Origin of the sequence: Sphingomonas sp. CCH9-E2 (assembly GCF_001557215.1) — a bacterium.
Lineage (GTDB): Bacteria > Pseudomonadota > Alphaproteobacteria > Sphingomonadales > Sphingomonadaceae > Sphingomonas.
Genome location: NZ_LSJM01000241.1, coordinates 1 through 42050, shown reverse-complemented (window position 1 = coordinate 42050; position 42050 = coordinate 1). Strand labels below are relative to the sequence as shown.

Annotated in this window: 34 protein-coding genes; 21 read left to right on the top strand and 13 right to left on the bottom strand. The window is 66.5% G+C overall.

Annotated features, from left to right (window positions below; all coding sequences use genetic code 11):
- The 3 genes from AX681_RS11415 to AX681_RS11405 form a co-directional block, all read left to right on the top strand.
- The coding region (locus AX681_RS11415; protein WP_231734946.1) for a 3-hydroxyacyl-CoA dehydrogenase family protein at positions 1-267 on the top strand (267 nt) is incomplete at its 5' end.
- Entirely contained in the window at positions 267-1547 is a 1281-nt protein-coding gene (locus tag AX681_RS11410) for a spinster family MFS transporter (protein WP_066659193.1), read from the top strand. The genes AX681_RS11415 and AX681_RS11410, both read left to right, overlap by 1 nt.
- Positions 1548-1549: 2 nt before the next feature.
- Positions 1550-3181 carry a tannase/feruloyl esterase family alpha/beta hydrolase gene (locus AX681_RS11405; protein ID WP_066659198.1) on the top strand — a complete coding sequence of 544 codons (1632 nt, stop codon included), beginning with the start codon at positions 1550-1552 and terminating at the stop codon, positions 3179-3181.
- Between the two features lie 9 nt (positions 3182-3190).
- Here the strand turns inward: AX681_RS11405 and AX681_RS11400 are convergent, their stop codons facing one another.
- A complete protein-coding gene (locus AX681_RS11400; RefSeq protein WP_156442691.1) occupies positions 3191-3868 on the bottom strand; it encodes a TetR/AcrR family transcriptional regulator in 678 nt (225 codons plus the stop codon).
- Between the two features lie 137 nt (positions 3869-4005).
- Between AX681_RS11400 and AX681_RS11395 the strand changes: the two genes are divergently transcribed.
- From AX681_RS11395 to AX681_RS11370, 6 genes are read left to right on the top strand one after another with little or no spacing between them, the layout of a single operon-like run.
- Positions 4006-6252 (top strand): TonB-dependent receptor, encoded by a 2247-nt coding sequence (locus AX681_RS11395; RefSeq protein WP_066659195.1) that lies wholly within the window; start codon positions 4006-4008, stop codon positions 6250-6252.
- The gene (locus AX681_RS11390) at positions 6249-7298 is read left to right on the top strand and encodes a serine hydrolase domain-containing protein (protein WP_066659197.1); all 1050 of its coding nucleotides are present in this window, start codon (positions 6249-6251) and stop codon (positions 7296-7298) included. The genes AX681_RS11395 and AX681_RS11390 overlap by 4 nt, the downstream gene beginning before the upstream one ends.
- Before the next feature lie 4 nt (positions 7299-7302).
- Positions 7303-8667, top strand: coding sequence for a DUF1254 domain-containing protein (locus tag AX681_RS11385; RefSeq protein ID WP_066682262.1), 1365 nt, complete (start codon positions 7303-7305; stop codon positions 8665-8667).
- The gene (locus AX681_RS11380) at positions 8667-10610 is read left to right on the top strand and encodes a pyrroloquinoline quinone-dependent dehydrogenase (RefSeq protein WP_066657141.1); all 1944 of its coding nucleotides are present in this window, start codon (positions 8667-8669) and stop codon (positions 10608-10610) included. Before AX681_RS11385 ends, AX681_RS11380 begins: the two co-directional genes overlap by 1 nt.
- Positions 10607-11380, top strand: a complete 774-nt coding sequence (locus tag AX681_RS11375) for a hypothetical protein (RefSeq protein ID WP_066657139.1) — start codon at positions 10607-10609, stop codon at positions 11378-11380. Before AX681_RS11380 ends, AX681_RS11375 begins: the two co-directional genes overlap by 4 nt.
- The gene (locus tag AX681_RS11370; protein WP_156442610.1) at positions 11377-12684 is read left to right on the top strand and encodes a hypothetical protein; all 1308 of its coding nucleotides are present in this window, start codon (positions 11377-11379) and stop codon (positions 12682-12684) included. The genes AX681_RS11375 and AX681_RS11370 overlap by 4 nt, the downstream gene beginning before the upstream one ends.
- 31 nt (positions 12685-12715) lie before the next feature.
- Here the strand turns inward: AX681_RS11370 and AX681_RS11365 are convergent, their stop codons facing one another.
- The 4 genes from AX681_RS11365 to AX681_RS11350 are packed head-to-tail and all read right to left on the bottom strand — an operon-like array spanning position 12716 to position 15604.
- A complete protein-coding gene (locus AX681_RS11365; protein ID WP_066657135.1) occupies positions 12716-12991 on the bottom strand; it encodes a hypothetical protein in 276 nt (91 codons plus the stop codon).
- An 11-nt stretch (positions 12992-13002) separates the two neighbouring features.
- Positions 13003-13797 (bottom strand): SDR family NAD(P)-dependent oxidoreductase, encoded by a 795-nt coding sequence (locus AX681_RS11360; protein ID WP_066657133.1) that lies wholly within the window; start codon positions 13795-13797, stop codon positions 13003-13005.
- Complete coding sequence (locus AX681_RS11355; RefSeq protein WP_066657131.1) at positions 13794-14996, bottom strand: zinc-dependent alcohol dehydrogenase; 1203 nt, start codon at positions 14994-14996, stop codon at positions 13794-13796. Before AX681_RS11355 ends, AX681_RS11360 begins: the two co-directional genes overlap by 4 nt.
- Entirely contained in the window at positions 14996-15604 is a 609-nt protein-coding gene (locus AX681_RS11350) for an SRPBCC family protein (protein ID WP_066657128.1), read from the bottom strand. The genes AX681_RS11355 and AX681_RS11350 overlap by 1 nt, the downstream gene beginning before the upstream one ends.
- A 128-nt stretch (positions 15605-15732) precedes the next feature.
- Here AX681_RS11350 and AX681_RS21965 point away from each other — a divergent pair, with 128 nt between their 5' ends.
- Complete coding sequence (locus AX681_RS21965; protein WP_156456078.1) at positions 15733-16293, top strand: YkgJ family cysteine cluster protein; 561 nt, start codon at positions 15733-15735, stop codon at positions 16291-16293.
- Between the two features lie 21 nt (positions 16294-16314).
- Here the strand turns inward: AX681_RS21965 and AX681_RS11340 are convergent, their stop codons facing one another.
- From AX681_RS11340 to AX681_RS11325, 4 genes are all read right to left on the bottom strand, one after another.
- Positions 16315-18273 (bottom strand): sialate O-acetylesterase, encoded by a 1959-nt coding sequence (locus AX681_RS11340; protein WP_197421809.1) that lies wholly within the window; start codon positions 18271-18273, stop codon positions 16315-16317.
- Between the two features lie 16 nt (positions 18274-18289).
- Positions 18290-19522, bottom strand: coding sequence for an alginate lyase family protein (locus tag AX681_RS11335; RefSeq protein WP_066657122.1), 1233 nt, complete (start codon positions 19520-19522; stop codon positions 18290-18292).
- Positions 19522-22659: a TonB-dependent receptor gene (locus AX681_RS11330; protein ID WP_082749542.1), complete on the bottom strand. Its 3138-nt coding sequence runs from the start codon at positions 22657-22659 to the stop codon at positions 19522-19524. Before AX681_RS11330 ends, AX681_RS11335 begins: the two co-directional genes overlap by 1 nt.
- Positions 22660-22737: 78 nt before the next feature.
- The gene (locus AX681_RS11325; RefSeq protein WP_066656743.1) at positions 22738-24405 is read right to left on the bottom strand and encodes an MFS transporter; all 1668 of its coding nucleotides are present in this window, start codon (positions 24403-24405) and stop codon (positions 22738-22740) included.
- 234 nt (positions 24406-24639) lie between these two features.
- Between AX681_RS11325 and AX681_RS11320 the strand changes: the two genes are divergently transcribed.
- Positions 24640-25266 (top strand): response regulator transcription factor, encoded by a 627-nt coding sequence (locus tag AX681_RS11320; protein WP_066656750.1) that lies wholly within the window; start codon positions 24640-24642, stop codon positions 25264-25266.
- On the opposite strand, the gene AX681_RS11315 is transcribed toward AX681_RS11320, so the two are convergent.
- A complete protein-coding gene (locus tag AX681_RS11315) occupies positions 25240-28587 on the bottom strand; it encodes a PAS-domain containing protein (RefSeq protein ID WP_066656759.1) in 3348 nt (1115 codons plus the stop codon). The genes AX681_RS11320 and AX681_RS11315 overlap by 27 nt on opposite strands.
- Before the next feature lie 60 nt (positions 28588-28647).
- Complete coding sequence (locus tag AX681_RS11310) at positions 28648-29112, bottom strand: MarR family winged helix-turn-helix transcriptional regulator (RefSeq protein ID WP_066656752.1); 465 nt, start codon at positions 29110-29112, stop codon at positions 28648-28650.
- 113 nt (positions 29113-29225) lie between these two features.
- Here AX681_RS11310 and AX681_RS11305 point away from each other — a divergent pair, with 113 nt between their 5' ends.
- The 10 genes from AX681_RS11305 (at position 29226) to speD (ending at position 37728) form a co-directional block, all read left to right on the top strand.
- Complete coding sequence (locus AX681_RS11305; protein WP_066656754.1) at positions 29226-30242, top strand: alpha/beta hydrolase; 1017 nt, start codon at positions 29226-29228, stop codon at positions 30240-30242.
- 28 nt (positions 30243-30270) lie between these two features.
- Positions 30271-30702: an organic hydroperoxide resistance protein gene (locus tag AX681_RS11300; protein WP_066656756.1), complete on the top strand. Its 432-nt coding sequence runs from the start codon at positions 30271-30273 to the stop codon at positions 30700-30702.
- Between the two features lie 137 nt (positions 30703-30839).
- The gene (locus tag AX681_RS11295) at positions 30840-31832 is read left to right on the top strand and encodes an SPFH domain-containing protein (RefSeq protein ID WP_066682258.1); all 993 of its coding nucleotides are present in this window, start codon (positions 30840-30842) and stop codon (positions 31830-31832) included.
- Between the two features lie 6 nt (positions 31833-31838).
- Positions 31839-32513: a DUF4178 domain-containing protein gene (locus AX681_RS11290; RefSeq protein ID WP_066663733.1), complete on the top strand. Its 675-nt coding sequence runs from the start codon at positions 31839-31841 to the stop codon at positions 32511-32513.
- A complete protein-coding gene (locus tag AX681_RS11285) occupies positions 32503-33852 on the top strand; it encodes a DUF4178 domain-containing protein (RefSeq protein WP_066663735.1) in 1350 nt (449 codons plus the stop codon). Before AX681_RS11290 ends, AX681_RS11285 begins: the two co-directional genes overlap by 11 nt.
- Positions 33849-33995, top strand: coding sequence for a hypothetical protein (locus tag AX681_RS22480; protein WP_197422038.1), 147 nt, complete (start codon positions 33849-33851; stop codon positions 33993-33995). Before AX681_RS11285 ends, AX681_RS22480 begins: the two co-directional genes overlap by 4 nt.
- A gap of 9 nt (positions 33996-34004) precedes the next feature.
- The gene (locus AX681_RS11280) at positions 34005-34217 is read left to right on the top strand and encodes a DUF350 domain-containing protein (protein WP_066663738.1); all 213 of its coding nucleotides are present in this window, start codon (positions 34005-34007) and stop codon (positions 34215-34217) included.
- Positions 34210-35742 carry a polyamine aminopropyltransferase gene (locus tag AX681_RS11275; protein WP_066663745.1) on the top strand — a complete coding sequence of 511 codons (1533 nt, stop codon included), beginning with the start codon at positions 34210-34212 and terminating at the stop codon, positions 35740-35742. Before AX681_RS11280 ends, AX681_RS11275 begins: the two co-directional genes overlap by 8 nt.
- Complete coding sequence (locus AX681_RS11270; RefSeq protein WP_066663748.1) at positions 35732-37333, top strand: FAD-dependent oxidoreductase; 1602 nt, start codon at positions 35732-35734, stop codon at positions 37331-37333. The genes AX681_RS11275 and AX681_RS11270 overlap by 11 nt, the downstream gene beginning before the upstream one ends.
- Complete coding sequence (speD, locus tag AX681_RS11265) at positions 37330-37728, top strand: adenosylmethionine decarboxylase (RefSeq protein WP_066663751.1); 399 nt, start codon at positions 37330-37332, stop codon at positions 37726-37728. The genes AX681_RS11270 and speD overlap by 4 nt, the downstream gene beginning before the upstream one ends.
- Before the next feature lie 16 nt (positions 37729-37744).
- Here speD and AX681_RS11260 read toward each other — a convergent pair whose 3' ends face one another.
- Complete coding sequence (locus AX681_RS11260) at positions 37745-41059, bottom strand: tetratricopeptide repeat protein (RefSeq protein ID WP_066663754.1); 3315 nt, start codon at positions 41057-41059, stop codon at positions 37745-37747.
- A gap of 155 nt (positions 41060-41214) precedes the next feature.
- On the bottom strand, positions 41215-42050 hold an 836-nt coding region (locus AX681_RS11255; protein WP_197424281.1), incomplete at its 5' end, for an SIR2 family protein.

Below are 42050 nucleotides of genomic sequence, written 5' to 3'. Positions count from 1 at the left end.
CTGGTCGAGGAGGGAGTGGCGACGCCCGCCGATCTCGACACGGCTTGCCGCCTGGGCCTGGGCCATCCGATCGGTCCGTTCGCGATGATGGACGTGGTCACGTCCGACCTGTGCCTGCAGGTGCAGGAAATCCTGCAGGACGCCTATGGTGAGCGGTTCCGGCCGCCGGCGTTGCTCAAGCAGCGCGTTGCCGCCGGGCTGGGCGGCGGGCGGGGTCGTCCGGGCTGGATCGAAAAAGAAACAAGGCATGAGGGGAGTGCAGGCTGATGGCGACCGACGCGATGCAAGCGGGAGGACGCGCGGCACCCCGCGGCCTGGTGCTGGGGATGCTGTGCTTCGTCTATGTCCTCAACTTCCTCGATCGCCAGCTGGTGTCGATCCTCGCAAAGCCGATCCAGGACAGTTTGCAGATCAGCGACAGCCAGCTGGGCTACATCACCGGCTTCTACTTCGCGCTGTTCTATTGCTTCATCGCGATCCCCGTCGGCTGGCTCGCCGACCGCACCAATCGGGTGAAGGTGCTTTCGCTAGCCTGCGGGTTGTGGAGCGGCGCCACGGTCGCGTGCGGGATGGCGTCCAATTACGGCCAGTTGGCGGTGGCGCGCATGGCGGTAGGCGTCGGTGAGGCCGGCGGGGTGCCGCCGTCCTATGCGATCATATCCGACACGTTTCCGCGCGAGCAGCGCGGCACGGCGATGGGTATCTTCAACCTTGGCCCGCCGATCGGATCGGCGCTGGGGGTGGCGTTCGGCGCATCGCTGGCGGCGGCGTTCGACTGGCGCGTGCCCTTTTATGTCGTCGGTGCGATCGGGGTGGTGACAGCTGTCGTCGTCTATTTCCTGATCCCCGAGCCGCCGCGCGGTCGGTTCGACCCGGTACCGGTCGCCACCGCCGAGCCTGCGCAGGGCTTCGTCCGGACGATCTTCGCGTTCTTCGGCAACAGACTGCTCGCGGTCGCGGCACTGGCCAGCGGCGCGGCGAACTTCATCACCTATGGTCTCGCCAATTTCGCGACGTTGTTCCTGATGCGCGAAAAGGGGATGACGCTGGATCAGGTCGCGATCTGGTATGCGCTGGCGGTGGGGCTTGGGATGGGCGCGGGCATCTTTGCGTCGGGCAAGCTGATCGACTGGTTCGCGGTGCGCAACAAGGCGGCCTACGCGACGCTTCCAGCGCTCTCGCTGCTGCTCGCCTTGCCCTTCTTCCTCGGCTTTGTGACGGTCGACAGCTGGCAGCTCGCATTGGCGTTGCTGTTCGTGCCGCTGTTCCTGAACTCCTTCTTCCTCCCCGCGACCGTCACCTTCGTGCAGGGCGAGGTTGCGCCGGGTGCGCGGGTGATCTCCGGGGCGCTATTGCTACTGGTGATGAACCTCATCGGGCTCGGCCTCGGCCCGACCTTTGTCGGCATGATGAGCGACTATTTCCGTGCGGACTTTGGCGGGCATTCGCTGCAGATGGCGTTCTACGCGCTCGCCCCGATGTACCTGATCGCGGCGTTGCTGTTCCTGTGGCTCGCGCGGCTGATCCGGCGGGCGGAGGCGCGCTGATCATGCAAAAGCTGATGAACACCCGGTGCCTGGTTGCGGCGGTGGCGCTTGGCGCAGTTGGTTGGATCAGCCCCGCCGTCGCCCAAAGTTCCGATCCCGCCGCGCGCTGTGCCGCAATGGCGAAGCTGAGGCTGCGCGACACGACCATCTCCAGCGCCACGCTGGTTCCGGCCAAGCCAGCCGAGGCGACGCCCACTGGCGAGGTGCCGGGGTATCGCAGCTTTTGCCGCGTCGTCGCGCGCGTGCGGGCCGAGCCGGAGTCGGACATCGGTGTCGAGCTTTGGCTGCCCGCCAGCGATTGGGCGGGCGTGTTCCATGGCAATGGCAGCGGCGGGTTCGCCGGCACCTTTGCGCTCGGCTATTCGGGAATGGTCGAGGGACTGCGGCGCGGCTTTGCCACCGCGACGACCGACGCCGGGACTGCGCCCGCCACCCCGCTGGAGGGCGACGCGCTGATCGGTCAGCCGCGCAAGTGGCGCGATTGGGGTCGCCTGTCCGCGCACGCGATGACGGTGACGGGCAAGGCGATTACCGCTGCCTTCTACGGTCGCGCCGCGCGCCGCTCCTATTATACCGGCTGCTCGACCGGCGGGCAGATGGGGCTGATCGAGGCGCTCTATTACCCCGAGGATTATGACGGCATCCTGGTCGGCGCGCCGGTGATGAACCGGACCTGGGGCCATGCCGCGGTACTGTGGAACTATGCCGCCGCCAATCGCGCACCGGGCCGATTGCTGTCCGAAGCCAAGCTCAAGCTGCTCAACCACGCCGCGATCGCAGCCTGCTGGCGACAGGGCCATGGCCTGGCGGGGGATCGCTTCATTTCCGATCCGATGGCCTGCCGCTTCGACCCGCAGGTCCTGCAGTGCACGGGCGCGCCGTCGGACAGCTGCCTGACCGAAGGCGAGGTCGCGACGGCGCGCGCCTTCTATTCCGGCCCCACCGATCGCAACGGCAAGCCGAGCTTCTACGGCTGGCTGCCGGGCAGCGAGATGCCCGACACGTTCGGCTGGTCGTTCCTGCAAAAGCCGATCAACGGTCAGCCGCCCTTCGGCAGCCTGTTCAAATGGGTGTTCGGCGCCAACTGGGACTGGCAGGGGTTCGATTTCGACCGCGACATGCCGGTGGTCGACGCGCAGCTCGACCCGATCGTCAACGATGCGGTGCGTGGCACGCTCGCGCCGTTCGCGCAGCGGGGCGGCAAGCTGATCGTGTTCCATGGGCTTGCCGACACACTGGTGCCGCCCGGCCAATCGGTCGCGTTCTTCGGTCGCCATGCCGCGCAGATGGGCGGGATGGGCAAATTGGCCGACAGCGCGCGCCTGTTCATGGCCCCGGGGATGATGCATTGCGGCGGTGGCACCGGGCCGGATGCGTTCAACACGACCCTGGGCATCCCGCCGCGTCCGCCCTCCGACGATGCACGGCACGACCTGTTCTCGGCGCTGATTGCCTGGGCCGAACGCGGCGAGGCCCCGGATCGGATCGTCGCGACCCGATATGCGGGCGAAGACCCCGGCAAGATCGCGATGCAACGTCCGCTCTGTCCCTATCCGCAACGTGCCACCTATCGCGGGACCGGGTCGACCGCCGCGGTGACGAGCTTCAGCTGCGTGGCTCCTTCGGATCGGTAAGGATCACCCTCAGCTTGCGCCCGGGGCCGCTGCCGGCCCGGGTTTCAAGACGCCACGCAGGGCGATCCCGGACAGATTGTCGACGATGTCGGCGACCGACAGCGGCCCATTGGGCCGGTGCCAGCGCGCCAGCCATAGAATGATGCCCATGATCGCCGATGTCGCCATCCGCGTGTCGACATCGGCCAGTCCGCCGGCGTTCTTGATCTCGTCCAGCGTGCCGCGCACGAAGGCCGAATAGGCCGCCTTGCGCGCCTTGATCAGTGCCGCCTTGTCGTCGCTGAGGCTGCCGGTTTCTTCGAGGATGATGGTCAGCGGATTGCCGACCGGGGTGGTCACCTGCATCACGCTTTGCAGGTGACCGCGCACGATTGCGGTCAGCCGTTCGACCGGGTCGGCGATCGTTCGCGCCGGGGCGACCACATCCTCTTCCAGCCGCTCCATGCTGAATGACATCAGCGTGAACAGCAGCTCCTCCTTGCTCGCGACGAAATGGTAGAGGCCGGCCTTGGTGATCCCGACCGCGTCGGCGATGTTGGCCATCGACGTCGCGGCAAAGCCACGGGTGCAAAACAGCTGTGCGGCATGGACGTAGATCTGCTCGCGCCGTCCGACGATGGCAGGGGTGCCGGTCGTATATTCCTGCCACATCGCGTCGTTCATCGTTCGGTTGGTAACGGGTCGCACGCCGATTTCCTATCCCCCGACACCGCGAAGTTGACCTCTGGACAAGGGCATTGGGTCGCGTTACCTACCGGTCGGTAAGTGACGTGTAAAGGTCGCAAAGATCACGCGCCACTGCTGAACAGGGAGAGGGATTGGCGATGGCTCGATATGCAACCTTGCTGCTGTGCACTGCGCTGACGGCGCCGACGATGGCATTGGCACAGGCGGCGCCGACCGTCGCGACAAGCGACACTGCGCAGGATGCACAGGACGATGCCGATGTCGTCGTCACCGCGCGCAAGCGCGAAGAGCGGCTGATCGATGTGCCGACTGCGGCGACCGTGCTGACGGGCAGCGCGATTGCCGAACGTGGCGGTGCAACCAATCCGGTCGAGCTGCTCGGCGGCCAGCCCAGCGTCCGCATCCTCGACACCGGATCGGCAATGACCAACGAGGTGTCGTTGCGCGGTTCGCCGACTACGCGCGGCACGTCGGGCGACCCGAGCGTCGGCCTGTTCCGTGACGGCGCCTATATCGGCGGCGGCGGCTTTTCCGGGCGCAGCTTTTCGCGCATCGACCTGTTCGACATCGACCGCGTGGAAGTGCTGCGCGGCACGCAGGGCGCGCTCTATGGCCGCAACTCGGTCGGCGGCGCGGTCAACATCGTGTCGGCCAAGCCCGAGTTCGAGAATAGCGGCTTCGTCAACGCCCGCTATGCGATCGAGAATGAACAGCTCCAGCTGCAGGGCGTGACCAATGTGAAGCTGTCGGACGCGGTGGCGATCCGGTTCGGCGTCGATTTCGTGACGCAGGCGGATGGTTTTTTCCGCAACGATTTCCTGGACAAGGTGCTCGATCGCAACGACTCGACCGGACTGCGCGGGCAGATCCGGTGGAAGAAGGGCGGGACCGACCTGGTCGTCCGCGGCGAAACGTGGCGCGGCTTCGTCCCCGCGATCGCCTTCCGTGCCTATATCGACCCGCCGCGCACCGGCTTCCCGCGCGGCTATATCCAGCCCGAGCGCACCTATCCCTGGTCCACCGACGCCTTTTCGCGGCAGGAGGTGACCAGCTGGATGGGCGAGCTCAACCAGGAACTCGGCTTTGCAAAGCTGCGGTCGGTGACCCAGTATCGCAAGCGCAAGGCCGACTATGCGCTCGATCTCGACGGGCTCAATCCGGTACTGCTGGCACAGTTGCGCGCTGATGGGACGATCACCAGCACCACCGTCGATCCGGGTCAGGCACAGGAGCGGGAGGAGGACGCGCAGTTCTTCACGCAGGACCTCAACCTGACCGGCGACCTCGGCGAGGGTGCGCTCAACTGGCTCGCGGGCATCGAATATTTCCACCTGCGCAGCAATTCGGAACAGCGCACGCTGCGCACGCCGACCCCTGCCAACCCCTCGCCCGGCAACCGTCAGCCGTTGCGCACCACCTTCGATAGCTGGGCGGTCTATGGCTCGCTCGACTATGCGCTGACCTCGACGATCAACGTGATCGGCGAAGTGCGGCAGACGTGGGACGAGAAAAGCGCGACATCGCGTCGCTTTGACCTCGCGACCGGCCTGCCCTCGGGCGGGACCGGCTTTGTCGTCGACTTCGCCAACGCCCCCAGCAATTTCAGCTATAATGCGACGCTGTCGTGGCGGCCTGCCCCGGCAATGACGCTTTATGGCAAGGTTGGCAGCTCGTACCGCGCCGGCGGGTTCAACCAGGATCTTGGCCCGGCAGCCCAGCCGATCCCGATCCCGGCGGCCTATGATGACGAGCGCAGCACCTCGATCGAACTGGGTGCCAAGGGGCGGATCGCGCGCGGCACCACCTTTGGCATCGCGGCCTATCAGACCTACAGCACCGACATCATCGTCGCGCTGAACAATGGCTGTTTCATCGGCAGCACCGTCTGCAACAGCTCGCCGGTGACCTTCTCCAGCAATGCGGGCAAGGCGCGGACCTGGGGCGCGGAGGCCGAGCTTGCGTCGCGCATCGCGATCGGCGCGGGCAATTTGCAGCTCGCCGCCAGCGGCTCCTACCAGAAGGGGCGGGTGACCGACGGTCCGTTCGACGGACAGCTGTTGCCGCAGATCCCGCGCTGGACCTTTGCCGCCAGCGCCACGCTCAACACGCCGCTGTCCGGCGATGTGAGCATGCTGGTCAACGTCAACTATAACGGCCAGCGGGGCGGCGTGCATGACCTGGTCGCCCCCGGCGCGCCGGCTCCGTTCGACATGGACAAGATCGACCTGCTCAACGCGCGTGCCGCGCTGCGCTTTGGCGGACTGGAGGCGAGCGTGTTCGTGTCGAACCTGACCGATGTAACCTATGACGTGTTCCGCGGCGCGGGTGCGCGACGACTCAACCCGCCGCGCAACTGGGGAATCCAGCTCGGCTATCGCTGGTGAGGCTGCACGTCGCCCTGGTCGCCTGCGCGCTGAGTGTTGCGTCCGTCGCGCAGGCGCAGACGGTGAGCCCGGCCTGTGCCGCAGCGGCGGCCTATTCCGACGCGCATCGCGGGCGCGCTGTCCTGATCCTCAAGGACGGCCGCCCGCTGTGCGAAGCCTATGCCGTCGGAACGACCGCCGCTGACGCGCACCCGCTTTATTCCGGCACCAAGAGCTTTGCCGGGGCGATGGCGGTGCTTGCCGTTCAGGACGGGCTACTCGACCTCGACGAGCCGGTGTCGGCGACGCTGTCCGAATGGCGCGACGGGACCGATCGGCAGGAGATCACGATCCGCCAGCTGCTCAGTCTGAGTTCGGGCATCGAGAGCGTTGTCGGTCGTCCGCCCGATTATGCGCAGGCGGTGGAGCTGCGCCCGGTCGCAGCGCCGGGCACGCGCTTTGCCTATGGCCCCGCGCCCTTCCAGATTTTCGGCGAAGTGATGCGGCGCAAGCTCACCGCGCGCGGCATGAGGGCCGACCCCGCCGACTGGCTGATCCAGCGGCTGCTCAATCCCGCCGGGATTCGGGTCGGACAGTGGCGGCGCACCCCCGACGGCAACCCATTGCTGCCGCAGGGCATGGCGCTCACCGCGCAGGATTGGGCAAGGTTCGGCGAGTGGGTCCGGCGCGACGGGGTCATCGACGGCAAGGCGTCGCTTGCGCCGCAGCGTCTGGCGGCCTTCCATCAGCCATCTTCCGCTTTTTCCGGCTATGGCCTGACCTGGTGGCTTCCGGCGAAGCTGCAGGCGCTGGCACCCGATCGCATGCCCCGCGCGGTCGGACGGCTCGACTTCGCCGCCGCAGGGGCACTGCCCGACGATCTGCTGATGGCGGCCGGGGCCGGCGATCAGCGCCTCTATGTGTCGAAGCGCCTCGGCATCACCATCGTGCGCCTGGCGCAGCTGTCGCTGGCCGATGCCAGCGCCGCGCGGGCGGAGGGGGAGGGGTGGTCGGATGGAGCATTCCTGCGCCTTGCCCTTCAGACAGTCCAGCCTGCGACGGAGTAAGCCTATGTCCGGTATTTACAGCAATCTGACAGTCGGGCGGCGCACCCTGCTCGCTGGCGCTGCGACGCTGGCGGTTTTCCCGGCTGCCGCATCGGCGGCTGCACCCGATCTGGCCCGCGCCTTCGACTATGCCTATCCGCTGTTCGAATTCAGCCGCGCGATGCAGCGGATCGGGCAGCTTGCCGATCCGACGTTGCCACTCGATCAGCGATTGAACCGAATCTATCACCGCCGCGTCCTCGCCGATGCGACTGCGCGGCAGGTGACTGCCCCGAACAACGACACGATCTACAGCTCGTGCTTTTTCGAGCTGTCGGGCGGGCCGGTGCTGCTGCGCGTGCCGGATATCACCGACCGCTATTTCTCGGTCACGCTGATGAACGCGTTCACCGACAATTTCCGCACCATCGGCACGCGCGCGACCAAGGGGCGGGGCGGGGATTTCTGGCTGGTCGGGCCGGACTGGACTGGCAAGCCGCCGAAGGACGCGATGCTGATCCGCTCCGAAACCAACGATGTGTGGATGCTGATCCGCATCCTCGTGTCCGGTCCCGCCGACCTCCCCGCGGTGCGCGCGCTGCAGGACAAGTTCGCGGTCCTGCCTGCGCCGGGGCGCGGCACCGTACGCGCGCCCAAGGTGCGCGCGGTGGACGGCACGGAACCGGTGCAAATCTTCGATGCTGCGGCGGAGATGCTCGGTCGGTCGAGCGACCGGGTGGGGCAGGCGCGGCGGTGGCGGCGCTTTGCCGCAGCGGGTGTCCGCCCCGGTGGCGCAGGCAGCTTTGCCGCGCTGTCGCCGGCGTTGCAGGCGGCATGGCGCGCCGAGACGCCGCGTTCGGTGGCGCGGCTGCGGGAGACGTTTACCGCCGGGGTGCGACAGGTGAATGGCTGGGGCGCTTCAACCACCGAAGTCGGCACGTTCGGCACCAACGATCGGCTGCGCGCCGCGGTTGCGCTCAGCGGCCTTGCCGCGCTGCCGCCGGACGAGGCGATGTATTTCAGCTCGGTCCGCGACCATCGCGGCGAGCCGCTCGACCCCGCGCGGCGCTATCGCATCCGTATTCCGGCCGAGGGGATTCCGGTCGACGGCTTCTGGTCGATCACCATGTATGCCGCCGAGCCCGATGGCCGCTACTTCTTCGCCGCCAACCCGATCCAGCGCTTTTCGGTGTCCGAACGCACGCCGGGGCTGATCCGCCGGCCCGATGGCGCGATCGATATCATCCTGTCGCGCGAGCCGGTGCCGGAGAGTGAAGGCAACTGGCTGCCCACGCCCGACGGGCCGATGCGGGTGTCGCTGCGCGCCTATGTCCCGCGCGCGCCGATCCGGCAGGGGCGCTGGTCGCCCCCGGCGATTGAGCGGCTGTGATGGCAGGGCTGTCGCGGCGCCGCGTGATCCGCGGCGCGCTTGCGGGATCGTCGCTGCTGGCATTTCCCGGCGTCGCACGGGCATCGCGCGCTGTACCGGCTGAGCCGTGGCGGCACTATGCCGGCAACCTCGCGGCGCAGAAATACTCAGCGCTCGACGCGATCGATGCCTCCAACGTCGCCCGGCTGGGTGTCGCCTGGACGTGGGAGACACCCGATGCCGAGATCCTCGCCGCCAACCCCGCTCTGAAACCCGGCGAGTTTCAGTCGACTCCGGTCTTCGCCGAAGGGTTGCTGATCACCAGCACCGCGATGTCGCAGGTCGCGGCGCTCGATCCGGTCACCGGGCAAACGCTGTGGCGCTTCGACCCGGAGAGCTGGAAGCGTGGGCCAACCACGACCAAGGGGTTTCTACATCGCGGCATCGCCGTGTGGGGCAAGGGTAAGGCGGCGCGCGTGATCCTCGCCACGGGCGACGGGCGGCTGATGGCGCTGGCGCTGCACAGTGGCAAGCCCATCGCGGACTTTGGCAATGATGGCGTGGTCGATCTGCGCAGCGTCGGCATGGTGCGGCCGGTGCCGGACACGCCCGGCATCTATGGCATCACCTCCCCGCCGCTGGTCGCAGGCGATGTCGTCGTCATCGGCAGCTATATCGACGATCGCGCCGATGGCCGGTTGATGCCGCGCGGCGACATCCGCGCATTCGACGTGCGCAGCGGGCGGCTGCTCTGGGTGTTCCACACCATCCCGCTCGACGGCGAATATGGCGTCGAAAGCTGGAAGGACGGATCGCACCGCCGCACCGGCAACACCAACGTGTGGGCACCGATGAGCGCCGATCTGGAGCTCGGCATCGTCTATGCCCCGGTCTCGACGCCGACGAACAACTTCTACGGCGGCGACCGGCCCGGTGACGGGTTGTTCGGCGACAGCCTGGTCGCGATCGACCTCAAGACCGGCAAGCGCCGCTGGCATTTTCAGACCGTGCACCACGGTGTGTGGGACTATGACCTGCCCGCCGCGCCGATCCTGGGCGATGTCACCATTGCGGGGCGCCGTCGCAAGATCGTGATGCAGGTCACCAAACACGCCTTCCTCTTCGTGTTCGACCGCGAAACCGGTGAACCGGTCTGGCCGATCGAGGAGCGCCCTGTTCCGCAATCGACCCTGCCCGGCGAGCGCACCAGTCCGACCCAGCCGCACCCGACCCGGCCGCTTCCGTTCGACCGCCAGGGGATCACGCCCGACGATCTGATCGATTTCACCCCGGAGCTTAAGGCCGAGGCGCAGGCCGCGCTCGCAGGTTATCTCCACGGGTCGATCTTCACCCCGCCGGGCAGCACGCCGACGATCATCATGCCGAGCTTCGTCGGCGGCGCAAACTGGAACGGTGCGGCATTCGACCCGGAAAGCGGGCGGCTGTTCGTCCCCTCGGTCAATGTCCCGCTGCACATCGCGCTGGATGACAAGGGCAATATCCGCGCGACCGAGCAGGCGGAGGTCGAGGTTGCCGGGGCACGCGTCATCGCGCGCGGCCCGCGCGGGTTGCCGCTGCTCAAACCGCCCTATGGCCGCACCACCTGTATCGACATGGCGACCGGCAACCACCGCTGGATGACGCCCAACGGCCGGGGCATGAGCCGGTTGCCGGCGTTCCGCGCGCTGCATCCCGGCGATGCCGGGTCGTTCGGTCGCGCGCAGATCCTGGCGACCAGGACGTTGCTGTTCGTGGGCGAGGGACCGCAGGACCGGTTCACCGCCGAACCGCGGCTGCGTGCGCTCGACAAGGCGAGCGGCGCGGTGATCGCAACGCTGACCCTGCCCGATTTCATGCTCGGCGCGCCAATGACCTACATGGCTGGGGGCGAGCAATATCTCGTATTTTCAACCGGCTATCGGCGGCTGCCGCAGCGGCTGGTGGCGATGAAGGTGATGCCATGAAGCTGTTTGCCCCGCTCGCGCTCGTCGCGCTTGCCCTCGCCACGCCGCTGCGTGCGCAGGAGGTGCCGATCCAGCATTTCGTGATGGTCGAGGTGACGCCGCCGGTCGATCTCCTCGCGGTCGATCGCTGGTACATCACCTATCACGCGCCGGAGACGCTGGCGCGCGCGCAGAACCGCCAGACCCGCTATGTCAGCCACCGCAGCTATCGCTTCACACCCGAAGAGGCCGAGCGGCTGAAGCTGGTTGACGGGCGGCTCACCGAAATCGGCTTTGCCAGCGTCGCCGCGTTCCGCGCCGGAGTGACGGGGGAAGCGATGGCCGCGCATCGCCCCACTCCGCCTGATCCAGCCGTTGCGGCGGGGATCAAGACGCGCACGGTGACCGTCAAGCTGCCAGCCGTAGCGATCAAGGACGATGCAACGCCGGACAAGGCGGTGCCCTATGCCCGCTGGGTCGTGTTCCTCCGCCCGCCGGCCGGAACCGCCGATGCGGATGCATGGGCGCGTGAGGCGCTTGCCCCGCTCACCGCGTTGCCGCAGACGCGTCGCGTTCAACTCCACGCCGCCGCGATCCCGCGCGGTTACAGCCATGTTGCGGTGTTGTGGTACGACGATGTCGCCGCCTGGCGCAGCGCGATGGCGGCGCAGGGTGCAGCGCTGATCGCGCGCCTCTCGGCGCAGGATGCCGCCGAGGCACCGACCCGCACGATGCTGGTGGGCGAGCGGCCCGATCTCGACTTCCGCACCGACAAGCGGGTGACCCCGTGACTTCAAGGCCGGTGATCGACCGGCGCACGACGCTCGCGCTGGGGCTGGCGGCGGGTCTGCCCGCTGGCATGGCGCGCGCGGCGGCGGGGCCATCGCTGATGGACGACGTGCGGCACTATGCTGCGCTCGGTCCGCACCGCACCGGGACGGCGGGCAACCTTGCGGCGCTGGAGTGGGTCGAAGCGCGGCTGCGCGCCGCCGGGTTCGCCGTCCAGCGCCAGCCGGTTCGCTATGCCGACCATGACGTTGCCCGCGCCACAATCGCGACGGGCGCGATCCAGCTGGACGGCATCGTCCAGCGTCCGGCCTGTCCGACCGGGCCCGGCGGCCTGTCCGCGCCGCTGGTGCTCGCCGACGAGCCGGTCGATCCGGCGCGGCTGAGCGGGAAAATCGCGGTTATCCAGCTTCCCCATGCGCGCCATTCTTCGATCCTCGAAGGACGGACCGCACGCCCCGTAAAGGCTTCACTCGCCGCCGGATGCGTGGGGCTAGTGCTGGTGACGCGTGGTCCGTCGGGCGAGGCGCTGGCGCTCAACGCGCCGCTCGACCATCCGGTCTCGGCGCTCCCGACGCTGGTCATCGCCCCGCGCGACGCCGGGCCGATCATCGCGGCGGCGGCAAGGGGTGATGCCGGCCGGATCATTGTCGAGGGGGCCGCGGCCACCGCGTCCTCGGCCAATCTCGTCGCGCGGCGGCAGGGGAAGGGGCGGGCGATCATCGTCACCACGCCGCTGTCCGGTTGGTTCGGTTGCGCAGGCGAGCGCGGGTCCGGCATCGCCGCCTTTCTTCACCTGGCACCGCTGCTGGCGCGGCGTTACCCCGATGCCGATCTGCACTTTGCCGGGCTGGTCGGGCATGAGCGCGAATATGTCGGCGGCGACGCCTATGTCCGCGCATACGCCCCGTCGCCTGAACAGGTGCGACTTTGGGTGCATCTTGGTGCCGGCTTCGCGGCGCGCGACTGGCACGAGATCGCGGATGGCGTGCTCGCCCCATTGCCCGCAGCCGATGCGCAGCGCTATCTGCTCGCGCCCGAAGCCTGGATCGGAACGCTCCGCCCGCTGCTCGCGTCGCTACCCGGTTATCAGCAGCCTTACGCCGCAACGATCGAGAACAGCGCCGGGGAGGCGCGCCAGTTCATCGAGCGCGGTTATCGCAACATGATCGCGACGATCGGCGCGCACCGGCTGCACCATGCCCGGACCGACGACGCGTCAGCAGTTGACGCGGCAAGCCTCGAAGCAAGTTGGACCGGATGGAGCCGCGCGCTGCGCGCCGTCATTGACCGCCACGGGACTGGCTAAGCCCGTATCGCCACGCAACGGTGCGGCGCGCTCAATGATCGGGCAGGTCTTTGGGATAGTCTTCGGGCTTTACCGTGCCGACCATTGGACGGTCTTCCACATCTTCCTGGGGCTGACCGCCGGGCGTATCGGCCTGGCCGCGGTCGAGCGTGTCGCTCGGGCTGCGGGCGTCGCCTTCGCGCTGGTGCTCGGTCGACAGATTGGGGCTAGGCTGGGTCTGTGTCGCGCTGTTGGCGGCGAGATCCTTGTGGCCCGGTTCGGTCGACAGGTTCGGGCGCGGCTGCGTTTCGGTGTGTTCGTTCGACATGATTGCTCTCCTCAATCGTTCCCGCTGCCTGGCTCGGCCATGGCGCGGTGGCGTTCGGCCAGGATCGCCTGCGGCACGACCCCGGCGGCTGCGACTTGCAGCTTGTTCATCAGGCCCGATACGATGTGCCCCTCGCCGTCCAGCATCGCCGACCACCCGTCTTGAGCGACCTTTGCCGGTTCGGCCTTGTTCTCATCCTGCCCGACACTGGTATCGAGCATGTCGGCGCGCGCGAAGAATTCGGTGTCGGTCGCGCCGGGCATCAGCGTGGTGAGCGTGACCCCCTCGACATCCTTCAGCTCGTTGCGGAGCGCTTCGGTGAAATTGTCGATGAACGCCTTGGTCGCGTTGTAGATCGCGTTGAACGCACCGGGGATATAGCCGGCGATCGATCCGGTCACCAGCACGCGACCCTCGCCGCGCATCACCATCCGCTGCAACACGCGCTGCAGCAAATAGACCGTGCCGGTAACATTGGTGTCGATCGAATGCCTCCAGTCGGCCACGTCCTGTTCGAGGAACGGCCCGCCGGTGCCGATCCCGGCATTGGCGACCAGCACGGCGACGTCGCGCCCCTGTGCCGCGTCGAGCAGCTGATCGACGCCGTCGATCGACGACAAATCCGCTTCGACCGCTGCGACCTGCGTCCCGAACTGACGGAAATCTTCCGCTGCGGCGTTGATCAGCGGCTCGTTGGCGACGACGATCAGGTCATAGCCGTCCTTTGCCGCCAGCGTGGCCAGCTCAAAGCCGATGCCGGTCGATGCGCCGGTGACGATCGCAAGCTTTCCTGTTGCGCGGGTCATCGCACCACCTCCATCTGGTCGCGTGCCCAATCGGGTTTGAGCACCACCTTGGTCACCTCATTTTGGTCGTCATGGAACATCTTGTAGCCGTCGGGCGCGCGTTCGAGCGGAAGCCGGTGGCTGATCAGGAAGGTGGTATCGATCTTCTCTTCCAGGATCGCGTTGAGCAGTCCGGGCAGATAATGCTGCACATGCGTCTGACCGGTCTTGAGCGTCAGCCCCTTCTCCATGAACGCCCCGAGCGGGAATTTGTCGACGAAGCCGCCATAGACCGCCGGCATCGACACGCGCCCGCCCTTGCGGCACGCGATGATCGCCTGACGGATCGCATGGATGCGATCGGTGCCGAGGAAGGTCGACGCCTTGATCTGGTCGATCACATTGTCGGCGAACAGGCCGTGCGCCTCCAGCCCGACCGCGTCGATCACCGCGTCGGGGCCGATGCCGCCGGTCATCTCCATCAGCGCCTCATAGGTCGCGCTTTCCTCGAAATTGATCGTCTCCGCGCCGAAGCGTTTGGCAAGCTCCAAGCGGCGCGGGAAATGGTCGATCGCGATGACGCGCTCGGCCCCCATCAGGAACGCCGACTGGACCGCGAACAGCCCGACCGGTCCGCAGCCCCAGACCGCGACGGTATCGCCGGGTTCGATATCGGCATTCTCCGCCGCCATCCATCCGGTGGGCAGAATGTCGGACAGGAACAGCACCTTGTCATCCTCGATCCCGTCGGGAATAACGATGGGCCCGACATCGCTGAACGGCACGCGGACATATTCGGCCTGTCCGCCCGAATAGCCGCCGGTCATGTGGCTGTAGCCGAACAGGCCCGCCATCGGATGGCCATAGGCGGTCTGGGCGATGTCCTGATTGTCGGCGGGAAGGCCGTTCTCGCACGCCGAATATTGGTGCTTGCCGCAATGGAAGCACGACCCGCAGGAGATGGTGAAGGGGACCACCACGCGCTGCCCCTTTTGCAGTGTGGAGTCAGAGCCGGTTTCCACCACCTCGCCCATGAATTCATGGCCAAGAATGTCGCCCGCCTGCATCGTCGGGATATAGCCGTCATAGAGATGAAGGTCGGACCCGCAAATCGCGGTCGAGGTGATCTTGATGATCGCGTCGCGCGGGTTGAGGATCTCGGGATCGTCGACCGTGTCGACGCGCACGTCATGCTTTCCATGCCAGGCCAGTGCGCGCATCAGTTCTTCCCTTCTTCGATCAGGCGGCGGTTGCGTGCGCCGGTGGCGATTTCGCCGGTTTCCATCAGTTGCTTGAAACGGCGCAGGTCGCGGCGCGCCTGGATCGCGGGTTCGCGCTGGAACATCTTGGCGATGACCTTGCCGATAATGCCGGCGGGCGGGTCATAGAGAATCGTCGCGGTGACGATCGTGCCGCGATCGCCCTGCGCGTCGCGAAAGTCGATCCGGCCGCTGTTCGGGACATCGGCACCCTCGACCGACGCCCAGGCGATATAGGCGCCGTCCTGTTCGTCGGTGATCTGCGAAATCCATTCGACCGTGCCACCGCCGGGCGCCTTGACCACCCAGCGCGAGCGGTTGTCGTCGAGCAGTTCGATACTCTCCACATTGTCCATGAAGCGGGGAAGGTTGGTGAAGTCGCGCCAGAAGGCGAACAGCTCGGCCCGGGGGCGATTGATCGTGACGGTGCGCCCGATCAGCGTATCGGCGTTGCCGTCTTCGGGCGCGTCGACCAGCGCGCCCGTTGCGGCATCCACCGCAGCGGATGGATGTTTGGAGGTTGAAAGCGGCGCATCGTCCGCGCGGGCGGGGTCGAGTGTCTCGGTCATGCGGAATCCTCCTGTCGAGGGACTGCCGACTCAACGAGGCGCGCACGCCGCCGTTCCGCTGCGCCCGAAAAACAATGCGATAGTGCGACAAGCGGGGTGAGCGGTCGGGCCGCAGGCTCGCAGTCTCTTTGAAAATTCGCACGATCATGCAAAGTCGTCGCATGGATGATCTGTCGCGACTGTGCACGCATTGTGGCCTTTGTTGTGACGGTCGCCTGTTCGACGATGCGCGCATTGCCGAGGGTGAGGAGCCTGTAGTCCGGGCTGCCGGGCTAGAAGTCGTCCAGGGCAATGACGGCAGGCTGGCTTTCCAACAGCCATGCCATTTCCTCAGCGACGGATGCTGTACGCGGTACGAGACGCGGTTCCAGGTCTGCCGCTCGTTCAAGTGCGCGTTGCTGCGCGGCGTCCAACGGGGAGAGATCGCGCCCGCCAGGGCCATGGCGGTCGTCGATGAGGCCAAGCGCCTGCTCGACCGCGCGGCGCATCATCTCGACGGGCCTGCGATCTGCTCGGCGCGCCGCGCAAAAATGCGCGAACTGCAGGAATTGGAGAGCGGTGCCGACAAACCGGCACGCAGGGCCTATGCCAGCGCGCGGCTCGACCTGGTGGCCGTCCGACTGTTCCTCGATCGCCATTTCCGTCGGCGCGATCGGGAGGTGCCGAAGTCCGACTCACCCGACGGTTGAGTCCGCTAACGGTCGGTGCGGTCAGTCGGCTTGTATGGCAATCCGAAACGGCACCACCGGCAGGCCGGAGCGCGCATAGAGGTTGATCGGCGGGCTGCCCTGCCAAGCATAGCGTATTTCGCTCGCCGGGCGGCCATCGTCTGGGATCAGCACGGCCTGTCCCCGCACGGTGGCGCGGGCGAAGCGGCACGCGCCGGCGGCGTCGCACAGCTCGAACCCGGCCGGTTCGGCCGCGCCCATCACGGCAAGTCCCTCGGCCGAGCGCAGCGCAATCTCGATCCCGTCGCGGGTGCGCGTTGCGCTGACCGGCTGGGGCGCGGTGGGGCGGGCGATGCCATGGGCGACGCGCAGTGCCTCCTGTCCCATGCGCACGCCGACCTCGTCCTTGTGCGCGGGGTGGATGTCGGTCGCGATGCCGAGGTCGATCGCGACCGCAAGCCCCGTCGCGGCGTCCTCATTGGCGACGATGCGCTGCGCCTCGCGTAGCTGCGCCCAAGGCGCGTCGACCGGGCGGGGGCTGCGCGGGCCATAGCCGGGCAGTTGCACGACGACGACCGGCAGCGCGGCGTCGTTGAAGTGCGCACGCCACGATGTCCGCCATGCCCGCAGGGCGCCGGCATAGTCCGCCGCGCGGCTGGTGTTCGATTCACCCTGATACCAGGCGATGCCGCGCAGGCCGGTGCCGGCCAGCGGCGCGATCATGCCGTTCCACGCCATGGTCAGTCCACGCGGCATGCTCCAGGGAATCGCAGGCGGCGCGGCCTTCCACGCGCTGTCGGCGGACCCGCGGCGATAGCGCCACGATCCGGCAAGCGGCTTGCGCGCCCCGCCGGGCAGCACCAGCGCGAGTGCGTCGGCCGGGCTGCTGAAGCCGCCGCCGCCCATTTCGTCGATGACGCGCGCCGCGATGCTGTTGCGACCCGCCTTCAGCACGCCCGCCGGGATGCGATAGCTGCGCGCTTCGGCGGCGACGAGCTGCGCCCCGACCGGCACGCCGTTGATCCACACGCGATCCCGCTCGTCGATCCGACCGAGTTCGAGCACGACGCCCTGGCCCTCGCCCAGCTCGGCCGCTGTCAGGTCGATGCCCGTGCGGAACCACATGACGCCGTCATAGCCGCCAAGCCCGGTGACGCCCGATCGCTCCCACTGGCCCGGCACCGCGATCGGGTCCCAGCCGCTGTCATCAAATCCGGGCGCGGCCCATGCGGCCCCCGCTGAGCCGGGGTCGGCCTGTTCCGCCCAGCGGTCAGTCGTGGCCACCGCTGCGGCGAGCGCTGCCACCGGATCGGCCGCATAGCGCTCGAGCCAGCCGAGCTGCTCGGCCGGCGCGCCGGCCGTGCGCAGCGCCGCCGGGGACATCCAGTCCTCGATCGTCGATCCGCCCCAGGCGGCGTGGATCAGGCCGAGCGGGGTCTTCGGATCGTGGCGCAGGATTTCGCGCGCCATGTGCCAGCAGGCCGCGGAAAAGCCGCTGACCGAGTCGGGCGCGGCGCGCGACCAAGCGCGTTCCGGCACGATGTCGCGCGCAGGCTTTGCCTCGGCCACGCGCTTCACCTTGAGCAGTCGGATCGGCAGCCCGGCGCTCTCACGCGCGGTGCGTTCGGGATTGGCGCTGCCCGATACCGGCAGGTCCATATTCGACTGGCCCGAACACAGCCAGACATCGCCGGTGACGACATCGTCGAGTTGCAGCGACGCGCCGCTGGCCGACCGGATCAGGACCGCGCCGCTCTGGCCGCGGGGCAGGGCGGGCAGGATGACCTGCCAGTCCCCCTTCGCATCGGCGCGCGTGCGCGCGGTGACCGCGCCGAAGCTGGCCATGACCTCCTCACCCGGCTGCGCCCCACCGCCGCGGATCGGGGCAGGCTTGCCGTGCTGCAGCACCATGTGGCTCGACAGATGCGGGGCAATGGTGAGCGGACCGGCCAGCGCGGGCAGGGGGCTGAGCAGCAGGGCGATCAGGGCAAGGCGCTTCATGGTCATTCCCGATCGGTCAACGGGGATAGGGGATCAGCCAGCCGGCATCGGCTGCAGGGACTTCCGGCGGCATCAGTCGCGCGTCGCGGAATCCCCAGGCGGCGAGCGTCAGCATCGTGTCGCTCTCGACCAGTGCACGGGAGCGGCGACCGGCATCTGCCAGATCTATATCCTTGAACGGCCAGGCGTCGAGCTTGGCGCGATAGCCAGCGAGGTAATCGACCCCCCGTCGCAGCGGATTGGCCTTTGCATCGCCTTGCCATAGATCAAAACCGACGCATTCGCCCAGCATCGCCATCTGGACCCCGGCGCGGAGCGTGAAGGCCGAATAATGCCAGCTGCGCGTGCGCGCGGTTTCGGCGGGAAGGGTGCCGGCTGTGTCAATTTGCGGGCCGAGACGGCGGGTCAGAAAATCCTGCGTCAGCCGCTGCGTTACTGTGTCCATCCGCGCGAACAGCGCGAACTGGCCGAGCAGCGCGTCGTAATAGACGCCGTGATTGTTCTTGGCCGCGCGCTGCCCCTTGCCGTTCGGGCTGGTCGCCATCCAAGTTGCGAAGTCGCCGAACCAGCTTTCGATCGCGCGCTGGTCCGCCGCGCTGATCGCCTTGCTGGGACCAAGCACGCCGATTGCCTCGATCACCGGGACCAGCCGTGTCGCTTCGATGATTCCCTCAGGACGCCCCGCCGACGCACCCGGCACGGCCTGCGCATAATCGAGATTGGGGTTCATGCGCGTCGCCGGGGTGACGAACCAGGCGCGCAGAAGCTTTGCCGCATGTTCGGCATAGCGCGCATCGCCGGTCGCGTGCCACGCCAGAGCCAGCGTCTCAACATCGCGGCTGAACGCGCCGAGCCGCTGGACGTCGAACCGGCCGCCATTGCGTTCCGGGTTCACTTCGCCGTCGCGGCGGCGATACGGTTCGCCATCGGGCTTGGACGCGTCGGGCCACCAATAGGGGCCGATCGACAGATAATCGCGCTTGTCCCCGCTGCCTGCCGCGCGAGGCTTGTCGGTTACGCTGTAGGGCCCACGCCGCAGCGCTGCATCGGCGCCGCGGATCAAGCGTTGGCGCAGCGCGGCGTCGCTGGCGGCGGCGGCACGCTGCGCAGCCAGCCATTCGGGCCGCCACAGAAAGGTGCGCTGGCCGCTGGCGAGATAGCCGTCAGCCCCCTTGCACTGGGCCAGCGCGGGCGCTGCAGCCGCGGGCGCTGCTGCAAGCAGCAATCCTGCGAGTGCGACGCTCCGCATCAGAACTTCACCGTCACGCTGAGCGCCCCTGTCCGGCCATCGAAATCGGCAACGCGGTTGAGGCGCGGGTCGCCCTCATATTCCTCGCGCCGCGAATTGGTGATGTTGTACACCTCCAGCCGCAGTTCGAGCCATTTGCTCGGCTTGAGCGCGCCCGAAAAGTCGAGCTGTCCGCGCGGTCGCACGCGGCTGGCGCTGCCGGTAAAGGTCGATCCGCCGGCCAGCTCGATTTCCGACGCATGATTGTACGCCATGCGCAGCTGGACGAGCCGGTCCTCATAATAGCCGATGATGTTGTAGGTATCGTTCGCGACATTGTAGAGCTTGGTGCCATTGGCCCCGCCCGAGCGGACACGGGTATAGTTGAACACGCCGCCGGTGTTGCGCAGGAAGCCGGGCAGGAAGTCGAACCGCTGCTGGATCTGGAATTCCAGGCCGTTGACCGTGATCGCGTCGGGGTTGTTCACAATCTGGTTGATCGTGATGCGCTGGTTCGCGGTTTCGATCGGATTGCCCTGATTGATCCGGCACCGGCCCGAGCCGTCAATGAACAGCGGGCCGAAGGTCTGCCCCTCAATCGTGAAGCTTTGTCCCGCGGGGCAGAAATTATTGAGGGTGAGGATGTCGTTCGTCACCCGCTTGTTGAAATAGCCGAGCGCGATCACGCTGCCTGGGCGGTTGTACCAGGAGATGCCGAGATCGAACGCGCGCGAGCTGCGCGGTTGCAGGCCGAAGCGGTTGACGTCGATCCGCACCGCGCTGACCGTGTCGCCGGCTTCCGGATCGACATCCTCGAGGATGCGGGTCGGGGCGGGGCTGAATTCGACGAGATCGAACGCCTCGAAGGTTTCGTAATAGGCCGCGCGGGCCACCAGCTTGGGCGTGATCTCATAGACCAGGTTCGCCGACGGCAGCCACGCGCTGTACTTGCCCGTCGCGGGTTCGGGCGGGAGGAAATAGCCCGGCCGGAAATCGGCCTGGGTAAAGCCGAGCGCGGTATAGAATTCGAGCGCCTGGTCGCGCGTGACGCCCGACAGGTTCGACCGGACATAGCGCATGCCGATATTGCCGCGCAGCGGGATCCCCTTCCACTGCTCCAGGTCGAATTTGGTCATCGCGAACAGCTCGAGATTGTCGCGTTCGGAATTGAAGTTCTGGCCTTCCACCCGGTTCAGCGGGAAGCGCTGGATGAACCCGGTCAGCGAGTTGCGCGGCGCGAGCGCGAGGATGTTGGCATAAGTGATCCGGCTGCGCGCTGCCGGAGTCAGCTCGGGAAAGAATGCCGCCAACTGCGCCGCGGTCGGTGCGAAGGTGACGCCGGGCGGCACGGTGCTGATGACCGGGTAGATCGCGGCTTCGATATTGCGGATGTTGAGCGAATAGAAATTGCCGAACTCCGCCCCCGGCGCCCCGCCGCCGAAGAAGGTGCCGCCCGAGGTGACGGCGTCGTTCAGGCGGAAGATGTTGTTGGTCAGATTGTTGAGCTGCGTGCCGATATTGGCATTTTCCTGGAAGGTCTGATCCGCGGTTTCACGCTGATAATAGGCGCCGACCTTGACGCTGGTGAACGGGCCGAAATCGACAAAGCGCTCGACCTTGAAGTCGGCGGCGAGCATGTCGCGCTTCACCCGCACGCCATTGCCGCTGGCGGTGAAGACGACATTTTGCGGGCGGGTCGAGTTGCGCGCCTGGATCGCGTTGCCCGCGCTGACCGAATAGGTGCCGTTGCCGACATCGAGCAGGGCGCTCGGGACAGTCAGGTCGAACAGGAAGTTGCCATAATTGCCGAGGCCGGTGTCGATGACCGCATAGGCGCCGTTGGTGCCGTCATCGATCCCGTCGCCATTGATGTCGGCGCGACCGGTATTGGGCTGGATCCGCTGCTCGTACAGGAATTCGCGCTTGTCGCCGACCGCCTTGGACCAGGTGCCGACGAAATCGACCGCCCAATCGTCGTTGCGGAAATTGACCTGCGGGTAGATCGCCCAGCTCTGGTCGATCGAGGGGAAGTTGCGGTTGCCGATCGGGATCGCAAAGTCGCTCGCGGCGATACGGTTGACGACATAGACATTCTCGACCGACCCGTTGGAGCCGCGATCGAACGTGCCCAGCGAGACGGGGGCGGACAGCGGGGTGACGATGCCGGTGGCATCCTGCGGAAAGGCGATCAGCAGGTCGAGATTCGCGTCGGACAGGTCGCGGCGGGTGTAGATGCCGTCGACGCGCGCCTTCAGCGTGTCCGTAATCTCCCACTCCATCCCCGCGCCGCCGGACAGGCGATAGCCCTGGTTGGTCTGTGAAATCTGGCGCACTTCCGACGGGAAGACGACATCGTTGGGCACGCCGCCGGCATCGGTCGCGGGAATCGCGAAAGCGGGGTTGGTCGCCGCCAGCTGGTTAAGGCGGGCCTGGGTGAAGGAGGTGTAGGAATTGACCCGGATCGTGTCGCGGCGAAAGCTCTGCTTGGCGTAGGAGCCGGTGGCATAGACCGCGAAATTGGGCGTGATGCGCTTGACCGCCGACAGGAAGTAACCGGGATTGGCGTCCTCGGTCGTCTCTTCATATTGCAGCTCGGCGCGCGCGACGAACCCCTCCTTGCGCGACAGGGCCGAGCGCAGGCGCAGGTCGACGTTGGAGGCGAGGCCGCCCGCCGGGATCTCGGCGGTGAACGACTTGATAACATCCGCGCCGCTGAAGATCGCCGCGTCGAAGATGCCGAACGGGTTGCCGTTGCCGCGCGTGCCGAAGGTCGGCGTGGCGATGCTCTGCCCCATCACGGTCGTCTTGGTGTACTGGCTGGGAAGCCCACGCACGCTGATCGACGCGTCCCGCCGGTCGGCGGAGCGGTTGATCTGGACGCCCGGAATACGCTGCAGCGCTTCGCCGAGATTGAGGTCGGGGGTGCTGCCGATATCGTCGGCGGAAATGCCGTCGAGGATCACGTCGGCCTTGCGACGGATATCGAGCGCATTTTCGAGCGAGGTGCGGATGCCGGTGACGACGACTTCTTCCTCCGCCTCCGGTTCATCGGCAGGCGTCGCCTCGGTCTGGGCATAGGCCAATGGGGCCAGCGCAATGGCGAGCCATGCTGTCGAACTGACCGCGGCAATACGAGCCGCTCGTGCGAAGTTGGTCATCTGGTCTCTCCCCAATTCTCTGTACTTCTTGATACCGGTGTCATCTGGCGGTGCAGGAAGCGACCCTGCGCCCTCCCGCTATTCGTCGATATTTTTGCGGAACGTTTCGGGCAGGAAGAGCAGACCCACGATCAGGGTCAGCCCGGCGACCACGATCGGATACCACAGGCCGTAATAGATATCCCCGGTCGCCGCGACCATCGCGAAGGCGGTGGTCGGCAGGAAGCCGCCGAACCAGCCATTGCCGATATGATAGGGCAGCGACATCGACGTATAGCGGATCTTGGTCGGGAACAGCTCCACCAGCATCGCCGCGATCGGGCCATAGACCATCGTCACCAGCAGCACGAGCCAGGTGAGGATCGCCACCACTAGCGGCTTGTTGATCGCCGCCGGATCGGCCTTGGACGGATAGCCCGCCGTCGTCAGCGCAGCCTTCAGCTCGCCCTGGAACGCGGTGATCGCGGCCTTGCGATCGGCACCGGTCACCCGCGCCGGATCGGGCGCGGTAAAGGTTGCTTCGCCGATCTTCACCTGCGCGATCGTGCCCGCCGGTGCTTCGACCGAGCTATAGCTGATCGCATTCTTGGCGAGGAACGCCTTGGCGATGTCGCAGCTCTTGCTGTCGAACTTGTTGCCGCCGACCGGATCGAATTGCAGCGAGCAGTCGGCATCGTTGGTCACCACGGTGACCGGTGCGGTCGCCGCGGCGCGGGCCAGTGCCGGGTTGGCCGCCGACGACAGCGCGTGGAACGCCGGGAAATAGGTCAGCACCGCGAGCGCGCAGCCCGCCATGATGATCGGCTTGCGCCCGACCTTGTCCGACAGCCAGCCGAAGAAGATGAAGAATGGCGTCCCGATGGCGAGCGCGATAGCAATCAGGATGTTGGTGGTCGCACCATCGACCATCAGCATCTTTTCAAGGAAGAACATCGCGTAGAACTGGCCAGTGTACCAGACCACGGCCTGCCCCGCGACCGCGCCGAGCAACGCGATCAGCACCCATTTGAGGTTGCCCCATTTGCCGAACGCTTCGGTCAGCGGTGCCTTCGACGTCTTGCCCTCTTCCTTCATCTTCTTGAAGACCGGGCTCTCTTCGAGCTGCATCCGGATCCATAGCGAGACGCCCAGTAGGATGATCGAGACGAGGAACGGCACGCGCCAGCCCCAATCCTTGAACGCCTCTTCGCCGACGATGGTGCGGGTGCCGATCACGACGAGCAATGCCGCGAACAGGCCGAGCGTCGCGGTCGTCTGGATGAAGCTGGTGTAAAGGCCGCGCTTGTTGTTCGGCGCATGCTCGGCAACGTAGGTCGCAGCGCCGCCATATTCACCGCCCAGTGCCAAGCCCTGGATCAACCGCATCAGGATCAGCAGCACCGGCGCCGCCACGCCGATCGTGGCGTAAGACGGGAGCAGACCGACGACGAAGGTCGCAAAGCCCATCAGGCCCATGGTGACGAGGAAGGTGTTCTTGCGTCCCACGAGATCGCCGATCCGTCCGAACACCAGCGCGCCGAACGGACGCACTGCGAACCCGGCGGCGAAGGCGGCGAGGGCGAAAATGAAGCCCGTCGTCTCATTCACGCCCGAAAAGAATTGCGCCGAGATGATCGTCGCGAGCAGCCCGTAGAGGTAGAAATCATACCATTCGAACACCGTGCCCAGCGACGAAGCGGTGATGACCAGCTTCTCACTCTGGGTCGCCTTGTGGTGCTTGGGCAAGTCCGGGGCCTGGGTCGCCATGCGCGCTCAACTCTCCTGATCGATCCGCCTTCTATCCCGCAGGCGCGGTTCGAGGCGGGGATGATCATGGCCGCGGTGGCGCGGAATGTCATTACGACATAGGTCGTAGATGTATGACATCATGCCGTACCGAATTGCCGCGCGGGGAGGCGCGATTGTCCGGGAAAATGTGCCGGATTGCGTGACTTGTCGACTGTTCGGCATTAGGTCTTCGCGCTGTGGAGGGAAGCAGGCGTGACGCAATCCGTTCTCATCGCTGACGACCATCCCCTGTTTCGCCAGGCATTGCGCCTGGCCGTGCACCATGTCCTGCCCGAGGCGGTCATCCATGAAGCCGGCACGCTGGACGCCGCTGCCACCGCCGCGGCACACGCTCAGGGGCTGACGCTGATCCTGCTCGATCTGAAAATGCCCGGCGCGATCGGCTATTCGGGCATCGCCTTGCTCCATGCCGAGCGTCCGGAGGTGCCGATCCTGGTCGTGTCGAGCTCCGGCCCCGAGGCAGCGGCACAGGCGCGTGCGTTCGGCGCGATCGGCTATCTCGACAAGGGCAGCGATCTCGATGCGATCGAGGCGGCGATCGCCACCGCGCTTGCCGGTCCGGTCCCGTCGCCGACCGCCGCACCGGACCAGCCGGTCGATCAGGTCCGCGCAACCGTCGCGAGCTTCACACCGATGCAGCTCAAGGTGCTGCTGGCGGTGCTCGATGGACAGCTCAACAAACAGATCGCCCACCGCCTCGACATCAGCGAGGCGACGGTCAAGGTTCATATGACCGCGATCATGCGCAAGCTCGATGTGCGGACGCGGACTCAAGCGGCGCTGGTCGCGCGCTCACTCGGCATCGACCTGCGCGGCTGAGACCTGGCGCAGAAAGGCCTCGATCGCGGCCGGGTCGGCCGGCTTGGCAATCACATCGACGCCCAGCGCCGCCGCCTCCGCCCGGACCTCAGACCCGGTTTCGGCCGTCAGGAGCAGCGCCGCGAGCCCGGCGCGACGCGTGCGGAGCTGTGCAATCAGGCCAAGCCCGGTCATCTCCGCGCCCAGCTGATAATCGACCAGTGCGGCATCGATCGGATCGACCACTGACAGCGCCTGAGGCACGCTGACGACTCCGATGGCGCGATGGCCGAGCGCTTCGAGCAACGCGACACTGGCCGCGACGATGCGCGGATCATCGTCGACGACCAGCACGCGCAGCGATCTGGCGGGTGCGTCCGGTTCGGTCGGCACCGGCGGTGTCGCCACGACCGCATCATGGGCGGGGAGCGACAGGCTGAAGCAGCTGCCATGACCGGGGCGCGAGCGGACATCGAGCTGTCCGCCGATCAGCGGGACGATCCGGCGCACCAGCGCAAGCCCCAATCCCAGCCCTTCGGTTTCGACCGTGCCGAGCCGCGTGAACTCGGCAAAGATGTCCGACAGCTGCGACGGCGCGATCCCGACGCCGGTATCGACGATATCGATCCGCCAGAACGCCCCGCGCCGCCGCACGCCGATCAGGACGCCACCCGCGACCGTGTAGCGCAATGCGTTGCCGACGATGTTCTGCAGCACCGAACGCAACAGCCCCGCGTCGCACCGTACCGCCCCGCGCAACTGGGCGAGGCGCAGTGCCAGCCCCTTGTCGGCCGCCATCGGGCGAAAGCTGTCGGCCAGTTCGGTCAGGAATGGACCGAGCGCGATCGGCACCGGGTCGGGCGTCACCCCGCCGGCATCGAACTTGCTGATGTCGAGCAGCGACCGCAGCAAATCCTCGGCAGCGAGCAGCGCAGCATCGACCTGGTTCAGCAAGCCCGACTGCCCCGGCGTCGCGTCGCGGGACAGGGCGCGGGTGAAGAGCCGTGCTGCGTGGAGCGGTTGTAGCAGATCATGGCTCGCCGCGGCGAGGAAACGCGTCTTGTCGCGATCCGCCTCGGCCAGTCGCGCATTGGCTTGGCGCAGTTCGCCGGTGCGCTGCTCGACCCGGCGCTCCAGCTCGTTCAGCGTCGTGCGCAGCGCCGCGCGCATCCGCGCTTCCTCGCTGATGTCGGTGAACGACATCACATAGCCGCCGCCGGGCATTGGGCCGCCGACGGTCTTGATCGTCTTGCCATCGTGCCGCAGCCGTTCAAATTGATGCGGCTGACCGTTGCGCAGATGCGCGAGCCGCTTGCGTACATGCATCTCGATGTCGCCATCGCCGAAGTCGCCATGCCGCGCATTGTGCCGGATCAGGTCGGCGACGGGCGCGCCGACATAGACCATGCCGGGCGGATAATCGAACAGGTCGAGATAGCGGCTGTTCCACGCGACCAGGTTGAGGTCGGCATCGACGACGCTGATGCCCGCCTCGACATTCTCGAAGGTCGAGGCGAGCAATTTGCGGGAGAATTGCAGGCTCGCGCCGCCTTCGTCGAGCAGGCGCGCCACATCGTGGACGCTGAGCTTGCCCCCCGCCAGTGCCGATGCGACCAGTGCGCGTGCCGATGACGCGCCGACGACCTGCGCGATCAGCGCGCGCGCACGCCCGGCCGAGCGCCGATCGACCGCAGCCGCCGGGTCGATGTCGCTGAACGCGCGCTCTGCCTGTTCGTGCCCGACGAAACTGCCGGTCAGCTGGACCAGGTCGCGCTGGTTGCTGATCAGCCTTTCCCCGCCAAACATGCGCGGAAAGGTGGGGCGGTTCAGCCCGCGCGCCGCAATCACGCCGAACACCAGCAGATTGGCGCCCACGCTCCAGATCACGCCATGGGTGAGCGGCGTCGCAGCGCCGATGCCGAGCAGATTGGTCGGATCGGCAACGCTGCCTTTGAGCGCCACCATCACCCCGTCGGGCAGCACCGGCGGTAGCGCCAGCGTGTAAAGCCAGACGATCAGCCCGGTGGTCAGGCTCGCCCGCGCCGCCAGCGCGTCGCGGCCCTTGCCGGTTGCGGCGAGGATGAAGTGCGGTACGAACTGCGCCATTGCGGCAAAGGCAATCAGCCCGATCGACGCCAGCGAATCCTGCGACGACACCAGCAACGCCCAGGCGAGGCCGAGCAGCATGATGCCAAGGATGGTCGCGCGCCGCAGCACCAGCATCCGCTGCCCCATCGCACCCGATGCGTTGGCGCTCGACAGCATGCGTCGGCGCACGAGGGTCGGGAAAAGCAGGTCGTTCGACACCATCGTCGCCAGTGCGGTCGAATCGACGATCGCCATCGACGCGGCGGCGCTGACCCCGCCGAGCAAAGCCGCGGCGAGCACCAGGCTGTGCCCCTGCGCGGCAGGCAGCTCGAGCACATAAACATCGGGCGAGACGCCCGGGTCGAGCAGCATCGTCCCCGCCAGCGCGATCGGCAGGATGACCACGGCCATCACCGCCAGATATCCAGCCAGGCCGAAGCGCGCGCGCACCAGATCGTCCGGATGGCGCGCCTCGACCAGCCCCATATAGAATTGGCGGGGCAGCACGAGGATGGCGGGCATGGCGATCAGGAAGATGATCGCGACTTCCAGCGACATGCGATCCGCGCGGAAGCTCTGCTGGAACCGCGCCAGCCCGGCCTGCATCGCTGCAGCGTCGGCATTGGCGATAACAAGGACGGCAATTGCGGCGACGAGCAGCAGCGCCAGCAGCTTGATCGCGGATTCGAGCGCGATCGCATAGACCAGCCCTTCGCTGCGCCCAGCAAGCTCGAACCGGCGCGCGCCGAACAAGGCGGCAAATATGGCGAGCAGGGGGGCGGCAACCAGCATGGCGGGCACGCTGACATCCGCGCCGGAGACGATCGACAGCGCTGCGCCGATCGACCGCAGTTGCAGCGCGATATAGGGGATGGTGCCGAGCAGCGCGATCGTCGTCACCAGCCGCGCGACCACGATGTCATGTCCGAAGCGCGCGGCGATGAAGTCGGACACGGTGGTCGCACGCTCTTCGGCGACGGCTTCGGCGAGCCGGCGCAGGAAGCGCGGCGCGGCGAGCAACAGGATGATCGGCGCTGCATAGATGGGGAGATAGCTCCACCCGTCGCGCACCGCGCTGCCGACCGCGCCGTAAAAGGTCCAGCTGGTGCAATAGACGCCGAGCGCCAGCGTATAGGCCCGGAGGCGCAGCCGCGCATCGGCAGAACCAGCGGCATTGCGCTCGACGATCGCCGCGACCGCGAACATCACGACGATCAGCGCCAGAGCGACCAGAGACGCGACATGGAGGCTCATGCTGCCATGCATAGCATGATCCGCCCGGCGCTCGCCAACCCCGTCACATGCAGCAGCGGATCAGGGCTGCGCGTTGTTCCGCAGCGCCTGCCCCAATGCAGCGAGCTTGGTGTTGAGGCCTTGCAGCTCCTCCGGCCGCATTCCGGTCGCCGCCAGGATTTCCGAGGGGATACATCCGATTGCTTCATCGATCAGCGCTGCGCCGGCATCGGTCAGGGCGAGCCGAACCACCCGCTCGTCCTGCTTGTCGCGCGTCCGCGTCACCAGTCCGGCTGCCTCGAGCCGCTTGATCAGCGGCGTCAGCGTGTTCGATTCAAGGTGCAGCTGCGCGCCCAGCGTGCTCACCGTTTGCCCGGCGCGGCCGCGCAACGCCACCAGTGCGAGATATTGAGGGTAGGTGATGCCGAACCGGTCCAGCAGCGGCTTGTAGACGCGATTGAAGGCCAGCCCGGCGGCATAAACCGAGAAGCACAGAAACTGGTCGAGCGGGTCGCCCTGGTCGGCGGGATGGGGAGTGTCGGTCATGCGCCACTGATAAATCGCACGCGATTTAATCGCAAGAGTTGACAGGGCGAACGGTGCGGCTATTTAGATCGTACACGATTTAATCGTGATCGATATACAAAGGACCATTGATCATGCGCACCATGCCTCGTCTCGCTGCTCTTGCTTCCACCGCATTGCTGGCCCTGTCGTCGGCACACGCCTCGGCACAGACGCTCGAGCCTTCGGCCAATGCCTTTGCCAAGACCGCCGCAGCCGGAAAGCCGATTTACGAACTGCCCTATGCTGACGCCCGCGCGGTCCTTGCGACCGTTCAGGCCGATAAGGTCGCGGCATCGGCCGCAACGTCCACCCAGGATCTGATATGGAAAATCGGCCCGACCGGGCAGGTGCGCGTGCGCATCGTGCGTCCGGCCGATGCCACGGGTGCGCTGCCCGCTGTGCTCTATTATCACGGCGGCGGCTGGGTGACGGGCGACCGCAACACCCATGACCATTTGATCCGCGAACTGGCGGTGCAGGCGCGCGCTGCGGTCGTGTTCGTCGAATATGATAATGCGCCGGAAGTCCGGTATCCGGTCAACAATGAGCAGGCCTATGCCGCGCTCGATCATGTCGCCAAACATGGCGCGGCGCTCGGCATCGATCCGACGCGGCTCGCGGTGGCGGGCGACAGCGCCGGCGGCAATATGGCGATCGCGGTCACGATGATGGCCAAGGATCGTGCCGGTCCCAAGATCAGCCATCAGCTGCTCTTCTATCCGGTGACCGACGATGTGTCGGACAATGCGTCGTACCGCGCATTCGGCAACGGCCCGTTCCTGACCCGGCGTGCGATGGATTATTTCCTAGAGGCAAATTATCCCGTCGAGCGCCGCAGGGATGTGCTGGCCTTCCCGCTGCGGGCCACGCGCGACCAGCTCGCCGGGCTGCCCAGTGCCACGGTGATCGTCGCCGAGAACGACCTGCTGCGCGACGAGGGGGAGGCCTATGGCCGCCGCCTGCTCGATGCCGGCGTGCCGGTCGTAGTCACGCGCTACAACGGCACGATCCATGACTTTGTGATGCTCAACGCGCTGGCGGGCAGCGAACCGGCGCGCGCCGCGATCGCCCAGGGCGCGCAGCGGCTGCGCGGCAGCTTCGCGAACTGATCCTCGAACCCACGAAAGGAAGACTGACATGACGAAGATCCTCTATTCCACCCGCGCCACCGCCACCGGCGGTCGCGACGGCACGGCGCGGACCGATGACGGCGCACTCGAAGTGGCGCTCGCCACGCCGAAGGAGCTGGGCGGCAATGGCCAGGGCAACAACCCCGAACAGCTGTTCGCCGCCGGCTATGCCGCGTGCTTTCTCAGCGCGATGAAGTTCGTCGGGACGCAGGGGCAGCACGCTCGCCTGCCCAACGATGCTAGCGTCAGCGCAACGGTCGGCATCGGGCCGCGCGCGGACAAGGGCTTCGGCCTGACCGTGACGCTCGACATCGCACTGCCCGGCCTCGATCGGGCCGCGGCCGAGGCGCTGGTGGCCGAAGCCGACACGGTGTGCCCCTATTCGCACGCCGTGCGCGGCAACATCCTGGTCAACCTGGTCATCGCGCACGGCGCCTGACCCCATGGCAACGGCCCGGACGAAACAGACACCGTTCGGGCCGTTGTGCTGCAGATAGCGCGCATCGCGCCCGCGCGCACCGAAACGCCTTCCCGTCGCGGCCTAAGCTTTGTAGCGTGGCGGTATGGGAGGCGCGCATGGGTATTTTTGATTTTCTGTCCAAGCAGTTCGTCGATGTCATCGATTGGGTGGACGAGCCGGGCGTGCTGGCGATCCGCTACCCGATGCAGGACCGCGAGATCCAGAATGGCGCGCAGCTGACCGTGCGCAGCGGCCAGACCGCGATGTTCTATAATGAAGGCGTGCTCGCCGACGCCTTTCTGCCCGGGCTGCACACGCTCGAAACCGCCAACCTCCCGGTGCTCACGTCGCTGCTGAACTGGGACAAGGGCTTTTCCGCGCCATTCAAGTCCGACGTCTATTTCTTCTCGCAGAAGGAGCAGACCGGCCTCAAATGGGGGACGCAGCAGCCGATTACGGTGCGCGACACGGAATTCGGCCCGCTGCGCGTGCGCGCGTTCGGCAGCTACAGCTTCCGCGTCGAGGATGTCGCGGTGTTCGCGGTCAAGATGATGGGCTCGCTCGACAAGCTCACCGCCGCCGATCTGGAGCCGCAGCTGCGCGCCGCCATCGCCACCGCGCTTGCCACCGGGCTGGGCGGGGGCGAGATCGCCTTTCTCGACCTCGCCGCCAATCAGGCCGCGCTGTCGGGCAAGCTGCGCGCCGCGGTCGAACCGGCGTTCGCGCAATGGGGACTGACCTGCACCAGCTTCTTCGTCGAGAGCCTGTCCTTGCCCGAAGACGTTCAGGCGATGCTCGACAAGTCGAGTTCGATGCGCGTCGTCGGCGACCTCGACCGCTTCGTGCGGTTCCAGAGCGCGCAGGCAATCGAAATGGCGGCGGGCCAGTCGGGCGGCGTCGCCGGGGCTGGGGCGGGCGCAGCGGCGGGCTTTGCCATCGGGCAGCAGATGGCGGCGGGGATGACCGGTGCCCCCGCTGGCACCGGACCGGCGGGCGGTGAGGATGCGTTCGCGCAGATCGAGAAGCTGCACAAATTGCTCACCATCGGCGCGATCAGCCAGGCCGAGTTCGATACCAAGAAGGCCGAACTGCTCGGGCGCATCCGCTAGTCTGTCATGGGCCTGACGATCGCCTGTCCCAATTGCGGTGCCGACGCCGTGTTCCGCTCGGCGGCGCTGCCGTGCCGCATCTGCGACTATTGCCAGACGATGCTGGTGCGCAGCGATGATGGCGTGCGGGCGGTGGGGGCGGCGGCGGTGCTGCCGTTCGACGTCAGCCCGGTGACGATCGGCCTGCGCGGCATGGCCGACGGCATCGGCTTTCAGGTGATCGGTCGAGTCCGCTGGGCCTGGACCGATGGCGCGTGGAACGAATGGCTGATGCTGTTCGACGATGGCAGTCATGGCTGGCTCGGCGAGGCGATGGGCCAGTTTATGCTACTGCGCGAGGCCCCGCTCAAAACGGCGCGCGCAAAGGTGTTGCGCGATGCGATCAACGGCGGCGAAGCCGTGCCCGGCTCGGCGGCCGAGATTGGCGGGGTCAAGATGCAGGTCGCCGACGCGCGCGACGTGCTGTGCATCGCAGCGGAGGGCGAGCTCCCCTTCACCGCCCCGCCCGGCTGGCGGGTGTACAGCGTCGATCTGAAGGGGCCGGGCGGCGAATGCGCATCGCTGCAGCGCGACGGCGCGAGCGCGACCTTCTACACCGGGCACTATGTGACGCTGGCCGAGCTGGCCCCGCGCGGGTTGCGCCGGTTCGATGGATGGAGCCTGCCCGACTATGCCGGCTGAGCTCGAGACGATCACTGCACCGCCCGCGCCGGCGGTCCGCGCGCTCAATTGCCCGGCGTGCGGATCGGCGGTGACGCTGCGCGCGGCGGGCTATTCGGTCACGGCGGGCTGTCCCTCGTGCGGCAGCATCCTCGATGTCGCCGATCCGCTCGTGAAGTTGGTCACGCGCTATGCCGAAATGACGCGCGCGCTCGATATCCCGCTCGGCACGCGCGGCACGCTCGACGGGATCGAGTGGGAGGCGATCGGCTGGCTCGCCCGGTCGATGAACGGCGATTATCCGTGGGAAGAATATCTGCTGTTCAACCCCTATCACGGCTATCGCTGGCTGATCTTCGACGGGCAGAGCTGGAGCCTGGGTGAACAGCTCACCGCGACCCCGGATTTCGTGACCTATGACACGCTGAGCGCCGGGGGCCGCCATTATCGGCGCTTCTTCAAGGAGCGCGAGGCGCGGGTCGATGCGGTGCTCGGCGAATTCTACTGGCGCGTAGCGATCGGGGAGCAGGTGATCACCTCCGAATGGGCCGCGCCCGGCTGGACCCTGTCGCGCGAAGCCAATGCCCGGGAGGTCAGCTGGTCGGTCGCGCGCCTGCTCGCCCCGCGCGAGATCGAGGCGGCGTTCGGGGTAGAGGCGGAACGCCAACCCTGGCCGCCGCCACCGCACATGGTGTCGCCGCATGCCGGCTGGCTGTCGACCTGCGTCAAGCTGGGGTTGGCGGCGATGGCGTTCCTACTGGTCATATCGATCTTCATGGGCGGCGGGCGCTGGAACGATATCGGCGTGTTGCCGGTCGCACGCGACGGCTCCGCCCAGTCGGTGACGGTCGGATCGGTGACCTTCGACCAGCCCTGGCAGCGGGTCGAAATCCGCGCGCGCGTGCCGCGGCTCGAAAATGGCTGGGTCGATCTCGATTATGCGCTGGTCGATCGCACCACCCAGCGCGTCTATGAAGCCTATGGCGTCGCCGAACGCTATTCGGGCCGCGATGACGAAGGCGATTGGGCCGAAGGATCGCGCGAGTCCGAAATCTCGATCGCCAGCGTTCCGCGCGGTACTTATGATCTGGTGATCGATTATCGCGGCAATCGCTGGATCGCCAACAATCCGGGCGGCTGGGGCCAGACCGACTGGCTCGCCGCCAGCGATGCGCCCGAAGTGGTGGTCGAGGTGCGACGGGGCGGCGTCTATGCCTCCAACCTGATCATCGCGCTGCTGTTCATCCTGATCCCGCTGGGCTGGGGCTTTGCCCGCCATGTCCGGTTCGAACAGGCGCGGCAGGCGGAGAGCGATTACGATCCCGTCGGGGTCGCCGCCCTGTTCAAGGAAAGTGAATGACCCGCGGCAGCTTCTTCTTTGGCCTGTGGTGCCTGTTCGTCACGGCGCTGTTCATCGTCACCGCCATTTTCGGCTATTCGCCCTTCGCACAGGGTGGGCGCAGCGCCGCGCGTGCCGGTGCCTATGGCCCCACTCATAAATAGGAGACGCTCATGGTCACCACCCTTCCCGCATTTCTCGCCACCGTCCTCTACGCCGCTGTCGGCATCGTCGTGTTCGTGGTCGGCTTCGTGATCCTCGACCTGCTTACGCCCGGAAAATTGTGGGAAGAGATCGAGAAGAAGCAGAATGTCGCGGTCGCGATCTTTGCCGGCGCGGTCGCGATCGGGCTGGCGATCATCGTCGCCGCCGCCATTCATGGCTGAGGGCGACCCGTCACCCCAGTTGCGCAAGCCTACCGCGCCCGGCGCGGCGCTGCTCGCATCGGCGTTCGTCGTCGCGACCTGTGGCCTGATCTATGAACTGCTAGCGAGCACGCTGGCGAGCTATCTGCTCGGTGACAGCGTCACGCAATTTTCGACGGTCATCGGCAGCTATCTGTTCGCGATGGGGATCGGCAGCTGGTGTTCGCGTTATGTGAAGCGCGACGAACTGCGCCTGTTCGTGCGGGTCGAGTTGCTGATCGCGATCCTGGGCGGCTTTTCGGCGGCGGCGCTGTTCCTGCTGTTCCCGCTGGTCGATCATTTCCGCGTCGCGCTGTACAGCATCGTGCTCGCAATCGGTTTTCTCGTCGGGCTCGAAATCCCGCTGCTGATCCGCATCCTGCGCGGCTATGATTTCCGGGAGGTGGTGTCGAACGTCCTGACCTTCGACTATGTCGGCGCACTCGCGGCGTCCTTGCTGTTCCCGCTGGTGCTGATGCCGCATCTCGGCATGATCCGCACCGGCTTCCTGTTTGGCTTTGCCAATGCCGCGGTCGCGCTGGCGCTGCTGCTGACGCTCCCGCGCGCTGCCCGGTTGGGGCTGGAAAAGGCGGTGGCGGTCGTGATCCTGATCGCGCTCGCCGCCGGCTTCGCGGGGGCGGAGCGGCTCCAGAAATGGGCCGAGGTGGCGAGCTATGCCGAGCCGGTGATCTACGCCGAATCGAGCCGGTTCCAGCGCATCGTGCTGACCCGCCGCGACGATGACCTGCGCCTCTATCTCAACGGCAACCTGCAATTCTCGTCGCGCGACGAATATCGCTATCACGAGGCGCTGGTGCATCCGGCGATGGGGCGGGTCGCCAGCCCGCGCAACGTGCTGATCCTGGGCGGCGGCGACGGGCTCGCCGCGCGGGAGGTGCTGCGTTACCCCATGGTCGAGCGCGTGACCCTGGTCGATCTCGACCCCGCGATGACCAAGCTGTTCGCACGCAGCGGCTTTCTGACCCGGCTCAACGGCGGCGCGCTCACCGACAAACGCCTGACCGTGGTCAATGCCGACGGCTTTCGCTGGGTGCGCGAAGCCACCGGGCGGTATGACGCGGTGATCGTCGACTTTCCCGATCCGGTCGATTTCTCGGTCGGCAAGCTCTACACCGAAACCTTCTACCGCAGCCTCGTCCGCCTGCTCGCTCCGGGCGCGATGGTCACGGTGCAGAGCACATCGCCGCTGGTGGCGCCGCAAGCCTATTGGACCGTCGCCGCCACGATGGAGGCGGCGGGGCTGACCACGCGGCCCTATCACGCCTATGTGCCGAGCTTCGGCGAATGGGGGTTCATCCTCGCCTCGGCGGGCACGATCCCTGCCGAGGGGCGCTTTCCGTGCGGCCGGTTCCTGACCCCGGCGGTCGAGCGCCAACTGTTCGCTTTCCCGCCCGACATGGCGCGGCGTCCGGCGGAGGTGAACCGGCTCGACAACCAGATTCTGGTGCGCGAGTTCGGCAAGGCATGGGCGCGCTATGAAAGCTGATCGCCGCACGCTGCTGGGGGCAGGCGCGGTGGCGGCCTGCGCCGCCGGAGGGGCGTTTGCGCTGACCCGTTCTCCGCCGCTTCCGCCCGGTGATCTGGATGGCGCGGATCTGGCGCGCGGGCACCGGCTGCGCGACGGCGGCTTCCCACCGCCTGTGCGCGAAGAACAGGTCGACCTGCTGATCGCGGGCGGCGGGGTGGCGGGGCTGGCCGCCGGATGGCGGCTGATGGACGCCGGGTTCGATCGCTTCACGCTGGTCGAGCTGGAGGATCGGGTCGGCGGCAATGCCCGCGCCGGGCGCAACACCGTCTCCGCCTATCCGCTCGGCGCGCATTACCTTCCGGTCCCCAATCGCGAGGCCGGTGCGCTGCAGAAAATGCTGCGCGAATTCGGCATGATCACCGGCGATCGCGATGGCGTGCCGGTCTATGACCCGACCCAGCTCTGCGCCGATTTGCAGGAGCGTATCTTCTGGCAAGGGCGCTGGCATGAAGGTCTCATCCCGCGCACCGGCCTGACGCCGCAGGACGAAGCGGACCTGCGCGCGTTCGAGGCGGCGATGGCAGATTATTCGCGCCGCATGGGGAATGACGGCAACCCCGCCTTCGCCGTGCCGATGGCTTATAGCTCGACCGACCCCGAACTGCGCGCGCTCGACGGGCAGAGCTTCGCCGCCTGGCTGGACGCGCGCGGCTGGCGCTCGCCGGTGCTGCGCGGCCATGTTCGCTACGCGATGCGCGACGATTACGGGACTGAGCCGGGCGAAGTCTCCGCCTGGGCCGGCATCCATTATTTCGCGAGCCGTCGCGGCTGGGCGGCGGACGGCGCCGGCGGTAACGAACTGACCTGGCCCGAGGGGAACGCTCGGCTGACCCAAGGGATGGCGCGGCGCTGTGGCAAGCGCATTCGGGCCGGCATGATCGTCCACCGCGTCGCGCGGCGCGGGGAGGGGATCGAAGCCGATTGTTTCGACGCGGCGGCGGCTGAGACCATCCGCTTCAAGGCCCGCGCCGCGATCCTCGCCATGCCGCACTTCGTCGCCGCGCGGATATGCCACGATATCGCGCCCGATTCAGCGCTGAGCTATGCCCCATGGCTGGTCGCCAATGTCACGGTCGAACGTCTGCCGACAGGGCGCGGCGTGCCGCTCGCGTGGGACAATGTCTCGGCCATCAGCCAGTCGCTCGGCTATGTCGTGGCAACGCATCAGGGCCCGGCGGCCATTTCGGGCGCGAGTGTGCTGACCTGGTATCTGCCGCTGTCGGACATGGCCCCGTCGGCGGCGCGGCGCTTGCTGCTCGACCGCCCGGCGGAGGACTGGAAGCGCATCGTGCGCGACGATCTGCTCGCCACCAATCCCGAGCTCGACGGCGCGATCCGCCGCATCGACCTGTGGCGCTGGGGACATGCGATGGCGCGGCCCACTCCCGGCTTTCTGCGCCGCGCCGGGGGCGGGGACGCTGCGCCGTTCTGGTCGGCGCATAGCGACCTCAGCGGCCTCTCACTGTTCGAAGAGGCGCATTATCACGGCGTCCGCGCGGCCGAGGCTGCGATGACCCATCTCGGCCATCGCCATGCGAGCCTGTTATGACCGGCATGCAACCCGGCGAGGGCTGGCACCTCATCGCGGACTTAGCCGACGGCGCGCAGCTCGACGATGCCGACCGGATCGCACGCATCCTGACCGATGCGGCGGCCGCCGCGGGTGCGACCTTGCTCGAGCTGCGGCTGCACAAGTTCGGCGCGGGTTTCGGCGTCACCGGCGTCGCGCTGCTCGCCGAATCGCACATCTCGATCCACACCTGGCCCGAATATGGCACCGCCTGTGTCGACATCTTCATGTGCGGCCGCACGAATGACCTCGACGCCGCGCTGGCCGCGATCGTCGCCGGGCTGGCGGCGCGGGTGGAGCGGCAGGCGATCCATAGACGCGTGTTTGGGAAGACGAATGCGGCGGCGGGTAGCGGGGGCGGGGTTGGCGCGTAATCGTGCCTAGTCCCGTTCAGCGCGTCTTGAGGTTGATCAATTGCCGCGTCGCTACCTCCACCGCGCGTTGATAACCGATATGGGATCCTTCGCTGACCGCGCGCTCCAGGATCTTCTGCGCATTGCGAGCGTCTCCCCGTAATCGATAGACTTGGCCCGTCACGACCCGCAACCAGATCCGACGCAGCGTCATGCCATATTGCGCCGCTTTGGCCGCTGCCCGCGACACGTCGCGTGACGCCGCCTCAATGTCTCCGAAATTCAGGTGAACCAGGCCGCGCGCCGTCAGCGCCTCGACGGTCACGCGGTGCATTTCGAGCGACAGGCCATAGTCGATCGCTTCGCCCAGCGTCGCGAGCACTTCGGCGGCGCTGCTCGGGTCGGCAAAAAACTGGTTATGTGCCTTGGCGATACGCAGCCGGTACAGAATGTCCGTATGCCGCCCGCCCGTGGCTGCAGCAATCCCGCGTTGCAATGCTGCCGCAGCGTCGATCTCGCGGCCGGGGATCTGCCGCAGCAGTGCGCAGCGATGATGCTCGAAGATGGCGATTGCGCGTTGCTGACGCATCGCGCTGAACGCGGAAATCGCCGTTTCATACTGCGATTCCGCCTCTTCCATCATGCCAAACAGATGGTGGCACAGACCGATATAGCCGTCGCAGAGCGCGGCAATCAGCCGGCCCTCATTGGTAGCCGATCCGATGGCATCGGCGTCGCGGTCGAGATGCTGGCGAAGCGTTTCCAGCTCGCGCCGGGCGTCGGCAATGCGCCCGCGCTCGATCCACAGAAAGGCGCGGTTGATCGTCAGACGTGCACGATTGGGGTGAAACCGGTCGGCCTCGATCTTCCGGTTGGCATCGAACGCCAGCTCGAACGTGGTGGCAGCGGTGTAGAGATCGCCCTGTGCCATCGCGAGCATGGCACGTTCGTTGAGCAACCAGACGATCTCGCCATCGAAGAAGGGGTGAATCTGTTTGTCGGCAACCTCGGGCTTTTTGCCGTTGCCCCGCGTTTCAGCCTCGCTCCCCTCTTCGGGCTTGCTGACCTTGCCGGCTTGGGGTTCGGGTTCTTCAAGCTCTAGCAGGCTGCGCAACCCGGTGACCCTGACCGTTCCGTCTTCGGCAGCCGCTATGGTCTCCCGGAACGTCTCGACGGCTTTCGGCTGCGGGCGCCGCCATGGTTTGGGGATGTGGCTATCTGTGCACAGCAGAGAAATGTCTTTCTGAGTCCCCAGCGTCTGGAGCGAGCCGTCTTGGCCCTTGTCGTCCGTCACGATCCCCGACACGTGATCAAGCGTCTTCATCAGCGTTTGGAACGGTGCCTTTTCCGCTCCCCATATCTGCGCTTCGATCGTCAAGTTGAGCAGCGCGCGGATACGCTGCTTGTGTTCGCTGATCGCGCTGATCTTGCCCGGTGCGCGGCGCTGATCTCCTACATCGAGACCGAACAGGTTCACTGCGGAATAATAGCCGCGGATGACACCCCCCGCTGCGCGCAGCCCCATGACGGGGAGGGGACTGGCGAAGCTGAGCCGCCGCCGCATGTTGCGCAGGGTTTCGAGATAGTGGAGCGAGAGGTCGTGATCATAGTTTTCGGTGAGGCCCCTGCGGGCCGCACGAAAGGCTGCTCGCAGGTCAATGGTCCCGCTTGCTGCTTCGAGGGAAAGATCGGTCTCTTTCCAAGAATGCATCAGATAATCGATCAGGTCTTCGAGTTCGCCGGTAACCCGTGGCTCGGGGACCGAGGCATCGTCGGGCTGCACGGCGTAGAGCGACAGATTATAGCTGTCGGACAAGACGCCAGCATTGTTCGGCACGCCGAACCGGTCCTTCAAAACCTTCGCCGTCAATCGATGGACGACGAGCCGGTATCCGTTCTTGATCGCCCGGTTGGCGAGTTCCTGGCACCAATTCCAGTCTTTCGGGCGAGCATCCTTCTTACCTTCTTGGGTGGCCTGCTCTTTCTCCGCCTGCTTTTCAGACGCTTCATTGGTCTCGCCAAATGGCTCGATCAGGCTGACCAGACCGAGCTGCAGGGCGCGCGCGAGCGCATCGCGGATCGCGAAGGCCTCTGTCTTCGCGCGGTCTGGTCCTGCTTCGGGCGTCTCTCGGCCATCCGTCTTGTCGGACGGCTTCTGGAGGCCAGGCATCTCGCGCAGGCGAGCCCGGATCGCAGGCACCGACGGGAGAATGTCGGCCTCGAACGGCAGGCCGATGAACGCGCATGCTTTAACGATCTCAATGGCCAGCTGATCGTCGGCCGTGCAGTCGGGAAAGCGGGCCCTGCCGGTTTCGAGAGTCGTCAGCCAGTCGCCGATCAGACGATCCGCCTCACGTGCGCCATGCGCCATCTGGAGGCGCGTGGTGCGATCGGTGCCGTTAAAATGCGGCTGGTGCGCTTGAGCGGCGATCTGGTCCAGCTTGGCCCTCAATCCGAACCCGTTTTGTGCGGTGCCCGCGCCGTCCGGCCTATTTTGTGCGCTGTCCGCGTCGTCCGGCTTGATCAGCCACAGCTTGGCCGGGCGCGTCTGTGACGCATGGCCGCCGGAACCCGGTGCCTTTGGATCCGGCTGCTGTGCGTTAAGCCGGCTGCTGAAGAAGCTCAGGCAGCGCAATTCACCCGTGATCAGCAGGGAGATGTTTCGTTCGGGATCGAGCAGCTGATCGAGCAACCATTCGAACTCAACCGACATCGGCATGCCGTCCGTCCCGAAGAGGCGATCGACGCCGCCCAGAACGATCAGCGGCGGGGTTGTCTTCGGCACGGTCCTGTTCGCCAGAATCCGCTGGCGGCGCGACAGGGCATCGCCCGACTGGTCGGCCGATGGCGATCCCAGAAACTGGTCGATGATCGACACGATCGAGTCGATTTCCTGACCATAGCAGCAGTTGATGAACAGCCGCCGCGGTTCGTGCCCCGATGCGCCGCCGTTCGTTGTCGTGCCGAGTTGTTCTGTGACAAGCTGGGCGAGCAGTCTGCCCTTACCAATTCCGCGCGGACCAAGGATGATCGTTCGCTCGCAACTGGTGCTGGGCAGGAGCAGCGCGCCCAAGCGATTGATAACGGTGAAATTGGGCGCAGTGTCACCGGCCAGATTCGGTGCCAGTTGGGCAATATAGCGCGACTGCGCGTTCTCGGATTTCAAAGGCGTTGGCAGCGCAAGCGTCGAAATCTGGCTAATATGGCGGGTCACGAGTTCGCTGTCATGCGCCGCGGACGATTTGCGCGCGATGATCGGCGTCGCACGCTCGCGATAATGTTCGACCGCCTCATGCCCGATCTGGCGCAATTCATGCCGAAGCGCTGCGGAAACGAGTTTCTGGGCGAGCATATTGAGATAATCGGCGATTAGGCGGTCGGCTCCATTGTAATCGTCGCGTTTAATGTTTCCGGGAATGCACTGAATAAGCCATGCAACGATCGTTCGATCATAATCCAGATCATGTAAGAGCCGAAATCTGCCGCCAATTTTGGAACTTAAATAATTTATGCCAGAAAATTATGCTGTTTGAATTTGAAAAAATCCACGTCACCGAAGTCTGTATTATTTGTATAAAAACGGTACGGGGGATTTTCGAACGGTTTCCCGTCTGCGGACTTCCGCTCCACCAAGTCATACTTCCAGGCGATATAGTCCACCAGCAACAGGTGATCGCGTAACGTATAGGCGGCGCCGCGCCGCGCGTGCCCGGTATAAACGACGCGTACCCCTAATTTGGTCGCCAATTGCGTCTGTTCGAGCAGGAGTTCGCGTTGCGGCTTGATTGCTTCGCGCAACACGATCGACGGTGCGGCACGGAGCAAATCGGGGTTGCTGACATTGGCCCGAAGCACGCGGTTCAGATCGGCTTCTGTCAGGCCGGAGCCGACAAACAGGATCGGATTGCCGACAATCAACGTGTCATAGGCGTGATCGAACGCCGTCCGCGCAATGCCCTCGGACCGGTAGAGCCGGTTATACTCGCTATCCGCCGCGATCATGGTTTCGGGCCGGTCGACGCGCCCATGCAGGTGATAGATGTGGACCGTGTTATCGACGCCGCCCAGCGCGAAATCGAACAGGGGTGCCACATGCAGCCCGTCGTTCACGTCGCTGCGGACGACCCGCCCGTCGCGGTGTTGGCAGGTAAGGGCGTGGTCGTCGTCCGCAATCTCGATCTTGTGCCGCTTGAGGCTGTCGGGGGTCAGCGGGGGGGCGTCCCGTGCGACCATATGCTGGTCTTCGAGACCCAGATCATAATTGGTCGACAGATAACGCCGCAGCCCGAGCCATTCGTCGAGTTCGCGCAGCGGATCGAGCAGTGGGCGGGGGGGGGGTTGGG

What these genes read in the sequence shown, in the direction of transcription:
- AX681_RS11410 (WP_066659193.1), top strand. Translation starts at nt 267, where the DNA reads ATGGCGACCGACGCGATGCAAGCGGGAGGACGCGCGGCACCCCGCGGC.
- AX681_RS11405 (WP_066659198.1), top strand. Translation starts at nt 1,550, where the DNA reads ATGCAAAAGCTGATGAACACCCGGTGCCTGGTTGCGGCGGTGGCGCTT.
- AX681_RS11395 (WP_066659195.1), top strand. Translation starts at nt 4,006, where the DNA reads ATGGCTCGATATGCAACCTTGCTGCTGTGCACTGCGCTGACGGCGCCG.
- AX681_RS11385 (WP_066682262.1), top strand. Translation starts at nt 7,303, where the DNA reads ATGTCCGGTATTTACAGCAATCTGACAGTCGGGCGGCGCACCCTGCTC.
- AX681_RS11380 (WP_066657141.1), top strand. Translation starts at nt 8,667, where the DNA reads ATGGCAGGGCTGTCGCGGCGCCGCGTGATCCGCGGCGCGCTTGCGGGA.
- AX681_RS11375 (WP_066657139.1), top strand. Translation starts at nt 10,607, where the DNA reads ATGAAGCTGTTTGCCCCGCTCGCGCTCGTCGCGCTTGCCCTCGCCACG.
- AX681_RS11365 (WP_066657135.1), bottom strand. Translation starts at nt 12,991, where the DNA reads ATGTCGAACGAACACACCGAAACGCAGCCGCGCCCGAACCTGTCGACC.
- AX681_RS11360 (WP_066657133.1), bottom strand. Translation starts at nt 13,797, where the DNA reads ATGACCCGCGCAACAGGAAAGCTTGCGATCGTCACCGGCGCATCGACC.
- AX681_RS11355 (WP_066657131.1), bottom strand. Translation starts at nt 14,996, where the DNA reads ATGCGCGCACTGGCCTGGCATGGAAAGCATGACGTGCGCGTCGACACG.
- AX681_RS11350 (WP_066657128.1), bottom strand. Translation starts at nt 15,604, where the DNA reads ATGACCGAGACACTCGACCCCGCCCGCGCGGACGATGCGCCGCTTTCA.
- AX681_RS11340 (WP_197421809.1), bottom strand. Translation starts at nt 18,273, where the DNA reads ATGAAGCGCCTTGCCCTGATCGCCCTGCTGCTCAGCCCCCTGCCCGCG.
- AX681_RS11335 (WP_066657122.1), bottom strand. Translation starts at nt 19,522, where the DNA reads ATGCGGAGCGTCGCACTCGCAGGATTGCTGCTTGCAGCAGCGCCCGCG.
- AX681_RS11330 (WP_082749542.1), bottom strand. Translation starts at nt 22,659, where the DNA reads ATGACCAACTTCGCACGAGCGGCTCGTATTGCCGCGGTCAGTTCGACA.
- AX681_RS11325 (WP_066656743.1), bottom strand. Translation starts at nt 24,405, where the DNA reads ATGGCGACCCAGGCCCCGGACTTGCCCAAGCACCACAAGGCGACCCAG.
- AX681_RS11315 (WP_066656759.1), bottom strand. Translation starts at nt 28,587, where the DNA reads ATGAGCCTCCATGTCGCGTCTCTGGTCGCTCTGGCGCTGATCGTCGTG.
- AX681_RS11310 (WP_066656752.1), bottom strand. Translation starts at nt 29,112, where the DNA reads ATGACCGACACTCCCCATCCCGCCGACCAGGGCGACCCGCTCGACCAG.
- AX681_RS11305 (WP_066656754.1), top strand. Translation starts at nt 29,226, where the DNA reads ATGCGCACCATGCCTCGTCTCGCTGCTCTTGCTTCCACCGCATTGCTG.
- AX681_RS11300 (WP_066656756.1), top strand. Translation starts at nt 30,271, where the DNA reads ATGACGAAGATCCTCTATTCCACCCGCGCCACCGCCACCGGCGGTCGC.
- AX681_RS11295 (WP_066682258.1), top strand. Translation starts at nt 30,840, where the DNA reads ATGGGTATTTTTGATTTTCTGTCCAAGCAGTTCGTCGATGTCATCGAT.
- AX681_RS11290 (WP_066663733.1), top strand. Translation starts at nt 31,839, where the DNA reads ATGGGCCTGACGATCGCCTGTCCCAATTGCGGTGCCGACGCCGTGTTC.
- AX681_RS11285 (WP_066663735.1), top strand. Translation starts at nt 32,503, where the DNA reads ATGCCGGCTGAGCTCGAGACGATCACTGCACCGCCCGCGCCGGCGGTC.
- AX681_RS22480 (WP_197422038.1), top strand. Translation starts at nt 33,849, where the DNA reads ATGACCCGCGGCAGCTTCTTCTTTGGCCTGTGGTGCCTGTTCGTCACG.
- AX681_RS11280 (WP_066663738.1), top strand. Translation starts at nt 34,005, where the DNA reads ATGGTCACCACCCTTCCCGCATTTCTCGCCACCGTCCTCTACGCCGCT.
- AX681_RS11275 (WP_066663745.1), top strand. Translation starts at nt 34,210, where the DNA reads ATGGCTGAGGGCGACCCGTCACCCCAGTTGCGCAAGCCTACCGCGCCC.
- AX681_RS11270 (WP_066663748.1), top strand. Translation starts at nt 35,732, where the DNA reads ATGAAAGCTGATCGCCGCACGCTGCTGGGGGCAGGCGCGGTGGCGGCC.
- speD (WP_066663751.1), top strand. Translation starts at nt 37,330, where the DNA reads ATGACCGGCATGCAACCCGGCGAGGGCTGGCACCTCATCGCGGACTTA.
- AX681_RS11260 (WP_066663754.1), bottom strand. Translation starts at nt 41,059, where the DNA reads ATGCTCGCCCAGAAACTCGTTTCCGCAGCGCTTCGGCATGAATTGCGC.